This is a genomic window from Bartonella sp. 11B (assembly GCF_002022625.1).
In the GTDB taxonomy this organism is placed as follows: domain Bacteria; phylum Pseudomonadota; class Alphaproteobacteria; order Rhizobiales; family Rhizobiaceae; genus Bartonella; species Bartonella rochalimae.
On sequence record NZ_CP019783.1, the window covers coordinates 772,229 to 829,899 of the forward strand.

Annotated in this window: 58 protein-coding genes and 5 tRNA genes (1 of these 63 cut by a window edge); 55 read left to right on the plus strand and 8 right to left on the minus strand. The window is 37.8% G+C overall.

The window, feature by feature from the left end; translation table 11 throughout:
- The first annotated feature begins 249 nt into the window (after positions 1 to 249).
- A complete protein-coding gene (locus tag Bho11B_RS03210) occupies positions 250 to 1,497 on the plus strand; it encodes a DEAD/DEAH box helicase (RefSeq protein WP_078673655.1) in 1,248 nt (415 codons plus the stop codon).
- A 743-nt stretch (positions 1,498 to 2,240) separates the two neighbouring features.
- On the opposite strand, the gene Bho11B_RS03215 is transcribed toward Bho11B_RS03210, so the two are convergent.
- Positions 2,241 to 2,315, minus strand: a tRNA-Asn gene (locus tag Bho11B_RS03215).
- 189 nt (positions 2,316 to 2,504) lie between these two features.
- On the opposite strand from Bho11B_RS03215, the gene Bho11B_RS03220 reads away from it, so the two are divergent.
- The 5 genes from Bho11B_RS03220 (at position 2,505) to Bho11B_RS03240 (ending at position 8,489) form a co-directional block, all read left to right on the plus strand.
- Positions 2,505 to 2,578: transfer RNA gene (locus Bho11B_RS03220), tRNA-Cys, on the plus strand.
- Between the two features lie 191 nt (positions 2,579 to 2,769).
- Positions 2,770 to 3,453, plus strand: a complete 684-nt coding sequence (locus tag Bho11B_RS03225) for a protein-L-isoaspartate O-methyltransferase (protein WP_078673656.1) — start codon at positions 2,770 to 2,772, stop codon at positions 3,451 to 3,453.
- Positions 3,454 to 3,503: 50 nt separating this feature from the next.
- Positions 3,504 to 4,805 carry a TolC family outer membrane protein gene (locus Bho11B_RS03230; protein ID WP_153300822.1) on the plus strand — a complete coding sequence of 434 codons (1,302 nt, stop codon included), beginning with the start codon at positions 3,504 to 3,506 and terminating at the stop codon, positions 4,803 to 4,805.
- Positions 4,806 to 5,047: 242 nt separating this feature from the next.
- Positions 5,048 to 5,602 carry a DUF2497 domain-containing protein gene (locus Bho11B_RS03235; RefSeq protein ID WP_078673658.1) on the plus strand — a complete coding sequence of 185 codons (555 nt, stop codon included), beginning with the start codon at positions 5,048 to 5,050 and terminating at the stop codon, positions 5,600 to 5,602.
- 163 nt (positions 5,603 to 5,765) lie between these two features.
- Entirely contained in the window at positions 5,766 to 8,489 is a 2,724-nt protein-coding gene (locus tag Bho11B_RS03240) for a valine--tRNA ligase (protein WP_078673659.1), read from the plus strand.
- A 475-nt stretch (positions 8,490 to 8,964) separates the two neighbouring features.
- Here the strand turns inward: Bho11B_RS03240 and Bho11B_RS03245 are convergent, their stop codons facing one another.
- The 5 genes from Bho11B_RS03245 to xth all read right to left on the minus strand — a co-directional run bounded on the left by Bho11B_RS03245 (position 8,965) and on the right by xth (position 13,142).
- Positions 8,965 to 9,711: an amino acid ABC transporter ATP-binding protein gene (locus Bho11B_RS03245; RefSeq protein ID WP_035006097.1), complete on the minus strand. Its 747-nt coding sequence runs from the start codon at positions 9,709 to 9,711 to the stop codon at positions 8,965 to 8,967.
- Positions 9,712 to 9,725: 14 nt separating this feature from the next.
- Positions 9,726 to 10,433, minus strand: coding sequence for an amino acid ABC transporter permease (locus tag Bho11B_RS03250; RefSeq protein WP_078673660.1), 708 nt, complete (start codon positions 10,431 to 10,433; stop codon positions 9,726 to 9,728).
- Between the two features lie 2 nt (positions 10,434 to 10,435).
- Complete coding sequence (locus Bho11B_RS03255; RefSeq protein WP_078673661.1) at positions 10,436 to 11,188, minus strand: amino acid ABC transporter permease; 753 nt, start codon at positions 11,186 to 11,188, stop codon at positions 10,436 to 10,438.
- A gap of 140 nt (positions 11,189 to 11,328) precedes the next feature.
- Positions 11,329 to 12,234, minus strand: a complete 906-nt coding sequence (locus Bho11B_RS03260) for a transporter substrate-binding domain-containing protein (protein ID WP_078673662.1) — start codon at positions 12,232 to 12,234, stop codon at positions 11,329 to 11,331.
- A gap of 125 nt (positions 12,235 to 12,359) precedes the next feature.
- Complete coding sequence (xth, locus tag Bho11B_RS03265) at positions 12,360 to 13,142, minus strand: exodeoxyribonuclease III (protein WP_078673663.1); 783 nt, start codon at positions 13,140 to 13,142, stop codon at positions 12,360 to 12,362.
- 453 nt (positions 13,143 to 13,595) lie between these two features.
- Between xth and rpsL the strand changes: the two genes are divergently transcribed.
- From rpsL to alaS, 35 genes are all read left to right on the plus strand, one after another.
- Positions 13,596 to 13,967, plus strand: a complete 372-nt coding sequence (rpsL, locus tag Bho11B_RS03270; RefSeq protein WP_035006089.1) for a 30S ribosomal protein S12 — start codon at positions 13,596 to 13,598, stop codon at positions 13,965 to 13,967.
- Between the two features lie 21 nt (positions 13,968 to 13,988).
- On the plus strand, positions 13,989 to 14,459 hold the full coding sequence (gene rpsG, locus Bho11B_RS03275; protein WP_035006087.1) for a 30S ribosomal protein S7: 471 nt from the start codon (positions 13,989 to 13,991) through the stop codon (positions 14,457 to 14,459).
- Positions 14,460 to 14,490: 31 nt separating this feature from the next.
- A complete protein-coding gene (gene fusA / locus Bho11B_RS03280; RefSeq protein ID WP_078673664.1) occupies positions 14,491 to 16,575 on the plus strand; it encodes an elongation factor G in 2,085 nt (694 codons plus the stop codon).
- A 75-nt stretch (positions 16,576 to 16,650) separates the two neighbouring features.
- Positions 16,651 to 17,826: an elongation factor Tu gene (tuf, locus tag Bho11B_RS03285; protein ID WP_035006025.1), complete on the plus strand. Its 1,176-nt coding sequence runs from the start codon at positions 16,651 to 16,653 to the stop codon at positions 17,824 to 17,826.
- Between the two features lie 67 nt (positions 17,827 to 17,893).
- On the plus strand, positions 17,894 to 18,202 hold the full coding sequence (rpsJ, locus tag Bho11B_RS03290) for a 30S ribosomal protein S10 (RefSeq protein ID WP_007477064.1): 309 nt from the start codon (positions 17,894 to 17,896) through the stop codon (positions 18,200 to 18,202).
- Between the two features lie 27 nt (positions 18,203 to 18,229).
- The gene (rplC, locus tag Bho11B_RS03295) at positions 18,230 to 18,970 is read left to right on the plus strand and encodes a 50S ribosomal protein L3 (protein WP_035006084.1); all 741 of its coding nucleotides are present in this window, start codon (positions 18,230 to 18,232) and stop codon (positions 18,968 to 18,970) included.
- A complete protein-coding gene (gene rplD, locus Bho11B_RS03300) occupies positions 18,970 to 19,590 on the plus strand; it encodes a 50S ribosomal protein L4 (protein ID WP_078673665.1) in 621 nt (206 codons plus the stop codon). Before rplC ends, rplD begins: the two co-directional genes overlap by 1 nt.
- Entirely contained in the window at positions 19,587 to 19,880 is a 294-nt protein-coding gene (locus Bho11B_RS03305) for a 50S ribosomal protein L23 (RefSeq protein ID WP_078673666.1), read from the plus strand. Before rplD ends, Bho11B_RS03305 begins: the two co-directional genes overlap by 4 nt.
- A 20-nt stretch (positions 19,881 to 19,900) precedes the next feature.
- The gene (gene rplB / locus Bho11B_RS03310) at positions 19,901 to 20,734 is read left to right on the plus strand and encodes a 50S ribosomal protein L2 (RefSeq protein ID WP_078673667.1); all 834 of its coding nucleotides are present in this window, start codon (positions 19,901 to 19,903) and stop codon (positions 20,732 to 20,734) included.
- 15 nt (positions 20,735 to 20,749) lie between these two features.
- Positions 20,750 to 21,028, plus strand: coding sequence for a 30S ribosomal protein S19 (rpsS, locus tag Bho11B_RS03315; RefSeq protein ID WP_035006078.1), 279 nt, complete (start codon positions 20,750 to 20,752; stop codon positions 21,026 to 21,028).
- 2 nt (positions 21,029 to 21,030) lie between these two features.
- Positions 21,031 to 21,420, plus strand: coding sequence for a 50S ribosomal protein L22 (rplV, locus tag Bho11B_RS03320; protein ID WP_035006076.1), 390 nt, complete (start codon positions 21,031 to 21,033; stop codon positions 21,418 to 21,420).
- Positions 21,420 to 22,130 carry a 30S ribosomal protein S3 gene (gene rpsC, locus Bho11B_RS03325; protein ID WP_078673668.1) on the plus strand — a complete coding sequence of 237 codons (711 nt, stop codon included), beginning with the start codon at positions 21,420 to 21,422 and terminating at the stop codon, positions 22,128 to 22,130. Before rplV ends, rpsC begins: the two co-directional genes overlap by 1 nt.
- Positions 22,131 to 22,166: 36 nt before the next feature.
- Positions 22,167 to 22,580: a 50S ribosomal protein L16 gene (gene rplP, locus Bho11B_RS03330; protein ID WP_078673669.1), complete on the plus strand. Its 414-nt coding sequence runs from the start codon at positions 22,167 to 22,169 to the stop codon at positions 22,578 to 22,580.
- 12 nt (positions 22,581 to 22,592) lie between these two features.
- Positions 22,593 to 22,793, plus strand: a complete 201-nt coding sequence (rpmC, locus tag Bho11B_RS03335) for a 50S ribosomal protein L29 (protein WP_035006072.1) — start codon at positions 22,593 to 22,595, stop codon at positions 22,791 to 22,793.
- 11 nt (positions 22,794 to 22,804) lie between these two features.
- Entirely contained in the window at positions 22,805 to 23,044 is a 240-nt protein-coding gene (rpsQ, locus tag Bho11B_RS03340; RefSeq protein ID WP_035006070.1) for a 30S ribosomal protein S17, read from the plus strand.
- A 147-nt stretch (positions 23,045 to 23,191) separates the two neighbouring features.
- A complete protein-coding gene (rplN, locus tag Bho11B_RS03345; RefSeq protein WP_013545242.1) occupies positions 23,192 to 23,560 on the plus strand; it encodes a 50S ribosomal protein L14 in 369 nt (122 codons plus the stop codon).
- A 12-nt stretch (positions 23,561 to 23,572) separates the two neighbouring features.
- Positions 23,573 to 23,887, plus strand: a complete 315-nt coding sequence (gene rplX / locus Bho11B_RS03350) for a 50S ribosomal protein L24 (RefSeq protein WP_035006067.1) — start codon at positions 23,573 to 23,575, stop codon at positions 23,885 to 23,887.
- A complete protein-coding gene (rplE, locus tag Bho11B_RS03355; protein ID WP_078673670.1) occupies positions 23,880 to 24,437 on the plus strand; it encodes a 50S ribosomal protein L5 in 558 nt (185 codons plus the stop codon). Before rplX ends, rplE begins: the two co-directional genes overlap by 8 nt.
- A 24-nt stretch (positions 24,438 to 24,461) precedes the next feature.
- Positions 24,462 to 24,767, plus strand: coding sequence for a 30S ribosomal protein S14 (rpsN, locus tag Bho11B_RS03360; RefSeq protein ID WP_035006064.1), 306 nt, complete (start codon positions 24,462 to 24,464; stop codon positions 24,765 to 24,767).
- A gap of 14 nt (positions 24,768 to 24,781) precedes the next feature.
- Entirely contained in the window at positions 24,782 to 25,180 is a 399-nt protein-coding gene (gene rpsH / locus Bho11B_RS03365) for a 30S ribosomal protein S8 (RefSeq protein WP_035006063.1), read from the plus strand.
- Positions 25,181 to 25,219: 39 nt separating this feature from the next.
- Positions 25,220 to 25,753: a 50S ribosomal protein L6 gene (gene rplF, locus Bho11B_RS03370; RefSeq protein WP_035006061.1), complete on the plus strand. Its 534-nt coding sequence runs from the start codon at positions 25,220 to 25,222 to the stop codon at positions 25,751 to 25,753.
- Between the two features lie 12 nt (positions 25,754 to 25,765).
- Complete coding sequence (rplR, locus tag Bho11B_RS03375; protein WP_035006059.1) at positions 25,766 to 26,128, plus strand: 50S ribosomal protein L18; 363 nt, start codon at positions 25,766 to 25,768, stop codon at positions 26,126 to 26,128.
- A 116-nt stretch (positions 26,129 to 26,244) separates the two neighbouring features.
- The gene (gene rpsE / locus Bho11B_RS03380; protein WP_035006058.1) at positions 26,245 to 26,793 is read left to right on the plus strand and encodes a 30S ribosomal protein S5; all 549 of its coding nucleotides are present in this window, start codon (positions 26,245 to 26,247) and stop codon (positions 26,791 to 26,793) included.
- Between the two features lie 30 nt (positions 26,794 to 26,823).
- Positions 26,824 to 27,030 carry a 50S ribosomal protein L30 gene (rpmD, locus tag Bho11B_RS03385; protein WP_078673671.1) on the plus strand — a complete coding sequence of 69 codons (207 nt, stop codon included), beginning with the start codon at positions 26,824 to 26,826 and terminating at the stop codon, positions 27,028 to 27,030.
- 20 nt (positions 27,031 to 27,050) lie between these two features.
- Complete coding sequence (rplO, locus tag Bho11B_RS03390) at positions 27,051 to 27,518, plus strand: 50S ribosomal protein L15 (RefSeq protein WP_078673672.1); 468 nt, start codon at positions 27,051 to 27,053, stop codon at positions 27,516 to 27,518.
- Between the two features lie 152 nt (positions 27,519 to 27,670).
- Positions 27,671 to 29,017, plus strand: coding sequence for a preprotein translocase subunit SecY (gene secY, locus Bho11B_RS03395; protein ID WP_078673673.1), 1,347 nt, complete (start codon positions 27,671 to 27,673; stop codon positions 29,015 to 29,017).
- Positions 29,014 to 29,592, plus strand: a complete 579-nt coding sequence (locus Bho11B_RS03400; protein WP_078673674.1) for an adenylate kinase — start codon at positions 29,014 to 29,016, stop codon at positions 29,590 to 29,592. Before secY ends, Bho11B_RS03400 begins: the two co-directional genes overlap by 4 nt.
- A gap of 183 nt (positions 29,593 to 29,775) precedes the next feature.
- A complete protein-coding gene (gene rpsM / locus Bho11B_RS03405) occupies positions 29,776 to 30,144 on the plus strand; it encodes a 30S ribosomal protein S13 (RefSeq protein WP_035006050.1) in 369 nt (122 codons plus the stop codon).
- Positions 30,145 to 30,278: 134 nt separating this feature from the next.
- Complete coding sequence (gene rpsK, locus Bho11B_RS03410) at positions 30,279 to 30,668, plus strand: 30S ribosomal protein S11 (protein ID WP_035006048.1); 390 nt, start codon at positions 30,279 to 30,281, stop codon at positions 30,666 to 30,668.
- 95 nt (positions 30,669 to 30,763) lie between these two features.
- A complete protein-coding gene (locus tag Bho11B_RS03415) occupies positions 30,764 to 31,777 on the plus strand; it encodes a DNA-directed RNA polymerase subunit alpha (RefSeq protein ID WP_078673675.1) in 1,014 nt (337 codons plus the stop codon).
- Positions 31,778 to 31,800: 23 nt separating this feature from the next.
- On the plus strand, positions 31,801 to 32,229 hold the full coding sequence (rplQ, locus tag Bho11B_RS03420; RefSeq protein ID WP_035006041.1) for a 50S ribosomal protein L17: 429 nt from the start codon (positions 31,801 to 31,803) through the stop codon (positions 32,227 to 32,229).
- A gap of 295 nt (positions 32,230 to 32,524) precedes the next feature.
- Entirely contained in the window at positions 32,525 to 33,919 is a 1,395-nt protein-coding gene (locus Bho11B_RS03425; protein WP_078673676.1) for a DegQ family serine endoprotease, read from the plus strand.
- Between the two features lie 9 nt (positions 33,920 to 33,928).
- Entirely contained in the window at positions 33,929 to 35,248 is a 1,320-nt protein-coding gene (locus Bho11B_RS03430) for a replication-associated recombination protein A (RefSeq protein ID WP_078673677.1), read from the plus strand.
- Between the two features lie 372 nt (positions 35,249 to 35,620).
- Positions 35,621 to 36,664: a recombinase RecA gene (gene recA / locus Bho11B_RS03435; RefSeq protein WP_035006036.1), complete on the plus strand. Its 1,044-nt coding sequence runs from the start codon at positions 35,621 to 35,623 to the stop codon at positions 36,662 to 36,664.
- A gap of 204 nt (positions 36,665 to 36,868) precedes the next feature.
- The gene (alaS, locus tag Bho11B_RS03440) at positions 36,869 to 39,532 is read left to right on the plus strand and encodes an alanine--tRNA ligase (protein ID WP_078673678.1); all 2,664 of its coding nucleotides are present in this window, start codon (positions 36,869 to 36,871) and stop codon (positions 39,530 to 39,532) included.
- Between the two features lie 94 nt (positions 39,533 to 39,626).
- Here the strand turns inward: alaS and Bho11B_RS03445 are convergent, their stop codons facing one another.
- On the minus strand, positions 39,627 to 41,414 hold the full coding sequence (locus tag Bho11B_RS03445) for a glucan ABC transporter ATP-binding protein/ permease (RefSeq protein ID WP_078673679.1): 1,788 nt from the start codon (positions 41,412 to 41,414) through the stop codon (positions 39,627 to 39,629).
- A gap of 200 nt (positions 41,415 to 41,614) precedes the next feature.
- Between Bho11B_RS03445 and Bho11B_RS03450 the strand changes: the two genes are divergently transcribed.
- Both Bho11B_RS03450 and Bho11B_RS03455 read left to right on the plus strand, forming a co-directional pair.
- Positions 41,615 to 42,598 (plus strand): RluA family pseudouridine synthase, encoded by a 984-nt coding sequence (locus Bho11B_RS03450; RefSeq protein WP_035006030.1) that lies wholly within the window; start codon positions 41,615 to 41,617, stop codon positions 42,596 to 42,598.
- An 838-nt stretch (positions 42,599 to 43,436) separates the two neighbouring features.
- Positions 43,437 to 44,222, plus strand: a complete 786-nt coding sequence (locus Bho11B_RS03455) for an ATP12 family chaperone protein (protein ID WP_078673680.1) — start codon at positions 43,437 to 43,439, stop codon at positions 44,220 to 44,222.
- A 34-nt stretch (positions 44,223 to 44,256) separates the two neighbouring features.
- Here Bho11B_RS03455 and Bho11B_RS03460 read toward each other — a convergent pair whose 3' ends face one another.
- Complete coding sequence (locus tag Bho11B_RS03460; RefSeq protein ID WP_078673681.1) at positions 44,257 to 45,075, minus strand: RNA methyltransferase; 819 nt, start codon at positions 45,073 to 45,075, stop codon at positions 44,257 to 44,259.
- A 220-nt stretch (positions 45,076 to 45,295) separates the two neighbouring features.
- On the opposite strand from Bho11B_RS03460, the gene Bho11B_RS03465 reads away from it, so the two are divergent.
- From Bho11B_RS03465 to rpoC, 12 genes are all read left to right on the plus strand, one after another.
- Positions 45,296 to 45,379, plus strand: a tRNA-Tyr gene (locus tag Bho11B_RS03465).
- 23 nt (positions 45,380 to 45,402) lie between these two features.
- Positions 45,403 to 45,476, plus strand: a tRNA-Gly gene (locus Bho11B_RS03470).
- 168 nt (positions 45,477 to 45,644) lie between these two features.
- Positions 45,645 to 46,820 carry an elongation factor Tu gene (gene tuf / locus Bho11B_RS03475; RefSeq protein ID WP_035006025.1) on the plus strand — a complete coding sequence of 392 codons (1,176 nt, stop codon included), beginning with the start codon at positions 45,645 to 45,647 and terminating at the stop codon, positions 46,818 to 46,820.
- A 48-nt stretch (positions 46,821 to 46,868) separates the two neighbouring features.
- Positions 46,869 to 46,941, plus strand: a tRNA-Trp gene (locus Bho11B_RS03480).
- 215 nt (positions 46,942 to 47,156) lie between these two features.
- Positions 47,157 to 47,369 carry a preprotein translocase subunit SecE gene (secE, locus tag Bho11B_RS03485; RefSeq protein WP_035006022.1) on the plus strand — a complete coding sequence of 71 codons (213 nt, stop codon included), beginning with the start codon at positions 47,157 to 47,159 and terminating at the stop codon, positions 47,367 to 47,369.
- Between the two features lie 20 nt (positions 47,370 to 47,389).
- On the plus strand, positions 47,390 to 47,920 hold the full coding sequence (gene nusG / locus Bho11B_RS03490) for a transcription termination/antitermination protein NusG (RefSeq protein ID WP_035006021.1): 531 nt from the start codon (positions 47,390 to 47,392) through the stop codon (positions 47,918 to 47,920).
- A 171-nt stretch (positions 47,921 to 48,091) separates the two neighbouring features.
- Entirely contained in the window at positions 48,092 to 48,520 is a 429-nt protein-coding gene (gene rplK, locus Bho11B_RS03495; RefSeq protein ID WP_078673682.1) for a 50S ribosomal protein L11, read from the plus strand.
- Between the two features lie 4 nt (positions 48,521 to 48,524).
- A complete protein-coding gene (rplA, locus tag Bho11B_RS03500) occupies positions 48,525 to 49,229 on the plus strand; it encodes a 50S ribosomal protein L1 (protein WP_078673683.1) in 705 nt (234 codons plus the stop codon).
- Positions 49,230 to 49,586: 357 nt separating this feature from the next.
- A complete protein-coding gene (gene rplJ / locus Bho11B_RS03505; protein WP_078674090.1) occupies positions 49,587 to 50,096 on the plus strand; it encodes a 50S ribosomal protein L10 in 510 nt (169 codons plus the stop codon).
- A 113-nt stretch (positions 50,097 to 50,209) separates the two neighbouring features.
- Positions 50,210 to 50,578 (plus strand): 50S ribosomal protein L7/L12, encoded by a 369-nt coding sequence (rplL, locus tag Bho11B_RS03510; RefSeq protein WP_035006015.1) that lies wholly within the window; start codon positions 50,210 to 50,212, stop codon positions 50,576 to 50,578.
- A gap of 282 nt (positions 50,579 to 50,860) precedes the next feature.
- On the plus strand, positions 50,861 to 55,009 hold the full coding sequence (gene rpoB, locus Bho11B_RS03515) for a DNA-directed RNA polymerase subunit beta (protein WP_035006013.1): 4,149 nt from the start codon (positions 50,861 to 50,863) through the stop codon (positions 55,007 to 55,009).
- Positions 55,010 to 55,181: 172 nt separating this feature from the next.
- A protein-coding gene (gene rpoC, locus Bho11B_RS03520) for a DNA-directed RNA polymerase subunit beta' (protein WP_078673684.1) crosses the window boundary here: on the plus strand, positions 55,182 to 57,671 show its 5' portion. 1,722 nt of this gene lie beyond the right edge of the window; 2,490 of the gene's 4,212 nt are visible here — the first part of the coding sequence; its start codon is at positions 55,182 to 55,184; the stop codon falls past the right edge of the window.

A 57,671-nucleotide genomic window follows, 5' to 3' on the forward strand; every position in this document is an offset into this window, starting at 1 on the left:
ATTGCTTTTTATGTTAATTCAGTAATATTGCCTATTAAGGTGTTTGCGCTGATGAATTAGGTTTTTACACAAAAAGGTTTTATACATCTTATTTTGGGTTAATATGCCCATGTATGGTGTTTGATGGCTTATTTTTATTTCAAGCATTAGTCCACAAAATTAAAATTATGACTCTATTGTATGGTTTCAGAAATACTACAATTTAGCTTGTAATTTATTGATAATTATAGAGTTAGGGAAAATTTTATTTTGAGTGTAAGTGAAGAAAATGTTTTTACAGAACTAGGTTTGTCCTCTATTTTAGTTAAAAACCTATTTAGTGCTGGTATGAATAAACCTAAGTTTATTCAAGAGAAAGCTATCCCAGTAATGTTAAAAGGGCATGATATTTTAGGGATTGCACAAACTGGTTCTGGAAAAACATTGGCATTCAGTTTACCTATTTTGAACCGGATTTTAACTTTAGGTGATAAGCGTTATCCTAAAACTGCGCGAGCCTTAATTTTGGTTCCTACGCGTGAGCTTGCTATTCAGATTGAGGAAGCAATTAGTGCTGTTGCAAAAGGAACTCATCTTTCAACATGTTTGATTGTAGGGGGAATGTCACGCTTGATACAAATTAGACGGATGGCAAAGGGTGTTGATATTTTGATCGCAACACCTGGACGTTTAATGGATCTTATCCGTAGTAAATATGTTGATCTTTCTCAGTCTCGTTTTTTTATTCTAGATGAGGCTGATCGTATGTTAGATATGGGTTTCATTAGTGATGTGCGACAAATTGCAAACTTTTTGCATGAGAAATGTCAAACGGCACTTTTTTCTGCGACAATGTCAAAAGAAGTTAATGTGCTTGCAGATAATTTACTTAGGAAACCAGTAAAAATAGAAGTTGTTTCTCAAGGAACCACTGCTGCGGAGATTACTCAAGTACTGTATTGTGTTTCTACAAGTGAAAAAAAGAGTATTTTGAGTAAACTTTTGACAAATCCTGCTTTGACTTCAGTTATTGTATTTATACGTACTAAGCATGGAGCTGATTCTGTTGCGCGTAGTTTAGCAAAAACAGGATATTCTGTTGCTACAATTCATGGAAATAAATCACAAAATGCTCGGCAGTGTGCGTTAAAAAATTTTCGTGAAGGACTGGTAAGAGTTCTGGTTGCGACTGATATTGCTGCACGTGGTATTGATATACCTGGAATCAGCCATGTTATTAATTATGATTTGCCAGATAACGCTGAAAGCTATGTGCATCGCGTTGGTCGTACGGGACGTAATGGTGCATCTGGTGATGCTATTACACTTTTTGATGAGAAAATAGAACAGGTACGTTTGTGTGCTATAGAGCGTCTGATTCGTATGAAATTAAAACGAAAAGAGATTCCTCTGCAGTTCGCGCCATTGCCTGAAAAACTATCTGAACCGAAAATTTACAAGCGAGAAGGTAGTAAAAAACATCGCTTAAAAGGATTTAAAGGTCGGAAAAAATCTTGAATGGAATCGATAAAATTGCACAATCAAAAAGTAAAAAATCTGATTAAAATAAAAAAACACAAAATATATGGAATTATTGCGTTTTCAAAGTTAGATAAATAGTAGAACTTTACAAAGAATTACTAAAATTTATTTTTATACATTGTTTGATATAAAACTATTATTATTTAGATGTAGTAAGCAAGATGAATACGTTACTATAGGTATATTAATGTGAATCAGCTTATTTTATAATGTTGTAGGGATATTTAAGCTTTATTTGTGCTTATTGTTAATGATGACAGCCTTCGTTACTTTTTTATGATTTTAGTAAGAACTTTTTATCTTTAAGAAGAAAGTTAAATAAAGAAATCTATTAAAAAGAGCCGTAAAACGATTGAAAATAAAAAATAAAACTAACAAGAAAAATGATTTCTATGCGTATACTGATTCTGTTTAATGGCTGTAGGATATCATGAATATGATTTTTGCATAAGATAGTTTTTCATTTACCTAGAGCAAAGAAACATTGTTATCATCAGCTCAAATTTAGTAAGATAAATCTTCAAGTATAACAAACAGAATAGTCGGCGCAGTTGGCAATATATATGAAAGGCTAAATTACGCAGATTATAGAAGCTATAAAACAATTCAGAAAGAAGCACTGATTCGCAATAGATTTTGGAAGAAAACGTGAAATCCTATTCCCTCACCTTAAAAAAAGATATATAAAAACAATAAGTTATATGAAGTATAAAATAAAATGGCTCCCCGGGCCGGATTCGAACCAGCGACCAACCGGTTAACAGCCGGTTGCTCTACCACTGAGCTACCGAGGAACAGTATATAACCATCTAATTTACAAAGCCTATAGCAAAGCAATATTGATTTGCAAAGAGAAAAATTATTTTAATTTTTTAAATATTCGAATTAGAATTATAATGTAATAAATAAAAAGATTAGAAAAAGTTTCTTTGCCTTGACGGATGCTTTGCCTTCCCTTATTGACAGTCTTTACATTTTAATGGGGCTTCGTGGCGGAATGGTTACGCAGAGGACTGCAAATCCTTGTATCCCGGTTCGATTCCGGGCGAGGCCTCCAGCTAATTTGATTGATAATTCTCAAAATCTTAAATGAGTTGCTTGCGTATTTAGTAGAATACCGTGTACATTAAATTGGCGCAATTAGGATCTTACTTTTTTGTCGCACCAGTAAGTAGTAGAAGATGTTCATATCTTAAACTGTTTCTGCTTTGTTAGAGCTTTTATTGCGTATGGGAGAGAAGATTAGTGATGATTATAGATTTTGTAGAACTTCGCCATAAAATGGTTGATAATCAAATTCGTACAGTAGATGTAACAGATTTGTTAGTTCTCAAAGCATTTTTAACAGTGCCACGTGAAGATTTCGTTCCAGAAAATATTAGAAATTTAAGTTATTGTGATGCTGATATTGTTGTATTTCCAGCGCAGAGTAATTTATCTGTACGTCATTTAATGAGACCTGCATCTTTAGCGAAGTTATTACAATTGGCAGCTATAAAATCATCCGATGTTGTTTTGGATATTGGTGCAAATAGTGGTTATTGTTCTGCATTGCTTTCAAAACTTGCGAAATCCGTTATTGCCTTAGAAAGCAATAAGATCCTTGCAGAACAGGCTGCCAAGATTTTAGAGCATAAAGAGCATAATAAGTGTAATAATGTCATGGTTGTTCATGGAGCCTTAGAGAAGGGATATCCTATTAAAGGTCCTTATGATGTAATTTTTATTGAAGGTGCTGTTGATTTCATTCCTGATGGTATTTTTGATCAAATGAGAGAAGGTGGGCGTCTTATTGTGGTTGAAGGACATGGAAATGCTGGTATTGCACGAATCTATGTAAAAAAAGAGAGTACTATTTCGGTCTGTCGTAGTTTTAATCTTTCTGTAAAACCCTTACCTGAATTTTTAAAATTGCCTGATTTTGTATTTTAATGCTGATTTTTTATGAATGAATAGATAAAGAATAGTATAATTAATTTAGGATTTATATTGTGTTTAAAATAAACAAGAAACTTCAAGTATGTTTATTTCTGATTTTTTGCATTTTTGTCTCTGAATTGGCTTGTGCTGATACATTAATGGATGCTTTTGCTAAAGCTTATCTGCATAATGCTAAATTGAATAGTGAGCGTGCGGCTGTGCGCATATCAAATGATGATGTGGTTATTGCAGGGTCAGGCTTTTTTCCACAAATTGAAGGAATTGGGAGCTATAGTCGAAATAAAGCTGTTATAGCTCCTTATAGTACTTCTGGATTTATAGGAATAAGATTAAATCAAAGATTATTTGATGGTTTTATTACGCAAAATACATTTTTTTCAGCTAAATTAAAAATGCAAGCGCAGCATGAATATTTTCGTAATGCTGAGCAGAATATGTTTCTTGAAGTTGTGACAGCATACACTAATGTCTACAAAGCACGTCGTATTGCTGAACTGCGTCGAAAAAATTTGATTGCCCTTGAAGAGCAAGTTCGTTCAGATAAAGCAAAACTTGAGGTAGGGGAAGGAGGGCGTATTGATTTTGCTCAAGCACAAGCAGCTCGTTCTGTTGCTGTTTCTGAGCTTAGTATTGCTCATGCTAATGTAAAATCAGCGGAAGCAATTTATCGGCAAGTAATTGGTGCTGATCCTGAAAAATTAGAACGTCCACCGATGGCAAAAGAGTTACCAGTGAATCTTGATTCCGGTTATGAAATTAGTATCGCTACGCATCCAGCGATTCTTTATGCAAGATATTTAATTGATTCTAGTTCTTACAATGTTAAAGCGAAAGAAGGAGCATTGCTTCCTAAAATTGATTTGTCTGCGACAACATCTTATAATCGGATTTATAGAGGGCCTGGAGAGGATGGAGTTTCTCAATCCGTAGGGCTTTCGCTTAGTTTTCCAATTTTTGAAGGGGGACGTGCATCTGCGCAGATTCGTCAGGCTAAAGAACAATTTAGACAAGCCCATTTTCAGCTTGATTTGGCTCAAAATGAAGTAAAGCAAGCGCTTACTTCTGCTTGGTTTCAGTTAGAAGGAGCACGTGCATCTGTTGCAGCTTATCGTGAGAGTGTTCGTGCTGCTGACATTGCTTTTAAAGGTCGTATTCAAGAAAATCGTGTAGGGCAGGCAACCACATTAGATGTTTTAAACTCTCAGATGCAGTTAATTAATGCTCAAATTGCGCTAATAACAGCAGAATGTAATGTTATTGTTGCGAGTTATAGTGTTCAATATTCTGTTGGTAAATTGACTGCAAATTATTTGGGTTTGAAAACGGTTAAATATATTCGCTGAGAAACGAGGATATAATTAGTAGTTTTCACATATTAAAATAATTTTAGTTTGCATAAAGGGTAGATCATAAATTAATTGTTAATATTGAAAATATGTTTTGCCTAAATAACATTTTATATGACGTTAGAAAAAAGTTGTGTGTAGTATCATATTTAAGACAAAGAGATGTGTTGACTTTGTCGTTCTTTTACTACAGTAAAATGGTAGTTTCATTTGTTTTTGCGTTTCGAGAGGTTTAAAGTATGGTACAGAGTTCAAATGCGTTACATGAGCCAAGTATGGATGAGATTTTAACATCTATCCGTGAAATAATTGAAGAAAATACAGTTCAGTCTGATAATTTCTCAGGTGAATCTGGTGAGTCTATTGCAGCAAATGCTTCTGCAAAGAGTTCAGTAAAGCCATCAGAAGGTATTTATGATGCGACTTTATCCGTCGATGATGCGATGAAGGCTTTGGCTGATCGTATTGGTTTTTCTGCTGAAGATGGAATTTCTCCTTTTAAGGATGGTGCAAGATTGGAAGATAAGATAGATATGCAAGGGATGAATATTTCCTCTGAAGAGCAAAATTCTGTTCATAAAGTAAAACAATATGATGAGGCATTTGTATCACAGAAAAGAAATTCATCTTCTGATTGTGTAGAGTTATCTGCGTATGTTGTTTCCTCTGCTGAAAAGGTTGCAAGAGATGTGTTGCGTCCCGCTATAGCGGAATGGTTACAATGTCAATTGCCTATTTTACTTGAAAAAATCCTACGTGAAGAAATTGTCAAAACCGTTAAGAATTTATCTTAAGAGCTTTTAAATTCGTTATATAATCTGCTATTTATTAACTTGGTTATCAGAGTTCTGACGTGGTTTTATAAAGCTATTTAGGTAAATAGTATTTTGATGTGATGTAGCTAGTTTTTGATCATGAATTGTTTTTTCAGCGGTATTGTGAAATTAAGTGGATAAGATGCTAGAAAAAAACTACGATGCTAGCTCTGTAGAGCCGCGAATTGCAAAAGAATGGGAAAAGTGTGGGGCTTTTAAAACAAAGATAGATTTAGAGCTTGATGCAGAATCTTTTTGCGTTATGCTGCCGCCGCCGAATGTCACAGGCTCACTTCATATGGGCCATGCATTAAATACGACAATTCAGGATATTATGGTGCGTTTTCAACGGATGCAAGGCAAAAATGTGCTGTGGCAGCCGGGTATGGATCATGCAGGGATTGCAACGCAAATGGTTGTTGAGCGCCAACTTGCAGAACGTCGAGAGCTAACGCGTCAAGAAATGGGAAGAGAAAAGTTTATTGAATGCGTTTGGAAGTGGCGTCATGAAGCTGGAGGGATTATCACTAATCAACTCAAACGCCTTGGCGTTTCGTGTGATTGGTCACGCGAGCGATTCACAATGGATGAGGGCTTATCTCAGGCTGTCCGTGAAGTCTTTGTTAAGCTTTACAAGCAAGGGTTAATATATAAGGACAAGCGTTTAGTCAATTGGGATCCAAAGTTGTTGACGGCTATTTCGGATCTTGAAGTTGAACCGAAAGAGGTCAAAGGTTATTTGTGGCATTTTAGGTATCCGCTTGAAGGAAAAGTTTTTGATCCGAATGATTCTACAACTTTTATAACAGTTGCAACAACACGTCCTGAAACAATGTTGGGGGATACGGGTGTTGCGGTTAATCCTGAAGATGATCGTTATAAAGATCTCATAGGACAAAATGTTATTCTCCCCCTCGTTGGTCGCAAGTTGTTAATTGTTGGTGATTCTTATGCTAATCCTGATGAGGGGAGTGGAGCTGTAAAAATCACACCAGCACATGACTTTAACGATTTTGAAGTAGGAAAGCGGCACAATTTAGGCTTAATTAATATTTTGACGCAAAAAGCTGAGATTTTTTTGCGTGATAATGAGGCATTTTTTAATGGCTTAGTCTTGTCTGATGAATTGAATGCGTTGGTGGAATATTTAGATAAAGTTGATCGTTTTGTTGCACGAAATCGTATCGTTTCTTGGATGCAAGAAAGAGGTTATTGTGTAACTGTTAATGAGCATCTTCACGTCGTTCCTCATGGTGATCGAAGTGGAGTACCCATTGAGCCGCTTTTAACAAATCAGTGGTATGTTGATGCTGTTGAATTAGCAAAGCCAGCGATAGAAGCTGTTCGCCAAGGGAAAACGAAATTTATTCCGGCTAGTTGGGAAAAAACTTATTTCAATTGGATGGAAAATATTCAGCCTTGGTGTATTTCTCGCCAATTATGGTGGGGACATCAGATACCTGCTTGGTATGGTCCTGATGGTATGATTTTTGTTGAAAAAAGTGAAAAAGAGGCTTTAGATTCAGCTTTATCTCATTATGGTAAAACAGTTCAATTAACACGTGATCAGGATGTTTTAGATACTTGGTTTTCATCTGCTCTTTGGCCTTTTTCGACGCTAGGGTGGCCTGATAAAACAATTGAGTTAACAACTTTTTATCCAACATCTTTATCGGTTACTGGATTTGATATCATCTTTTTCTGGGTTGCTCGTATGATGATGATGGGTATGCACTTTATGGGAGAAGTTCCTTTCCCAACTGTTTATGTACATGCTCTAGTGCGGGATCAGTACGGTGCAAAGATGTCAAAATCAAAAGGAAATATTGTTGATCCATTGGAACTCATTGATCAATACGGTGCAGATGCACTACGCTTTACTTTAGCTATTATGGTCGCGCAAGGTCGTGATGTAAAACTTGATCCTTCACGTGTTGAAGGCTATCGTAATTTTGTTACGAAATTGTGGAATGCCACTCGATTTGCTGAAATGAATGGTGTTAGGCATGATTTGGCTTTCAAACCAGAAAAAACGAAACTTGCAATTAACCGTTGGATTTTAACAGAATTATCCAAAACTGTTTTGGCAGTTACTAAGGGCATTGAAAACTATAAATTTAATGATGCTGCTCACGCGTTGTATCGGTTTGTTTGGAATGCATTATGCGATTGGTATCTTGAACTTCTTAAACCTGTGTTTCAAGGTTCAAATGAAGATTCTAAAAAGGAAGCACAAGCGTGTACAGCTTGGGTTCTTGATGAAGTTTATAAACTTCTCCATCCTTTTATGCCTCATGTAACAGAGGAGTTGTGGTCTCTTACGGCAATGCAAGACATGAAGCGTGAGAATATGTTAGCATTAACGCAATGGCCACAAATGATGTTTAAAGATGAAGAAGCTGCAAATGATATTAGTTGGATTATTGATGTAGTTAGTGGTATTCGTTCTGTGCGTGCTGAGATGAACGTTCCAGTAAGTGCACTGGCACCTCTCGTAATTTTAGAAGGAGGGCAAGTAATACAAGAACGTGTACATCGTTATGAGGCTATTCTTAAAAGATTAGCGCGTATCGGAGAGATTCATTTTTCTGATCAGGTTCCTGCTATATCAGCTCAAATAATTTTGGGAGAGGCAACTTTTTGCTTACCATTGGGGCAGTTGATTGATTTAGATGCCGAACGTGCTCGTTTGAAAAGGGGTATGGATAAAATTGAACAGGATATTGAGAAAATATCAATTAAATTAGATAATCCAAAATTCATAGCAAATGCAAGGCAGGAAATTATTGAGCTTGAACGTAGAAGAATTACAGAGTTGTATGAAGCAAAAAAGAAAGTATCTATTGCTTTAGAACGGCTAGCTTAATTCAGATTTTTCTTATTTTTTGAAAGTTAAAAAAGATTTGAAATGGTATTGTGGGTGACTTATGCGCGTACATTGGTCACTCAATTTATGATTAAGTGGAGTTTTATAAATTAGTAAATATTCTAGATACTATTTAGGAAAAAATTAATAGAAGAAGAAAATCTTATACAGAAGTATGATAATTTTGGTTTGTAATTGAAAAAAGCGGTTTGTTTATTCGCATTATTTTTGGAAATATACTCTTTTTGAGGAAACAATCTGTGTAGAACAATATTAATTGAGATTTATTAAACAATTAATGTATAAGGTCGATATTGGGTTGTCCATTTAAGAACTCACTTTTTTATTTTTAGAGAAAATTTAAATATAATAAACAATAGCATTATGAATTGTTAATTTTGAATAAAATTAACAATTCATAAAAGCACATAATTAAAAATTTAGGTTATGTATAAGCTGAATTACACTGTAATGATTAATAATTAAGGATTTTTGATAAAAACTCTTGAGCCCTTGGTGTTCTAGCTTGTGGGTTGGAGAAAAAGTCTTCAGATGAACAATCTTCGAGGATCATTCCTTGATCCATAAAAATTATACGTTTTGATACTTTTTGTGCGAAGCTCATTTCGTGTGTAACACAAATCATTGTCATACCTTCTTCTGCTAGGCCTATCATGACGTCTAATACTTCACCTACCATTTCTGGATCTAAAGCAGAAGTTGGTTCATCAAAGAGCATAACAAATGGGTCCATAGTTAAAGAGCGCGCAATAGCAACACGTTGCTGTTGTCCTCCAGAAAGCTGACCAGGATATTTATCTTTATGTTCGATGAGTCCAACACGTTCAAGATATAATAAGCCACGCTCAAGCGCTTCTTTTTTACTGCGTTTTAAAACTTTAATTTGTGCAATAGTTAAATTTTCCATGACGGATAAATGTGGAAAAAGCTCAAAGTGTTGAAATACCATTCCTACATGGCTACGCAATTTGGATAAATTAGTTTTTTTTGAATGAACTGGTATGCCATCAATCCAAATTTCCCCTTTTTGAAAAGGCACTAAGGCGTTAATAGTTTTTATGAGGGTTGATTTACCAGATCCTGACGGTCCACAAACTACAACTACTTCTCCTTTATTGATATTGGTTGTACAGTTTTTAAGAATGTTAACTTCGCCATACCAGTTAGAAACATTTTTCATTTCGATCATATGAGTAGACATTATTTTCTCCCCTGTTAGCGAATAATGGATATTTTTTTTTGCAAGAGTAAAACTATTTGCGATAATGTAAAGCAGATCAGGAAATAGAAAATTGCTGCTAAAATATAAGCTTCTTGTTTTACACCGAAATTGTTAGAGACAATATCAAATCCATTCAAAAGGCTATTGCCACTGATTGCATAGACAAGTGTTGTATCCTGAAACAGTATAATAATTTGTGTTAGAAAGACTGGTAGCATATTTCTGAATGCTTGTGGAAGAATCACAATACGCATATTTTGCCAGTACGTCATTCCGAGAGCTTGACCTGCATGTTTTTGTCCTTGCGAAATTGAAAGTATGCCAGCACGCATAATTTCAGCAAAATAAGCGGCTTCAAATGCAGTAAAAGTAATTAATGCTGATTTATTCGCACCGATTGATGTACCTGTTATCAAAGGCAGAAGCACAAAAAACCATAAAATAACCATTACAAGTGGTATTGATCGCATGGCAGTAATGTAAATTATAGCAAGTGTAGAAAGCAATTTAATAGAAGAAAGACGCATCATTGCTAATAATACGCCAAAGATAAGACCAAATACCGTCGTAACAATCGTTAGAAAAATGCTAAAAAGCAAACCTGATAAAATATAAGAACAGAATATATCAAAAGTAAAAAACGAAAAATCAAATTCTGAAAAATTAAAAGGAGAATAGGTATTTATAAATTCTATTATCATATTTAGCGCCCCTCTGTTTGAAAACAAGGAATCCTAATTGCTCTCTCAATTATGGTCATAAGGATGAATATGAACAGAGATATGACAATATAAAGGAGTGTAACAAGTAGATAGTTTTCATAAACATGACTTACTTCTTCAATTGTTTGATATTGGAATTGCATTAGTTCATTAATAGAAACAGCGAATGCTATAGATGAATTTTTTACGATACCCATTGCTTCTGAAGTGAGTGGGGGCATGATTGTGCGAATAGCACGTGGCAATATGATGTAACGGTAGCTCTGGTAAGTGTTAAATCCCATTGCCATTGCAGCATAATGTTGTCCAGAAGGAATAGATTCAATACCGGAGCGAACTTGTTCTGCGATACGCGCGGATGTAAAAAAACCTAAAGCGCAGATTATTAATAAAATGGGTGGAAAATTCATTGCAGGTGGATAAATTTTAGGTACGACAAAATACCATAAAAATACTTGAACAAGTAAAGGAATATTACGCATAATTTCTACCCAAAAAGTACCAACAGCACGTAAAAAATTATTAATGATGGAAGTTTTAGGCAGAGTACGTATCATTCCTATAATAACACCCATAAATACAGCTAGTACCAATGAATAGATAGATAATATGGCTGTATTTTTAAAACCATCGAGGAGTGTATCCAAATAGGTATGACTTATGCCAGGAGTTCCGAGACATCCGGCTACCAGTGTATGATTAAGATCATCTGTGCAAAGGAACGAAAAGTCCATTAATTGATTTTCCTCAAGTTAATTAGCTGCTAAGTAGAGAAAATAGATCAGCTATATTGATACAGGCTAAGTGTATTGAAAAATTTAGAATATGACTATACCTAATTTATAAAGAGTATAGTCATTCTCTTATAATGATTTTATAGATTATTTTCTATATAGGCTTCCCGTGGCTTATTATTTGGGTGCTCCCAAGCATATTGGGTTTCTTTAGAGAGAGGAAGATTAATGATAGTATTTGTAGGAGGGATTGGTTCCATGAACCATTTATTATAAAGTTTTTCTAGTGATCCATCATTGATTTGGCGTACGATACTATCGTTAATGGTTTGTTCAAAGTTTTTGTCATTTAGTCGGAGCATACAAGCGATAGGTTCAACAGAAAGTGTAGTGTCAAGAATTATATAATCGGATGGATTTTTTGATTTAGCAATATGCGCAGAGAGAATTGATGTATCCATAACAAATGCGTCAGCTCGACCAGATTCTAGTGATAAGAAGCTATCTCCGTGATCTTTACCGTTCACAACTTCAAAATGAATATTTTTTTGACGTTTATTTTTACGGATAAGCTGCACAGCTGTTGTACCAGTAGTTGTTGCGACTTTTTTACCATTTAAATCATCAATAGATTGAATGCCAGAATTTTTCTTTACAACGATTTTAACTGATTCAACATAGGTTGTGTATGCAAAAGCAGCTTCTTTACTGCGAGCAGAATCATTTGTTGTTGATCCACATTCAAAATCATAAGTACCGTTTTTCAGCAAAGGAATTCGGTTTTGTGATGTAATGGGCTGATAATTAACTTTGATTGGTTGACCAATTTTTTTTGAGATATCATTAATAATACGTTCTGCCATTTCAGTATGGAAGCCTGTATACTTACCGTTACCAAGTGCGTAGGCCAAACCTGATGATTCGCGAACACCTAAAGTGATTTCTCCCGTTCTTTTAATCTTCTCCAGTGTATCGTTTGTAGCGTGAGCAATGTTTGTTAATCCCATAAAAATTGCTGCAATAAATATTACAAATGATTTTCTCATTATTTCCTCCGTTTTTATATAATTTTTTATTATTGTTTGCTGTATTCAGGATATATTTCAATGTATGATGTAGCATATTTATTGTTTTAGGTGGGATTTTTTTTATATATCTTATCATATCTTAATTAATTGCAGTTGAGCTCGATCCAAATGGGAACGTGATCTGATGGTTTTTGATATCCCCTTGCCTCTGTTTGGCTATAGGCACAAATCAGCTGATCTGCAGCTTCTGGTGATAATAATAAATGATCAATGCGTATACCATTATTTTTTTTCCATGCGTTAGCTTGAAAATCCCAAAAACTGAATGATGGAGCATCTGTTACATTTCGGATAGCGTCATAAAAACCCAAATGAGTAATACATTGAAATATTTGTCTTATTTGTGGAAGGAATAAAGCATCGTTACTCCATTCTTGGGGATTTTTTGCATCTAATGGGGTTGGAATAACATTATAATCACCGGCAAGGATTAGAGGTTCTTCATATGCAAGTAATAATTTTGCATGTGTGTACAATCTTTTCATCCATTCTATTTTATACAAGTATTTTTCACTATTGATGGGATTGCCATTTGGAAGATAGAGAGAAGCAACACGAATGCTTCCTGTATTTGTTGAATAAACAGTTTCAATATAACGTGCTTGCATATCATTATTATTACCTGGTAATCGAAGAATAACTTCATCAGGTACTGTTTTAGAAAGAATTGCAACACCATTGAAGCTTTTTTGTCCATGCGTTTCTATATGATAACCTAAATTTTCAATTGTATCGCGTGGGAAATTTTCATCAACACTTTTAATTTCTTGTAAGCAAACTACATCAGGTTGATTCTGTTTTAGCCATTTACATAATGTTTCATGTCTTGCTTTTATACCGGCTATATTCCACGTTGCTATTTTCATACTGTTAGTTTTAAGTATCAGAATTGTAATTAGCAAGTTGTTCTGTTAAATATTACGTAATTACCCCCAATATATTGGGCTATTTTTATTTTATGAGTTTGTTATTTTGTGTATTAGCTTTTTTTGTTTTTTGAATTTTTACTTTTAGAAACTTTTCTGATGTTTAGTACTTGACGAATGTGTATGTTCTCGCTATTAAAAACTATCATGTTCAGTACGAAAGCGCATTGAGATTTAAGATGATCTAGTTCATCTTAAGAGAAGTTTGTAAGATCTAAAAACAAATGCTAATGCAAGAGGTTGTAACCTCCTATGCTAGTAGTCGGGTAAGCTGTTTATGCAGTCATGCCCGATTTTGTATTATGAATATATATTTATTCTGAATATTATCGGAATAGATAATAGAAGCCCAAGTGGGAATGACGAACGCAGATTGTTAAAAAGGAAGGTTGCATGCCTACCGTAAATCAGTTGATTAGAAAGCCACGTGTAGTGCCAGTTAAACGCAATAAGGTTCCTGCTCTTCAGGCAAATCCGCAAAAGCGTGGTGTTTGTACTCGTGTATATACAACGACACCGAAGAAGCCAAATTCTGCTCTTCGTAAAGTTGCTAAAGTTCGTTTGACAAATGGATTTGAAGTGATTGGTTATATTCCTGGAGAAGGGCATAATCTTCAAGAGCACTCTGTTGTAATGATTCGTGGTGGTCGTGTAAAGGATTTACCGGGGGTTCGGTATCACATTGTTCGTGGATTGCTTGATACGCAGGGTGTTAAAAATCGTAAACAGCGTCGTTCTAAATATGGCGCAAAGCGTCCGAAATAAATATTTTGAGAGACAAAGCCAATGTCCCGTCGTCATAGAGCAGAGAAACGTGAAATTAATCCAGATCCTAAATTTGGTGATTTGGTTATTACAAAATTTATGAATGCCATTATGTTTGATGGTAAAAAGTCAGTGGCTGAGCGTATTGTTTATGGCGCTCTTGATTTGGTTGAGAATAAAGTTAAGACAGATCCTGTGGCTCTGTTTCATCAAGCGTTAGAAAATGTAGCTCCACATGTTGAGGTTCGGTCACGTCGTGTTGGGGGTGCAACTTATCAAGTTCCAATTGATGTTCGTCCTGATCGTCGGCAGGCTTTAGCTATTCGTTGGTTAATTGCAGCGGCGCGTGGGCGGAATGAAACAACAATGGTTGGTCGCCTTTCTGGTGAGTTGGTTGATGCTGCTAATAATCGTGGTTCTGCAGTGAAAAAGCGAGAAGATGTTCATCGTATGGCTGAGGCTAATCGTGCATTTTCTCATTATCGCTGGTAGGTGTGTTTAGAAAAGATCTAAGGCAAAAAGAATGGCTCGCGAATATAAAATTGAGGATTATCGTAATTTTGGTATTATGGCGCATATTGACGCCGGTAAAACCACGATGACTGAGCGTATTTTATTCTACACTGGTAAGAATCACAAGATTGGTGAAACGCATGATGGTGCTTCTACAATGGATTGGATGGAGCAAGAGCAAGAGCGTGGTATTACAATTACATCTGCTGCTACGACGACTTTTTGGGAAGGTCGTGATGGTCGAAAACGACGCTTTAATATCATTGATACGCCTGGTCACGTTGATTTTACAATTGAGGTTGAGCGTTCTTTGCGTGTTCTTGATGGTGCGATAGCGTTGTTGGATGCGAATGCAGGTGTGGAGCCTCAGACGGAGACTGTTTGGAGGCAGGCTGAGAAGTACCGTGTGCCCCGTATGGTATTTGTTAATAAAATGGATAAGATTGGGGCTGATTTCTATCGTAGTGTAGAAATGGTTGCTTCTCGATTGGGAGCTAAGGCTCTTGTCTTGCAGTTACCGATTGGTGCTGAAAATGATTTTGAAGGTGTTGTTGATCTTGTTGAGATGAAGGCATTGACATGGGATGGTTCCATTGGAGCTTCGGCCGTAGTAGGTGAGATACCTGCTGAGTTAAAGGAGAAGGCAGAGGAATATCGAGAAAAATTGGTCGAGATGGCTGTTGAAGTCGATGAGGCTGCGACAGAAGCTTATTTGGAAGGGGTTATGCCAACCAATGAACAGCTTGTGGCTCTTATTCGTAAAGGAACAGTGGAGGTTCAGTTTCATCCGGTTCTTTGTGGTACAGCTTTTAAAAATAAAGGTGTTCAACCGCTTTTAGATGCTGTTGTTTCTTATCTTCCTTCTCCTGTTGATGTTCCCGCTATTAGTGGTGTTGATGTTAAGACTGAATCTGAAACAACGCGTGAATCTTCAGATGAAGCTCCGCTTTCTATGCTTGCTTTCAAAATTATGAATGATCCATTTGTTGGGTCTTTGACTTTTTGTCGTATTTATTCTGGCAAAATCCAAAAAGGTATTTCTCTTGAGAATACTGTGAAGGGAAAGAGAGAGCGTTTGGGGCGTATGCTTCAGATGCATTCTAATTCTCGTGAGGATATTGAAGAAGCATTTGCTGGTGATATTGTTGCTCTTGCTGGTCTTAAGGAGACAACAACAGGTGATACTCTTTGTGATCCTTTGAAGCCTGTTATTTTGGAGCGGATGGAATTTCCTGAACCTGTTATTGAGATTGCTATTGAGCCGAAAACAAAGGCAGATCAAGAGAAAATGGGGCTTGCTCTTAGTCGTTTGGCTGCAGAAGATCCTTCATTTCGTGTTAAATCGGATGAAGAATCTGGTCAGACAATTATTGCTGGAATGGGTGAGCTTCATCTTGATATCATTGTTGACCGTATGCGGCGTGAATTTAAGGTTGAAGCTAATGTTGGGCAGCCTCAAGTAGCTTATCGTGAATCAATAACAAAAGTTGCTGAAATTGATTATACCCATAAGAAGCAATCTGGTGGTGCTGGACAATTTGCTCGTGTAAAAATTATTTTTGAGCCTCATGATGGTGATGACTTCGTTTTTGAGTCAAAGATTGTTGGTGGTGCCGTTCCTAAAGAATATATCCCAGGTGTTCAAAAAGGTATTGAAAGTGTTATGGGGTCAGGCCCTCTTGCAGGATTTCCTATGCTTGGTGTAAAAGCTACTTTGATTGATGGTGGCTATCATGATGTTGATTCTTCTGTTTTAGCTTTTGAGATTGCTGCGCGTGCAGCATTTCGGGAAGGGGCGCAAAAGGCTGGTGCTCAGCTTCTTGAGCCAATTATGAAGGTAGAGGTTGTGACGCCAGAAGATTATGTTGGTGATGTGATTGGTGATTTAAATTCTCGTCGAGGTCAAATTTCAGGTACGGAAGCTCGTGGTATTGCGACAGTTGTGAATGCAATGGTTCCTTTGGCGAATATGTTTGGTTATGTGAATACACTTCGGTCGATGAGTCAAGGGCGAGCTCAATATACAATGCAATTTGATCATTATGAGCCTGTTCCTTTAGCTGTAGCACAGGAGATTCAGAAAAAATATGCATAATCAATATACGTAATTTATAATCGTATATTAATTTTAAACTTAGTTCATAATTTGAACAGAAAATGGAGAGCTCAAATGGCAAAGAGCAAATTTGAACGTACGAAGCCGCATGTTAATATAGGTACGATTGGTCATGTTGATCATGGGAAGACTTCATTGACAGCAGCGATTACGAAGTATTTTGGTGAATTTAAAGCGTATGACCAAATTGATGCGGCGCCTGAGGAGCGGGCACGTGGTATAACGATATCTACTGCGCACGTTGAGTATGAAACGGAGAGCCGTCACTATGCTCACGTTGATTGTCCTGGTCATGCGGATTATGTTAAGAACATGATTACAGGAGCGGCCCAAATGGATGGTGCGATATTAGTTGTTTCTGCAGCAGATGGACCTATGCCTCAAACGCGTGAGCATATTTTGTTGGCCCGCCAGGTTGGAGTTCCAGCGATTGTTGTTTTTCTCAATAAAGTTGATCAGGTTGATGATAGCGAGCTTTTAGAGCTTGTAGAGCTTGAAGTTCGTGAGCTTTTATCGAAATATGATTTTCCGGGAGATGATATTCCTATAGTTAAGGGTTCGGCTTTGGCTGCGCTTGAGGATTCAAATAAGAGTATAGGTGAAGATTCTGTTCGTCTTTTGATGAGTGAAGTTGATAAATATATACCGACCCCTGAGCGTCCAGTTGATCAGCCGTTTTTGATGCCTATCGAGGATGTTTTTTCTATTTCTGGTCGTGGTACGGTTGTTACAGGTCGTGTTGAGCGTGGCATTATTAAAGTTGGTGAAGAGATAGAGATTATTGGAATTCGTCCTACATCTAAGACGACGGTTACCGGGGTTGAAATGTTTCGGAAACTTTTAGATCAAGGTCAGGCTGGTGATAATATAGGCGCTTTGCTTCGTGGAGTTGATCGTGAGGGGATTGAACGTGGTCAAGTATTGGCGAAACCTGGTTCTGTTACACCTCATACTAAATTTAAAGCTGAGGCTTATATTTTAACGAAAGATGAGGGGGGACGTCACACACCGTTTTTCACAAACTATCGTCCTCAATTTTATTTTCGTACGACCGATGTTACAGGTATAGTTACGCTTCCTGAAGGAACGGAAATGGTTATGCCGGGTGATAATGTTGCAATGGATGTTTCTTTGATTGTTCCAATCGCAATGGAAGAGAAGCTTCGTTTTGCGATCCGAGAAGGTGGTCGCACCGTTGGGGCCGGTATCGTATCTAAAATTATTGAATAGGTGAGATAATCATTGAGAAATGTCTTTGATTGTTGAGGACATTTCATATGTTAAGGAAATAAAGAGCATGAATGGCCAGAATATCCGTATTCGTTTAAAGGCATTTGATCATCGGATTCTTGATGCATCGACGCGTGAAATTGTGTCAACCGCTAAGCGTACTGGTGCTAATGTCCGTGGTCCTATTCCGCTTCCAACACGGATTGAGAAGTTTACGGTTAATCGTGGCCCACACATTGACAAGAAGAGTCGTGAACAATTTGAAATGCGTACGCATAAACGTCTTCTTGATATTGTTGATCCAACACCACAAACGGTAGATGCGCTGATGAAGCTTGATCTTTCTGCTGGTGTAGATGTTGAAATCAAGCTCTGAGGTTTGAAGACAGAAGGAACTGCCCCAATGCGTTCAGGTGTAATAGCACAGAAGTTAGGTATGACCCGTATTTATAATGATGCTGGTGAGCATGTGCCAGTAACTGTGCTTCGTCTAGATAAATGTCAGGTTATTGCTCAACGTACAGTTAAAAAAAATGGTTATACTGCTGTTCAATTAGGTGTAGGATTTGCTAAAATTAAAAATACATCTAAAGCTCTTCGTGGGCATTTTGCTAAAGCTGTAGTTGAGCCAAAGGCTAAAATAGCAGAATTTCGCGTTAGTCCTGATAATTTACTTGATGTTGGTACTGAAATTACAGTGGAACATTTCGTGCCAGGTCAAAGGGTTGATGTAACAGGTGTAAGTATTGGTAAAGGGTTTGCCGGTGTTATGAAGCGGCATAATTTTGGTGGGCATCGTGCCTCCCATGGTAATTCTATTACACATCGTGCTCATGGTTCAACAGGTCAATGTCAAGATCCTGGAAAAGTATTTAAAGGCAAAAAAATGGCTGGTCATATGGGGCAAGCACGTGTAACAACTCAAAATATTGAAGTTGTTTCTACGGATGTTGATCGTGGTTTGATTTTAGTGCGTGGTTCTGTTTCTGGTTCTAAAGGGTCTTGGATTTTAGTGCGAGATGCTATAAAAAAGCGTCTTCCTGATAATGCACCAAAACCTGCTGGTATTCGCCGACTTGTTAAAGAGGAAAAGGGATCAACTCCCTTAATGGCGGAAATTTCTGAATCTAAGGGAGCCGAATGATGGACCTTGTTATAAAAACTCTTGATGGTAAAGAAGCCGGTAAATTGAAAGTTTCTGAAAATATTTTTGGTCTTACTCCTCGTGAGGATATTTTGCAACGTGTTGTTCGTTGGCAGCTTGCACGTCGTCAAAAAGGTACGCATCAGTCACAAGGGCGGTCTGATGTATCGCGAACAGGGGCGAAAATGTTTAAACAAAAAGGAACTGGACGTGCCCGTCATTCTTCTGCTCGGGTACCGCAATTCCGAGGTGGTGGTAAAGCACATGGTCCGGTGATGCGGAGTCATGCGCATAACCTTCCTAAAAAGGTTCGTGCTCTTGGGTTGCGTTTAGCTTTATCGGTCAAATTAAAAACAGATAATTTGATTATCGTTGACGAGCTTAGTATTCGAGACGCAAAGACAAAAATGCTGAATATGAATTTTTCTAAACTTGGTTTCAATAATGCTTTGTTAATTGGTGGAAAAGAAGTTGATATGAATTTTTTTCGTGCAGCATCTAATATTCCTAATATTGATGTTTTACCAGTTCAGGGGATTAACGTTTATGATATTTTGCGTCGCAGCAAGCTTGTTTTGTCAAAAGAGGCTGTTGAGACACTTGAGGAGCGTTTCAAATGACGGATCTTCGTTATTATGATGTAATTTTAAGTCCAGTTGTTACTGAGAAGTCGACTATGCTTTCTGAGTATAATCAAGTTGTTTTTAAGGTTGCTCAGAAAGCAACAAAATCTGAAATTAAAGCTGCTATTGAAGCACTTTTTAGTGTAAAGGTTAAGGCAGTGAATACAATAGTTCGTAAGGGCAAAATGAGGCGTTTCAAAGGTATTGTTGGTCGGCAAAGTGATGTTAAAAAAGCAATTGTAACGCTTGTCAAAGATCAATCAATTGACTTTTTAGCAGGCTTATAGAAGGTTCAGAGGTTAGAAGAATGGCACTTAAGCATTTTAATTCGACTACGCCCGGACAGCGTCAGCTCGTTATTGTGGATCGTTCTGATCTTTATAAAGGTAAACCTGTAAAGAGATTAACAGAGGGCTTGCCGTCAAAAGGTGGTCGCAATAATCGTGGCAGAATTACTGCTCGTTTTCAAGGTGGTGGTCATAAGCGTAGTTATAGGCTTATTGATTTTAAGCGTATCAAGCGTGATATGTTTGCAAAAGTTGAGCGTTTGGAATACGATCCAAATCGTACGGCTTTTATTGCGTTGATTCGTTATGAAGATGGGCACTTGAGTTATATTCTTGCACCGCAGCGTCTTGATGTTGGTGACTCTGTTATTGCTGGTTCAAATGTTGATGTTAAGTTAGGCAATGCGATGCCTCTTAGTAATATGCCTATTGGTACTATTGTTCATAACGTTGAAATGAAGCCTGGAAAAGGTGGTCAGATTGCGCGTTCAGCAGGGGCTTATGTGCAATTGGTTGGGCGAGATGAAGGGATGGCTATTCTTCGTCTTAATTCTGGTGAACAACGTTTGGTTTCAGGTAATTGTTTTGCAACGGTTGGTGCTGTTTCAAATCCTGATCATGGGAATATTAGTGATGGTAAAGCTGGTCGGTCACGCTGGCGTGGTAAGCGTCCACATGTTCGTGGAGTTGCTATGAATCCAGTTGATCATCCGCATGGTGGTGGTGAAGGTCGCACATCAGGTGGTCGTCATCCAGTGTCTCCTTGGGGAAAGCCTACGAAAGGTAGGCGTACACGTTCCAATAGAGCCACTGACAAGTTTATTATGCGTTCTCGTCACCAGCGTAAGAAATAGGAAAGGTAGTCTAAAGTGGTTCGTTCAGTTTGGAAAGGTCCGTTTGTTGACGGCTATCTTCTTAAGAAAGCAGAAAAAGTTCGCGCTAGTGGACGTAATGAGGTAATTAAAATGTGGAGTCGCCGTTCTACTATTTTACCACAATTTGTTGGTTTGACTTTTGGTGTTTACAACGGCAATAAACATATTCCTGTTTCTGTTTCTGAAGAAATGGTCGGGCACAAATTTGGTGAATTTGCTCCCACCCGGACCTATTATGGGCATGGTGCAGATAAAAAAGCGAAGAGGAAGTAGGAATGGGCAAAGCTAAGGTTCCACGCCAACTTAAAGATATTGAAGCAAAAGCTGTCGCCCGAACAGTTCGTGTAAGTCCGCAGAAGCTTAATTTGGTTGCTGAAATGATACGTGGTAAAAAAGTTAATATGGCATTGGCTGATTTGGCATTTTCGCGTAAGCGTATTGCTGGTACTGTTCGAAGTGCTCTTGAATCGGCAATTGCTAATGCGGAAAATAATCATAATCTTGATATTGATTCCTTGATTGTTGCAGAAGCATATGTTGGTAAATCTATTGTAATGAAGCGTTTTCATGTTCGAGGGCGTGGTCGAGCTAGTCGAGTGAAGCGTCCATTTTCTCATCTCACTATTATTGTTCGTGAAGTTGTAGAAAAAGGGGAGGTTGCATAATGGGACAGAAGATCAATCCAATAGGACTTCGTCTTGGAGTTAATCGGACCTGGGATTCACGGTGGTATGCTGATAGTGGTGAATATGGGCGTCTTCTTCATGAAGATGTAAAAATTCGCTTGTATGTAATTGAGGAATTAAAGCAAGCTGCCATTTCTAAGGTTGTTATTGAGCGTCCTCATAAAAAGTGTCGTATAACTATTCATTCAGCACGCCCTGGTTTAATCATTGGTAAAAGAGGTGCTGATATTGAGAAGTTGCGTCGCAAGCTTTCAGAAATGACTGATGCTGAAACTTCACTGAATATTGTTGAAATTCGTAAACCAGAAATTGATTCCACAATTATTGCTCAGTCTATTGCTCAGCAACTTGAGCGTCGTGTTGCTTTTCGACGTGCAATGAAGCGTGCTGTTCAGTCTGCTATGCGTTTTGGAGCTGAAGGGATTCGTATTAATTGCTCTGGTCGTCTTGGAGGGGCTGAGATTGCTCGTATGGAATGGTATCGCGAAGGTCGTGTTCCACTTCATACATTGCGAGCTGATGTTGATTATGGTACAGCAGAAGCTAAAACTGCCTATGGTATTTGTGGTGTTAAAGTTTGGGTTTTTAAGGGTGAAATTCTTGAACATGATCCAATGGCTTCGGAGCGTCGTGCTGTAGAGGGTGATCATTCGAGTTCTTTATTGAATCGTCGCCGCGAAAATGTTTAATTTTGTGGTTGAGTTAGAAATTTGGAGTAGAGAGCAATGTTGCAGCCAAAGCGCACAAAGTTCCGTAAACAATTTAAGGGGCGTATTCATGGTTCTTCAAAGGGAGGAACAAGCTTGAATTTCGGTGCTTATGGTTTGAAAGCTATTGAGCCAGAGCGTGTTACTGCCCGTCAAATTGAGGCAGCGCGTCGTGCAATTACACGTTATATGAAGCGTTCTGGTCGTGTATGGATTCGTATTTTTCCGGATGTTCCTGTTACGTCTAAGCCAACTGAAGTTCGTATGGGTAAAGGTAAGGGGAGTGTGGATTATTGGGCGGTGCGTGTTGCACCTGGGCGTGTTATGTTTGAGCTTGATGGGGTTTCTGAGGATGTGGCGCGTGAAGCACTTAGGTTAGGTGCAGCAAAGCTTCCTGTTAAGACTCGTTTCGTACAGCGTATTTCTGAATAAAGAGGTTAGGCAATGAAAGCTGCAGAATTACGAGCGCAAACGCTCGAGCAAATGAAAAATGAATTGGCTAAATTAAAAAAAGAACAGTTTAATTTGCGTTTTCAGAAAGCAACAGGTCAGTTAGAGAAGACTACACGGGTTAAACAAGTTCGTCGTAATATTGCACGTATTAAAACATTTCTTCGTCAGAAAATGAACGAAAACAAGGCTTAAGGAAGTAAGATATGCCTAAACGCATTTTGCAAGGTGTTGTCGTTAGTGACAAGAGTGATAAAACTGTTGTTGTTAAGGTGGAGCGTCGCTATTCTCATCCGTTGCTTCAAAAGACGGTTCGGCAATCTAAAAAATATAAAGCACATGATGAGAATAATCAGTTCAAAATTGGAGATCGGATTTTTATTCAGGAATCTAAGCCAATCTCGAAAGATAAGCGTTGGATTGTCGTTAAAGATAGTGTAGCGTAGTTAACTAGGTGGGTTGTTTTAAAATTTAATTTTGGTTTATATTCATTGGTGGGTTTTGAAATAAAAACTTTATCGTTATTTGGCGGGTGAGTTCAGGTATATCAAATATTTATCCGGATATGGGTGTTTAAGAAAAGGTGGCCATTCATGATTCAGATGCAAACAAACCTCGATGTTGCAGATAATTCTGGTGCACGTCGTGTCATGTGCATCAAAGTGTTAGGCGGTTCAAAGCGGAAGTATGCTTTGGTCGGCGACATTATTGTTGTTTCGGTTAAGGACGCTATTCCTCGTGGACGTGTAAAAAAAGGAGATGTGATGAAAGCTGTAGTGGTTCGTACTGCCAAAGATATTCGTCGCGTGGATGGTAGTGTAATTCGTTTTGATAGGAATGCTGCTGTTTTAGTTGATAATAAGAAAGAACCAATTGGTACACGTATTTTTGGGCCGGTTCCCCGTGAGCTTCGTGGTAAAAACCATATGAAGATCATTTCTCTTGCTCCTGAAGTATTATAAGGGGTGGATATTATGCAAAAGATTCGAAAAGGTGATAAAGTGGTTGTCTTGTCCGGTAAGGATAAGGGATGTAAAGGTGAAGTCATCAAGGTGAATCCAAAGGAGAATAATGCTCTTGTGCTTGGGCTTAATATGGTTAAACGTCATCAACGTCAAACGCAAAAGCAAGAAGCTGGAATTATTTCTAAGGAGGCTCCTATTCATTTATCTAATTTAGCACTCTCTGATCCTAGAGATGGTAAGCCTACTCGTGTAGGTTTTCGTTTGAATGCGGATGGTGATAAGGTTCGCTTTGCCAAGCGTTCAGGAGAATTAATTAATGGCTGAGGAAAAACAAAAGCCGCGTATGAAGGCGCATTATTTTGAAGTGGTTCGTAAAATACTTCAAGAAAAGTTTAATTATAAAAATGAAATGCAAATACCCCGTCTTGATAAGATTGTGATTAATATGGGGATCGGTGAGGCGACGGCTGATTCAAAAAAGCCCTCTATTGCAGCTGGAGATTTGGCATTGATAACGGGTCAAAAAGCTATTGTTACCCGTGCACGTAATTCTATTGCGACCTTTAAAGTACGTGAAGGGATGCCTCTTGGAGCTAAGGTAACACTACGTAAAGATCGTATGTTTGAGTTTTTGGATCGTCTTATTACAATTGCGCTTCCACGGGTTCGTGATTTTCGTGGTTTGAATCCAAAAAGTTTTGACAGTCGTGGCAATTTTGCTATGGGTATTAAAGAGCATATTGTGTTTCCAGAAATTAACTACGATAAAGTTGATCAGATTTGGGGTATGGATATTATTGTTTGTACGACAGCGAAAACGGATGATGAAGCGCGTGAGTTATTACGTGCTTTTAATTTTCCGTTTCGTTCGTAACGGCAAATATAGCGAGGTGAAGTTATGGCTAAAGTGAGTGCCGTTGAAAAAAATAAACGTCGTGAAAGGATGGTGAAGCGTTATGCTGCACGTCGTGCGCGTTTAAAAGCAATAGTGATGAATCAGGAAGTTTTGCTTGAAGAGCGCTTTAAAGCTTCTATTCAGTTGGCACAGTTGCCTCGTAATTCTGCAAAAGTTCGTATTCGTAACCGTTGTGAAATTTCGGGTCGTCCGCGTGCTTATTATCGTAAATTAAAGATGTCACGAATTGCATTGCGTGATCTTGGGTCTTTGGGGTATATTCCTGGAATTGTTAAGTCTAGCTGGTAGGGAGAGGTTATTAGATGTCTATGTCAGATCCTCTTGGTGATATGTTAACCCGTATTCGGAATGCGCTTGGTCGTAAAAAAGGAAAGGTCATTACTCCTGCATCTAAACTTCGTGCAGGGGTTCTTGATGCTCTGAAATTGGAAGGTTATATTCGTGGATATAATCAGGTTGATTTAGGTAATGGAAAATCTTCAATTGAAATTGAGCTAAAATATTTTGAAGGTTCAGCCGTTATTCGTGAAATTTCGCGTGTTTCAAAGCCAGGTCGTCGTGTTTATGTTTCTGCTAAAGCTATTCCTCCAGTGGCGAATGGTCTTGGTATTTCAATTTTATCAACTCCTAACGGAGTGATGGCGGATCATGAGGCGCGTAAACAAAATGTTGGTGGAGAGCTTCTCTGTCGTGTTTTCTGATTAATTTAAAGAAAATGGAAGAAAAACAGGTTAAGAATAATGTCTCGTATTGGAAAAAAACCCATTCCAGTTCCTTCTGGAGTTACCGCTATCATTGACGGCCAGTTGGTTAAGGTAAAAGGTCCGAAAGGTGAGCTGAGTTATGTCGTTAATGATGAGGTTTTAGTTAAGCTTGAGGAAAATGTTGTATTAGTAGAGCCACGTGATCAATCAAAGGGTGCTCGTTCTAAGTGGGGTATGTCACGCTCAATGATTGGGAATATTTTTTGTGGTGTAAAAGATGGTTTTGAAAAGAAACTGGAAATTAATGGTGTTGGTTATCGTGCTGCGTTGCAGGGTAAAGATATTCAGTTATCATTAGGTTTTTCTCATGATGTCATTTATAAAGTACCAGCTGACGTTACTATAACAGTTCCTAAGCCGACAGAAATTGTTGTTTTCGGAATTGATAAACAGAAGGTTGGACAAGTAGCGGCAGAAATTCGCAAATATCGTGCGCCTGAACCTTATAAGGGTAAAGGTGTGAAGTATGCAGATGAGCATATTGTTCGTAAAGAAGGTAAAAAGAAATAAGGATTTCATGACATGGTTTCTTCTAAGCGGATTGTTCAACGTAGAGCCCAACGTGTTCGTCGTCAAATTAAAGCGGTTGATAATGGTCGTCTACGGCTTAGTGTTTATCGCTCAAATCAGAATATTTATGCTCAAATTATTGATGATACACGTGGACATACTCTTGTTTCTGCGTGTACTCTTGAAAAGAATTTAAAGAACTCTTTAAAAAGTGGTTCTGATAAAGAAGCTGCTTTTGTTGTTGGTAAGTTAATTGCTGAGCGTGCGAAAAAAGCTGGTGTTAATGAAGTTGTTTTTGATCGTGGGCCATATGTTTATCATGGTAGAATAAAAGCTTTGGCTGAAGCTGCTCGTGAGGGTGGTTTAAATTTTTAAAGTGTATAGCTTAGAAAGTTTAGTAAGGAGATCTTTAGGATATTTCATGCAAGTTCCTTTGATTTCGTGCTGGGACTTTGTTAGCGTGCTTCCGGAAAAGAAAAAAGGAATGAGGAATGGCACAAAAAGAGCGTAGTGATCGGGATGAACGTGATAGTGAGTTTGTTGATAAGCTTGTTCATATTAATCGTGTTTCTAAAGTTGTGAAGGGTGGTCGGCGTTTTGGTTTTGCTGCTCTTGTTGTTGTTGGAGATCAAAAGGGGCGTGTTGGTTTTGGTCATGGTAAAGCGCGTGAAGTGCCTGAGGCAGTTCGTAAGGCTACAGAGTCTGCAAAACGTGAAATGATTCATGTACCGCTGCGGTCTGGACGTACATTACATCATGATGTTGAAGGTCGTCATGGTGCTGGTTATGTTTTGTTACGCGCAGCTTCTGCTGGTACTGGTATTATCGCTGGCGGGCCAATGCGTGCTATTTTTGAGACACTTGGTATGCAGGATGTTATTGCGAAATCATTAGGGTCATCAAATCCCTATAATATGGTACGTGCTACCTTTGATGCGTTAAAGCGCCAAGTGCATCCTAAAAGTATTGCGGCCCAGCGAGGTATTAAGTATTCAGTATTGCAGTCGCGTCGTCAAAATATGATTGATTCGGAAGAATAATGTCTAGGCTTGTCGAAAAGGGAATTAAAAATGATTCAAAAAAAATCTCAGATTAGCAAGACTGTGACGGTAGAACAAATTAGAAGTGCGATTCGAAAACCGCGAGTTCAATGTGCAACATTAAAGGGACTTGGATTAAATAAAATGCATCGTCGTCGTGTTTTGGAAGATACACCTTGTGTGCGGGGTATGATTGCTAAGGTTAAGCATCTTGTTCGCGTTATAGAAAAAAATTAAAGGTTGCAGGAGTATATAAAATGAAGCTCAATGAATTACGTGATCGTGAGGGCGCAACAAAGAGCTATAAGCGTATTGGGCGTGGTATTGGTTCTGGAACCGGTAAAACTGGTGGTTGTGGTGTTAAAGGTCAGAAGTCACGTTCTGGTGTGTCGCTTAATGGTTTTGAAGGAGGGCAAATGCCTATTTATCGCCGTTTACCAAAGCGCGGATTTAAGAATTTATTTTCTAAAGCTTACAATGAAGTTTCATTAGGCCGTATTCAGTTAGCAGTTGATGCGGGTAAATTGGATATTGAGAAATCAGTTGATGTTGTTACATTAAAAGAAGCTGGTATTATTAGTCGGGTAAAAGATGGTGTGCGTCTTCTTTCTGATGGAGAGCTAAAAGTTAAGATGACATTTAATGTTTCTGGGGCTTCTGAAATGGCTCGTAAAAAGATTGAAAAGGCTGGTGGTCAGGTTAATTTTTGCAAAGTTACTCAATAATTACGGACTAAATAATGCAGGGAAATATGAACTCTCTTTTACTTCATTATTTATAAAGAATATTGAGCCTTTCGTTTTTTATATGGTGGTATGAATTCTAAAGGTTATGTTTATTTAAGTTAAAGATTTAGCCTATAAACTGGAGAAAATTTATGGCATCGGCTGCAGAGCAATTGGTTTCCAATATGAATTTTGGCGCTTTTTCGCGTGCAACTGAATTAAAAAAACGTATTTGGTTTACTTTGGCTGCGCTTCTTGTGTATCGTTTTGGTACTTATATTTCTCTACCGGGTATTAATATTGATGTTTTACGACAAACATTTGAACATCATGCATCTGGTGTATTAGGGCTGTTTAATATGTTTGCTGGGGGTGCTGTTGGGCGTATGGCAATTTTTGCTTTAGGTATAATGCCTTATATATCAGCATCAATTATTGTACAGTTATTAACATCGATTGTTCCTTCATTAGAAGCTCTCAAAAAAGAGGGGGAATTGGGTCGTAAGATCATCAATCAATATACTCGTTATATGACTGTTATATTGGCAATTTTACAAGCTTTTGGTATTGCAGTTGCGCTTGAAACTGGTATAGGAACAGGTCTCCAAATAGTTATAGAACCAGGTATAATATTTCGTATTTCAGCAGTTATTTCATTAGTTGGTGGCACAATATTTTTGATGTGGCTTGGTGAGCAGATTACATCACGTGGCATTGGTAATGGAATTTCTCTCATTATTTTTACAGGTATTGTAGCAAATTTTCCTTCTACGTTTGCTCAACTTTTAACTGCTCATAGTCAAGCTGATTTATCAACTTTTTTATTAATAGGAATTGTTGTTGTTGCTGTTCTTATTATTGGAGTTATTGTTTTTGTAGAGCGGGCACAAAGGAGGATTATTATTCAGTATCCAAAGCGTCAAGTTGGAAATCAGATGTTTCAAGGTGATATGTCTCATTTTCCTTTGAAGTTAAATACTGCTGGTGTTATTCCGCCAATTTTTGCTTCATCTTTATTATTATTACCTGCAACTATTAATAATTTTTCTGATAAAATGCCGCAATGGGTTCAAAATATTTCTTTTTTCCTTAGTCATGGACAACCACTTTATATGATTGTTTACGCTGCTTTGATGGCATTTTTTTGCTTTTTCTATACAGCTATTGTATTCAGTCCAAGTGATACAGCTGAACAATTAAAAAGGCATTCTGGTTTTATCCCAGGGATTCGCCCTGGTGAGCGTACGGCTGAGTATATTGATTACGTTTTAACGCGTATTACTGTTATTGGAGCTATTTATATTATTCTGATTTGTTTACTTCCTGAGTTTATGATATCAACATTGCATATTCCTTTTTATCTTGGTGGTACATCTTTACTCATTGTTGTTACTGTTACACTTGATACAGTTGCTCAAATTCAGGGGAGTCTTGTTGCGCACCAATATAAGGGATTGATTGAAAAATCAAAACTTCGTGGAGGTAGAAGAAGACGATGAAGGTGATTCTTTTAGGTCCTCCTGGTGCTGGCAAAGGTACGCAAGCTAAAATGCTTACAGAGGAATATACTATTCCTCAGTTGTCCACCGGTGACATGCTGCGTGCAGTTATTATGAAAGAAACAGAAGTTGGTAAAAAAGCTAAAGCAATAATGGAATCTGGTTCTTTGGTTTCTGATGATATTGTTAATCGAATTGTATCAGATCGTATTAGTGAAAGTGATTGCGTGGGTGGTTTTATATTGGATGGGTATCCGCGGACCTTGGCACAAGCAGAGGCATTGCAGCAAATTTTAAAATCAAAAAATGTACAACTTGATGCGGTTATTGAGCTTGTTGTTGATGAAGATGCGTTGATTGAGCGTATAAAAAAGCGTGTACAGGAAACCGTTGTTTCTGGTGGGCAGGTTCGTTCAGATGATAATCCTGGTGCTTTTGCAAAACGACTAGTTGAGTATCGTGAGAAAACAGCTCCTGTATCAAAGTTTTATTCAGATATTGGATTACTAAAAACGGTTGATGGAATGGCTGATATTTCTGATGTATCGCGCGCAATTAAAGAGCTTTTTAAATGAAGGACTTTATCAGAAATAAATTGAAAAGAGTTGACTTTTATAATGAAATCTATCAGAAATCGCTTTGATTCATTTCAGTAGGAATAACAGGATTCGGAATATGTTTGAACCGAAGCCATTTTTTTCTATAAAATGCTTCAAGTATTTTATGGTAAACTGTTAACATACTCAAGGAGAATAGGCGTGGCCCGTATTGCTGGCGTCAATATCCCGACAAATAAGCGTGTAGTTATTGCGCTTCAATATATTTATGGGATTGGACAAAAATTTGCTCAGGAAATTATCGAGAAAGTTGGTATTTCTCCAGAGCGTCGTGTACATGAGCTTTCGGATGCAGAAGTTTTACAGATTCGTGAGACAATAGACCAAAGCTATCAGGTTGAAGGGGACCTCCGTCGGGAGGTTGCGATGAGTGTAAAGCGTTTGATGGATCTTGGCTGTTATCGTGGTTTACGCCATCGTCGCTCTTTGCCCGTTCGTGGGCAGCGTACGCATACAAATGCGCGTACACGTAAAGGTCCTGCTAAAGCAATTGCTGGTAAGAAGAAGTAAAAATCTTTAATTGCTTTAATTGATTGTGAAGGTTTTATTTTAGATATTTTGTTTTTGTTGAATATTTAAAACAAGAGCGAATAAGGTGGAGCTGCTGGTATTACGGCAGTAAAGAGATCGTTGAAAGGAAGGCTATGGCCAAGGAAGCCACGCGTATTCGTCGTCGCGAGCGTAAGAATATTTCATCAGGTGTTGTACATATCAATTCAACATTTAATAATACAATGATTACTATTACTGATTCTCAGGGACATACAATTGCATGGTCATCTGCTGGAGCTCAAGGATTTAAGGGATCACGTAAGTCTACGCCTTTTGCTGCACAGGTTGCTGCAGAGGATTGTGCCAAAAAAGCACAAGAACATGGTATGCGTTCGTTGGAAGTTGAAGTTTGTGGGCCCGGAGCAGGTCGTGAATCCGCTTTACGTGCATTGCAATCTGTTGGTTTTTTAATTACTTCCATTCGTGATGTGACACCAATTCCTCATAATGGATGTCGTCCGCGAAAAAGGCGGCGTGTTTAATTTGGGTATTGTTTTTCATTGTCGGAGGTTTCTCCGATGTTCACGCTGGCCGTTGCGATTGAATGGTAACGGAACTAAAGAACAGGAATAAAAATATGATCCAGAAAAACTGGCAGGAATTAATTAAACCCAGTAAAGTTGAGTTTCACGCGCATAATGATCCGAATATTGTAAGTGTGGTTGCAGAACCTCTTGAGCGTGGTTTCGGTTTGACATTAGGAAATGCATTGCGTCGTGTGTTGTTATCATCACTTCGTGGTGCTGCAGTTACTGCTGTACAAATTGATAGTATTTTACATGAATTCTCGTCAATTCCGGGTGTTCGTGAAGATGTTACAGATATTATTTTAAATATCAAAGAGATTGCTATACGTATGGAAGAGGAGGGGCCTAAGCGGGTTATTCTCTGTAAAGAGGGACCCGGAGTGGTTAAAGCTGGAGATATACAAACAGTTGGAGATATGGCAATTCTTAATCCGGAGCATGTGATTTGCACATTGGATGAGGACGCAGAAGTTCGCATGGAACTTATTGTCAATACAGGAAAGGGTTATATTCCATCGGAGAGAAATTGTATTGATGATGCACCAATAGGACTTATTCCTGTTGATAGCCTTTATTCGCCAGTTCGTAAAGTATCCTATAAAGTAGAGAATACACGTGAAGGACAGATTCTAGATTATGATAAATTGACATTAACAATCGAAACGAATGGCGCTGTTAATGGTGAAGATGCGATTGCTTTTGCAGCTCGTATTCTTCAAGATCAATTGTTGGTATTTGTTAACTTTGAAGAACCACAAAAAGAATTGGTGGAAGAGCCGGATTCTGAACTTTCCTTTAATCCAGCCTTGCTCAAAAAGGTGGATGAATTAGAACTTTCAGTGCGTTCAGCAAATTGTCTTAAAAATGATAATATTGTTTATATTGGTGATCTTATACAAAAAACAGAAGCTGAAATGCTTCGGACACCAAATTTTGGACGGAAATCATTGAATGAAATTAAGGAAGTTCTCGCATGTATGGGACTCCATCTTGGGATGGAAATTCCTGCGTGGCCTCCTGATAACATTGATGATCTTGCGAAACGTTATGAAGATCAGTATTAAATTAACATTGAAGGAGAAGGCTTATGCGCCACAGTAAATCAGGTCGTAGGCTGAACCGGACTGCTAGTCATCGTAAAGCAATGTTTGCAAATATGGCGGCTTCGCTTATTGAGCATGAGCAGATTATGACGACGCTTCCAAAGGCTAAAGAAATTCGTCCTGTCGTTGAAAAATTAGTTACGCTTGGTAAGCGTGGAGATTTGCATGCACGTCGGCAAGCGATTTCAGCTCTTCGTGATGCGAAGCATGTTGCGAAATTGTTTGATACGTTAGCGGTACGTTATGCATCACGTAAAGGTGGTTATTTGCGTATTATGAAAGCAGGTTTTCGTACCGGTGATAATGCTCCTATGGCTGTTATTGAGTTTGTTGATCGCGATGTTGACGCAAAAGGTGCTGTTGATCGTGCACGTATGGAAACAACAGCTGTTAAAGAAGAAGCTGCTTCATAAAAGGAGCAATTTTTCTTATTAGCTTTTTAAAAACCGTCTTTTAAAGGCGGTTTTTTTATTAAATTTTAAGGGCGTTTTTTCATTAAAATTGTAGAGCTAATTTTTTCTATTATGTAAAAAGGAGAGAGGTGACTTTATTCGTTGAGTTGTTTAATTTCTATATTGTTTGTTGTTTGGATAAATTTTTTGTGCCTAAATCATTGATTATTTAGTGATGATCACCGATTTTCAAGGTAAGTAAGGAGGTCTTCTTATCTTATTAAGAAGTAAGCTTTTGTTTTTGAAGGAGCTAATAATGAAATATTCTATTTTAATAGGGCTTTTTTTTGTGATTATGGCACAAATAACGTTTTGTTATGCGAATGCTCAAATTCCACAAAAACAGTCAGATATTACTTTTTCATTTGCTCCTTTAGTGAAAAAGACTGTTCTATCCGTTGTGAATATTTATGCTGCACGAAAAGTTAGAGTACGTTCGCCTTTTGAGGGAGATCCATTTTTTGAACAATTTTTTGGTCGTTATCAAGGTAAGCGATCTTTGCGTACTCAGTCATCATTAGGATCTGGGGTGATTGTTGATGCACGTGGTTTGATTGTTACTAGTTACCATGTTATTAAGGATGCTAGCGAAATTAAAGTTGCTTTTTCTGATGGCCGGGAATTTGAAAGTAAAGTTATATTAAAGGATGAAACAACAGATATTGCAGTACTTGAAATTAATTCAAAAGATGCTCAATTTCCTGTTCTCCCTTTGGGAGATTCTGATGCAGTGGAAGTTGGAGACCTTGTTCTAGCAATTGGTAATCCTTTTGGTGTTGGTCAGACGGTTACAAGTGGCATTGTTTCAGCACAAGCACGTACGCGTATAGGTATTTCTGATTTTGATTTTTTCATTCAAACAGATGCTGCTATTAATCCAGGTAATTCTGGTGGGGCTTTAATTGATATGAAAGGTCAATTAATTGGGATTAATACGGCTATTTATTCACGTTCAGGTGGTTCTGTAGGGATTGGATTTGCTATCCCAGTTAATCTTATTAAAGTTGTGCTTGATACAGTGAAGCGTGGTGAAAAGTTTCTTGTGCCCCCTTATATTGGGGCATCTTTTCAAAGTATTACACCTGATATTGCAAGTGGTTTGGGTTTAGAACATTCGTATGGTGCACTCATTATTGAGATTATCAAAGGTAGTCCGGCTGAGAAAGCTGGTTTGAAAGTGGGTGACGTTATTTTGAGTGTGCAAGGGATGCAAATTGAGAGTCCAGATAGTCTTGGATATCGTTTGATGACAACTAGGATTGGGCAGAGCCTTGTTTTAGAATATTTACGGGATGGAAAAATTTTTAAAACAGAAATAACTGTATTATCAACACCAGAATCTGCATTTGCACAATCTGAAAAAATTGTGGGAGAAAATCCCCTTTCTGGTGCTGAAGTATTAGATTTAACGCGGTACAATAGTCGACGATTTCATCTTCCTGTTACTGTGAAAGGTGTGATAATTACTGAGGTTGACCAAAGAAGTAATGCTGCGGGTATTTTTCGTCCTGGAGATATTTTGCATACTGTTAATGGTCATAAAATTCAAACTGTAAGTCAGTTAAAAAAAGTGCTTATGCAAAAACACTCACATATTTGGGAAATAGAATATGAGCGCAATGGTTTACATATTCGTCAATTGATTCGTTGAGAGTTTTATTTGAATAAAGATTTTTATACTTTACCCTTTGATTCTTGTGTTAATCAAAATCGTCCCCTTGCAGAAAAGATGCGTCCTCGCTCTCTTCATGAAGTGGTAGGGCAAAACCATTTAATTGGAGCGGAGGGCTTTCTTTCGCGCATGGTTGCGTCTGGCTCTTTTAGTTCTATGATTTTCTGGGGACCACCAGGCACAGGTAAAACGACGGTAGCACGTTTGTTGGCACTTGAAACAAATTTTGCCTTTGAACAAGTTTCTGCTATTTTTACTGGAATATCGGAACTAAAGAAAATTTTTGAAGTAGCCCGAGCCCGTTTGATGTCTGGATGTCAGACATTATTATTTATCGATGAAATTCACCGCTTTAATCGCTCTCAACAGGATAGTTTTTTACCTTTTATGGAAGATGGAACTATAATTCTTGTAGGAGCAACAACTGAGAATCCTTCATTTGAACTTAATGCTGCTCTTCTTTCACGTGCACGTGTTTTAACTTTTCGCGCGCATGATAATGCAAGTTTGGACATACTTTTGAAACGCGCTGAAAAAGTAGAGGGAAGATCACTGCCTTTAGATGATCATGCGAGAGAAGTTTTAATAAGGATATCTGACGGTGATGCACGAGCAGCTTTAACATTAGCAGAAGATATTTGGCGTGCTGCACAGTCAGAAGAAGTTTTTAATGCCGAAACTCTGCAAGCCATAATTCAGCGTCGAACTCCGATTTATGATAAAGGACGAGATAGTCATTATAACCTTATTTCAGCACTGCATAAGTCAGTTCGTGGTTCTGACCCTGATGCTGCACTGTATTATCTTGCACGTATGTTTGATGCGGGTGAAGATCCTTTATATATTGGGCGTAGGTTGGTTCGCATAGCTATTGAAGATATTGGTTTAGCAGATCCACAAGCTCTTGTAATTTGTAATGCAGCAAAAGATGCCTATAGTTATTTAGGATCACCTGAAGGAGAGTTAGCTCTTGTGCAAGCATGTCTTTATGTTGCAACTGCACCAAAATCAAATGCAACTTATCTTGCTTATAAAGCGGCAATGCATAGTGCTCGCAAAAACGGTTCTTTATCTCCTCCTAAGCACATTCTTAATGCTCCTACAAAATTTATGAAAGAAGAGGGATATGGGCATGGTTATCGTTATGACCATGACGAACAAGATGCGTTTTCAGGGCAAGAATATTTTCCTGAAGAACTTGGGCATCAGATCTATTATCAGCCACAAGAACGTGGTTTTGAGCGGGAAATTATAAAGCGTCTTGATTGGTGGAAGAAGTTACGACAAAAACGAGTTAATCAAAAATAAAATTTTAGAGAGAGTAAGAGAGAATGTATTTTTGATTGTTTTTTTGTATTTAGTCATAATTATTATAATTTTAATTAAGATTCAGATTAAACTAAAAGAACTTACTGCTGTTCTATAGAGTAGGGGGTATTTGATTTATTTAAAGAAAAAGGTATTAACGGTATATAAATTTAGTGTGTAAGCGACTCTCTCTAATATGTTATCTCTTGAAGAAAACGTAGTTTCTTTTAAGTGGAGGGAATTGGATTTTGTTGAATCTAACTAAGAATAAAAGAAATAGTCTGTGAACATCCAAATTCGAGGCTTTAATTAGGCGAAGAGAACAGTATATACTGTATATTAAATTTGTTATAACTCACTAAGGATATAGTTGTGGATAAAACAAAAGCTCTAGAGGCTGCTCTTTCACAGATTGAACGTTCATTTGGTAAAGGCTCGATTATGCGTCTTGGGCAGAAAGAGCAAGTTGTTGAAATTGAGACCGTTTCGACTGGTTCGTTATCTTTGGATATTGCTTTGGGGGTAGGTGGACTACCAAAAGGGCGCATTATTGAGATTTATGGGCCAGAAAGTTCTGGGAAAACAACATTAGCTCTTCATTCTATTGCTGAAGCGCAGAAAAATGGTGGAGTTTGTGCTTTTGTTGATGCAGAACACGCTCTTGATCCTATTTATGCACGTAAACTTGGTGTTGATTTAGCAAATCTCTTTATTTCTCAGCCAGATACTGGTGAACAGGCATTGGAAATTACAGAAACACTTGTTCGTTCTGGTGCCGTTGATGTACTGGTTGTTGATTCAGTTGCAGCTTTGACACCACGTGCAGAAATTGATGGTGAAATGGGCGATTCTTTACCTGGATTACAAGCTAGGTTGATGAGTCAAGCATTACGAAAATTAACAGCATCGATTTTTCGCTCTAACTGTATGGTTATTTTTATCAATCAAATTCGTATGAAAATAGGTGTGATGTTTGGTTCTCCTGAAACAACAACAGGTGGAAATGCTTTAAAGTTTTATGCTTCTGTTCGTTTGGATATTCGTCGCATTGGAGCTATTAAAGATCGTGATACAATTATTGGGAGTCAGACTCGCGTTAAAATTGTAAAGAATAAGTTAGCACCTCCATTCAAGCAAGTTGAGTTTGATATTATTTATGGTGAGGGCATTTCTAAATTAGGAGAATTAATAGATTTAGGTGTTAAAGTTGGTCTTGTAGAAAAATCTGGTTCATGGTTCTCTTATAATTCTCAGCGTTTAGGGCAGGGGCGTGAAAATGCAAAGCAGTTTTTATGTGAACATACAGAGATAGCGGCTGAGATTGAAACAGCTTTACGACAGAATGCTGGTCTAATCGCAATTGAATTGCTAGAAAATTCTGGAGTAGAAAGTACAGAGGGTGAGGAAACAATCTGATATAATATTAGTTTGAATAGGATTCCTTTATTTAAAGTTTATTCTGTTTTTATTTGTTAGAATTTTGAAGTACAAGATCGTTTACTTTTTATTTTTTTGCAGAGAATATTTTTGTCTTGATTAAAGCACTAAAGCGAGCAAAGAGTGCTGTATTAGGTAGTTATTTGGTTTTGCGATTTTTTACTGTATTCTACAGGTGTAAATATGAATAGTGTTAATAGTATCAGGTCAGCTTTTCTGGATTATTTTCGTCGTAATGGACATGAAATTCTTTCTTCGAGTCCACTGGTTCCACGCAATGACCCTACATTGATGTTTACAAATGCAGGAATGGTTCAGTTTAAAAACGTTTTTACTGGACTTGAACAATACCCTTATAAACGAGCAACAACAGCGCAAAAATGTGTTCGTGCGGGTGGAAAGCATAATGATCTTGATAATGTTGGTTATACAGCGCGTCATCATACTTTTTTTGAAATGCTTGGGAATTTTTCTTTTGGTGATTATTTTAAAGAAGAAGCCATTTTTTTTGCATGGAATCTTTTAACCAAAGAGTTTTGTCTTTCGCAAGATAAATTGTTGGTCACAGTTTATCATACTGATAATATTGCAGCTGAATTATGGCGTAAAATTTCGGGGCTTCCGAACGAAAAAATTATCCGTATTGCAACCAATGATAATTTTTGGTCGATGGGAGATACAGGTCCATGTGGTCCTTGTTCAGAGATTTTTTATGATCATGGCGATGAAATTTTTGGTGGGCCTCCTGGAAGTGCTAATGAGGATGGTGATCGTTTTATTGAAATTTGGAATCTTGTTTTTATGCAATATGAGCAAGTTAATAAAGAAGAGCGAACTGAATTACCTTGTCCTTCTATTGACACTGGTATGGGATTAGAACGCATCGCAGCTGTTTTGCAAGGTGTTCATGATAATTATGATATTGATCTTTTTTGTAAATTAATTCACGCTTCACAGGAGATAACAGGTATAAAGGCAACGGGTGAGTTTGTTGCCAGCCATCGTGTTATTGCTGATCATCTCCGTTCTTCTGCGTTTTTGATTTCTGATGGTGTTCTTCCTTCCAATGAGGGACGAGGATATGTTTTACGTCGTATTATGCGTCGTGCTATGCGTCATGCTCATTTTCTTGGTGCTAAAGAGTCATTAATGAAGAAACTTTTGCCTGTTTTAATACGCGAAATGGGGCAAGCTTATCCCGAGTTAGTGCGTGCTGAGTCCTTAATTTCAGAAATCTTAAAGCTAGAAGAAACGCGTTTTCATAAAACTCTTGAACGAGGGCTTAGTTTATTAAATGAAGCAAGCATTGATCTTAAAGAAGGTGATCATTTGGACGGTGAAGTTGCCTTTAAACTTTATGATACATATGGTTTTCCACTTGATTTGACGCAAGATGCCCTTCGCTGTCGCGGAATATCTGTTGATATTGATGCTTTTGAAAAAGCAATGGAGCTTCAGAAAGCCGAAAATCGCGCCAATTGGTCTGGTTCTGGCGCATCAATAACAGAAACAATTTGGTTTTCTATTCGTGATAAGGTAGGCGCTACAGAATTTTTAGGTTATGAAACAGAAAAAGCTGAGGGCGTTATTACAGCTCTTGTTTGTGATGGTGAAATTGTTGATTATATTTCTTCAGGACAAGATGCTATGCTTGTTGTGAATCAAACACCTTTTTATGCTGAGTCTGGTGGGCAGGTAGGTGATAGTGGCGTTATTTCTGGTGAGTCTTTTGTTTTTGAAGTGCATGATACCCAGAGAAGGGGTGATGGGGTTTTTATTCACATTGGAGAAGTAAAATCTGGCCAAGCACAGATATCTGATTGTGTGGAACTGGCCGTTGATTCTGAACGTCGTAGAAAAATTCGTGCTAATCATTCTGCTACCCATTTATTGCATGAAGCTTTGCGTTGTATATTAGGGCCGCATATTGCACAGAAGGGATCTTTAGTATCTCCTAGTCGGTTGCGTTTTGATTTTTCTCACCCAAAGCCAATTTCATCAGAAGAATTAAAAAGAGTAGAAGATTTGGCAAATGATATTGTGCTGCAAAATAGTAAGGTCACAACCCGTTTGATGGCGCTGGATGATGCAATTTTGGGAGGAGCAATGGCATTGTTTGGGGAAAAATATGGTGATGAAGTTCGTGTTGTTTCTATGGGAGAGAGATGTGAACCAACAGAATTAACAAGGCATTGGTCAATTGAGCTTTGTGGGGGCACGCACGTGCAGAGAACAGGTGATATTGGTTTGATTCATATTGTTGGTGAAAGTTCTGTAGCTTCTGGAGTTCGTCGTATTGAAGCTTTAACGGGTACAACTGCACGCCTTTATTTACGTCAACAAGATAAGCGAATTTATGAAATGGCGAGTTTTTTAAAAACTTCTCCTGCTAATTTGGAAGAACGTATAAGGAATTTGCTTGATGATCGTCGTAAGTTTGAAAAAGAGTTGAATAATACACGTAAAAATGTTGCGCTGAATGGTGGAGCTCTACAGGGTAGAAAAGAGGACATTACAATTATTAATGGTATTTCTTTTATGGGGGGCGTTCTTAGAAACATTGCGGTGCGGGATCTTAAAGCGTTGGTAGATTCTGGAAAGAAGCAAATTAAATCTGGGGTGGTTGCTTTTATTAGTGTTTCGGAAGATGGCAAAGGAAGCGCTGTTGTTGGGGTTACTGATGATTTAATAAATATGTTGAATGCTGTTGATTTAGTGCGTGTTGTTTCCACTGTTCTTGGTGGCCAAGGTGGTGGTGGCCGTCCTGATATGGCACAGGCTGGTGGTTCCAAAGGAGATAAAGCTGATGAAGCGATTACGGCATTAAAAGCTTTTCTTAAAGGGTAATTTTTATTCTTGTTGTATGTTACAGTTTTTAAGAAAGCTTAAACTGTATATCGTTACATTAAATTTTTGTGTAAAAGCGTAGAAAACAAAAATTTTATGATGCAATAGCTTTGTGTAATGGCACTATGTTTTCATTTTCTGTTTTCGTTGTTTCTTGATCACTCATTAAGCCGCCAGTTTGTAATAATTTATAGAAGCGACCGCCTTTGCTAATCAGTTCTTGAAAGCTACCTTTTTCAATTAAACGGCCATGATCTAAAAATAATATAAGATCAGCATTGCGAACTGTTGAAAGACGGTGTGCTATAATAAAAGTGGTGCGGTTTTGACTTACACAATCGATAGCATCTTTAACACGAGCTTCTGTTTCAACATCAAGAGCACTTGTTGCTTCATCTAAAATAAGGATGGGTGCATTTTTTAAGATAGCACGTGCGATTGCTAATCGTTGTCTTTCTCCACCTGATAATTGTGAACCGCGCTCACCAACTAATGTATCATAACAATCATTTTTTTCTAGAATAAAGTCATGAGCAGCAGCTATCTTTGCAGCTTCATAAAGTTCTTCATCTGTTGCGGTTGTTTTGCCTATTGAAATGTTATCGCGAATACTACGGTTGAAAAGACCAGAATCTTGAAAGACTGTTGCTAAAGCTTTGCGCAAGGATTCACGATTAACTGTGCGTATATCTATTTCATCAATACTGATGTGCCCAATTGTAGGATCATATACGCGTTGTAACAAATTGATTAATGTTGTCTTTCCAGCACCTGTTGGCCCTACAATCGCAACGGTTTGTCCTGCTTTAACTTTAAATGAAATATCAAAAACACCTTGAGAGGAATTAAGAAATTTATAGGACACATGATGAAACTGAATTTCACCTTTAACATTTTGAAGAGAAGGAAGATTTTCTGGTGTATTGATATGAACAGTAGAGTCTTCCATTTCAAAAAAATCTTTTAGTTTTGCTTGTGAAGATATAGCTAAATTGATGAAATTGCTAATTTGATCAAGACGATTAATCATTAATTGAGCAAATCCAACAAAAGCAACAACTTCTCCTACTCGCACTTGGCCTTTTGTTACAAAAAAGGCGCCTAGAATCAGGACACACACTATTGAAATTGTTGAGGCCATTCGATTTAAGCCACTAGCGAGAGCCCACCAATTTAAAACAGGATTTTGGGCTTTAAGAAGATCAGCTGCGTGTTGATGAAGTATGGAGGTTTCCTCTAATATTCTATTATAACTTTGTACAATCGAAACGTTAGAAATTGAGTCACTGACATGCTTAAAAAGATTATGGTGGTAGCGTTCTACGGCTGCTTGTCCATCTTTTGTTTTTTGCATTACTAAACGTGCAATTAATACATAGATAATAGCGAGGACAAGCAAGACTATTGAAAGACGCCAATTCATTTTGAAAGCTATTGGCACGAGAACAAGTAATGCAACAAGAGTTGAGAGATGTTGACGCATAAAGTCAAGCCATATGGTTGACATAGAATCTATTGCACGTAGTAGTGTATGAAGAGCATTAGAAGTTCCACGTTGTTGATGCCAGATTAATGGCATAGCAATGATACGTTCAAAAGATTCTATTAAAACAGTCAAGCGACGTCTATGTGCTAAGCGGTCAGCACTACGTGCTACGAGTACGTAAGCAATAATATTAAAAACACCAAAGCCTACCCACATTATGAGGGTCGAAATAATGCCAGATTTATCTGCAATTGCATCAATAACGTGTCCAAATAAAATAGGTTCTATAATCGTAATTATAGCTAAAGTAACATTAGCTGAGCAGATTAAAATGGATGTATTTTTTTCTTTGTTGAGATAAGAAAGAACACGAGCATAAATTTTAAATAAAGACACAGATGATTATCTCCAATTCTCACTCAAGATTCTCTTAGCGATTGGTCTTTGAAACTAATAAAATTTATGCAGTAGGAGAATGCAATTTTGAATACGGATTGTAACGCAGCGTGATAACGTCAATTTATAAAATCATTTTTTGTGTTTATATACAGTAGGATGAGAATGTTAATAACAAATTTTATGATAAGAGAATTATTATGGTGGGCGTAAAAATAAAAAAGGTTGAAGCAGATGAAAATGGAATGCGTTTAGATCGTTGGTTTAAGGTGTACTATCCAGATGTTGGGTTTGGATATTTACAAAAACTTCTACGTTCTGGACAGATACGGGTTGATGGTGGACGTGTTAAAAATGATGTGCGCCTTGTTATGGGGCAATCTATTCGTGTGCCCCCTTTACTTATAGATAAAGAGGATAGCTTTCCTGTAATCAATAAAATCGTTTGTGGACAGGACAATGACATAATCTTAAAAGATATGCTTCTTTATGAAGATTCAAAAATTTTTGTTTTTAATAAACCAGCAGGTTTAGCGGTACAAGGCGGTTCTGGCTTGACGCGTCATGTTGATAGTATGCTTGAAGTATGGCGCAATAAAAAAGGCGAAAAACCGCGATTGGTTCATCGCATTGATCGTGAGACATCTGGTGTTCTTGTTGTGGCACGGTCAAGAGGAGCTGCGCAGGCTTTGACTGCTGCTTTTAGAACACGAGAAACAAAGAAAACTTATTGGGCATTGGTCCGGGGGGTGCCTAGAAAAAAGCAGGATAAAATTTCGACATGGATGGTCAGAGAAATAACTGCACAAGGTGATAAAATGCGTGTTTGTGAACGTAGACAACCAGATTCCAATCATGCAGTGTCTTATTATCGTGTTTTGGATACGCGAGGAAAAGCTCTTTCTTGGCTTGAAATGGAACCCTATACAGGAAGAACACATCAATTACGTGTTCATGCTGCTTATATAAATCATCCGATTATTGGCGATTCAAAATATTTTTTTTCTGATAGTAATTGGGACTTGCCAGGAGGAATGCAAAATCGGCTTCATCTTCATGCACGTCGTATCCGTATACCTCATCCTTCAGGAGGCATATTAGATGTTACTGCACCTTTACCACCTCATATGGTGCAAAGTTTTAATCTTTTCGCTTTTAACGAAATCGATGGTGATACAGAATAATAGAAACAATACTGTACTTTTTTTCCTTAATATTTATAACTAATTGATTTATAAAGGTAATATATTACTTTATTTTGAATTAAAGTTTAAAATAGAGTAACATTCTCTTATTTCAACCTATCTCATTTTAAAACAAATACAAAATCATTTATGTGTTACAAAAATAGTTAACATATAAATGAAAATCCTTTAAGAACTCTAGAAGCAGTAATGATATCAAGATATTAGATAAAAGTCTTTTAATATATTGATTCTTAAATAAAAATTAATAAAAAATCCAGAAGAAAGATCGTGTGGAAGGATTTTTAAAAATTATCTTTTGAATGAATGATCTATCTTATTAAAACTAGCGGGTACTTACTGAAAAGCATCAAAAGCAATATGCAGTTTAAATACTCAATATGTTTATAAAACATCTCCTATAACTGATATATTATGGTGTTGTGAGTATTATATTGTCGATTGAAATTACATTGCTTTTTAAATTAAACTCTTCCTTATTTTCCTATGAGATGGTGATATTATTACTATAAGTAATATTGGATGAACCTTTTCTACTTTATAAGACATTGCTTTAGCATTTATTGTTCCATGAAAATTAAGGATATTGATTTATAAATCAATGATTATAAGAGCTTATGAGCTGATGTTGAGATTATCATACAGAGATATAGTATAAGATTGTTGATAGTTAAATGGCATAATACTTTAGTATTTGTTGGAATGACTGTAGTTGATATGTTTTAAAATTGCTGTACAGTATTTTTGTAGCTAATAATTGCAAATTTTATTCTAGAAACCTTATTAGGCTTGTTGAAAATATTAAAGGTAGAAAAAAATGCGTGAAATTTTAGGTGATGTTGATACGTTATTGAATGAAGGTAATTCTTTTCATCATCCTCAAAAATTATCATGTCGGCCATTGCCTAAGCGGTTTTACGAAAAAGTAGACGTCACCTGTAAAGAAGGAAAATTTTTTATTTTACTAGATGGGAAACTATTAAAGACACCTGCAAAACGTGATTTTTTTCTACCGGTAGAAATGCTTGCTGGATTGGTAGCACAAGAATTTACTGCCCAAAAAGCGGTGATTGATCCAGCAAAAATGCCAATTACGCGTTTGGTTAATACTGTTATTGACGGTATAATTGATAATATGCAAATTATTTTTGAAGATCTGTTGCGTTTTGTTGCATGTGATATGATTTTTTATCGAGCACAAACACCAAAAGAATTAGTGAAACGACAATCTGAAAAATGGGACTTTTTACTTGATTGGGCAGAAGAAAGATTAGGTACACATTTTAATTTAGTAGAAGGTCTTATGCATGTTGAACAACCACCTGAGTCTATTCAAGCGGTGAGCAATTATTTACGCAAGATAGAATCTCCTTATACGTTAGCTGCACTTCATGCAATGACTACATTGACAGGATCAGCTCTTATTGCTTTTGCTGTAGCTGAGGGGAAGATTTGTACAGATGATGCTTGGGCTATAGCACATTTAGATGAAGATTGGACAATGGAACAATGGGGAAAAGATGAGGAAACAATAACACGTCGTGCTTATAAAAAGTCTGAGTTTAATGCAGCAGCTACAATTATTACTGTTTGCTCAAAATGAAATTCTCATTTCAATTTACTATAGGAGAATAAAGTTACTGTCTAAGGTATTTGTATACTGCGTAGAGCGCGATTGCTGCAGCATTTGAAACGTTTAATGACTTAATATCTCCAGGCAGATCAAGGCGTGCTAGTGAGTACACATTTTCCCGTGTTTTTTGACGTAAGCCTTTACCTTCTGCTCCTAAAATAAGGGAGATTTTAGTCCCTGTTAACGCTGTTTCTAAAGGAAATTTACCTTCTGAATCAAGTCCAAAACTAATAAAGTTCATTTGGTGAAGTTCTTGAAGTGCTTTAAAAAGATTGCGTACAGTAATGTATTCAATGAGTTCTAAAGCTCCAGACGCTGCTTTGGCAAGTACACCACTTTCTTGTGGTGAATGGCGATTAGTAGTAATGATTGCTCCAGCTTTAAAGGCTACGGCAGAGCGCATAATAGCACCAACGTTATGTGGATCAGTAATTTGATCCATGATAATGATAAGATCGGTATTTGTCAGTTCCGATAAAGAACGTGATTTTAGAGGTTCAGTTTCTAATACAATTCCTTGATGAACTGCTTCCCTTCCTACAAACATTTCCAGTTTTTTCGGTGAGCATGGTGTTATAGGACACGCTATATTTGATTCGTTTATATCAAGACGCTTTAAAGCATTTGGTGTAGCATACAGATGTCTTAAAATTCTTCTAGGATTCTTCAATGCTGCATGAACTGGATGAATACCATAAAGGTAAATTTGTTCTTTTTGTAATGGGATAGGTGGTTGTTTTACATATGTTGTAGATTGAAAAAAAGAGCCTTTTGTATCACGATATCGGCGACGAAGACGAGCATAATGAGAGTCTTTAGGCATATTTTTTTCATATTATGTTTATAATGGATTTGTATATAGAAATTTGTATATAGAAAAAATATAAAATTTTAAATTATTTAATAGAAAATTTGTAAAGAACCATATTTATTTTGTTGACAGATGCAATACTAAACGCCATAACCAACCCTCAGCCAGTCTAAACTTAGTAGAAAGAGATTGGTTGTAGTGATGCTTTATCGCCCAGCTCTACCGATGTAATGGAGGGGTGCCCGAGTGGTTAAAGGGGACGGACTGTAAATCCGTTGCGTATGCTACGTTGGTTCGAATCCAACCCCCTTCACCATTCATCAAATAGAGCTGATATGTGCGGGTATAGCTCAATGGTAGAGCAGCAGCCTTCCAAGCTGAATACGCGGGTTCGATTCCCGCTACCCGCTCCAGACATAAGCTGGCGATTGAGTAAAATGGTGGGTGTTTTCCATCATCATAATAAAGAGACGAATATTTTCGTTTTATAGTTGTTATGCCGGACTGAGGTATTAGTCCGGTTTGATTTGGTTCTGAGAACCTTTTTATACTAACTAATTTAAGACAAGAGATTGACGGCGATGGCAAAGAGCAAATTTGAACGTACGAAGCCGCATGTTAATATAGGTACGATTGGTCATGTTGATCATGGGAAGACTTCATTGACAGCAGCGATTACGAAGTATTTTGGTGAATTTAAAGCGTATGACCAAATTGATGCGGCGCCTGAGGAGCGGGCACGTGGTATAACGATATCTACTGCGCACGTTGAGTATGAAACGGAGAGCCGTCACTATGCTCACGTTGATTGTCCTGGTCATGCGGATTATGTTAAGAACATGATTACAGGAGCGGCCCAAATGGATGGTGCGATATTAGTTGTTTCTGCAGCAGATGGACCTATGCCTCAAACGCGTGAGCATATTTTGTTGGCCCGCCAGGTTGGAGTTCCAGCGATTGTTGTTTTTCTCAATAAAGTTGATCAGGTTGATGATAGCGAGCTTTTAGAGCTTGTAGAGCTTGAAGTTCGTGAGCTTTTATCGAAATATGATTTTCCGGGAGATGATATTCCTATAGTTAAGGGTTCGGCTTTGGCTGCGCTTGAGGATTCAAATAAGAGTATAGGTGAAGATTCTGTTCGTCTTTTGATGAGTGAAGTTGATAAATATATACCGACCCCTGAGCGTCCAGTTGATCAGCCGTTTTTGATGCCTATCGAGGATGTTTTTTCTATTTCTGGTCGTGGTACGGTTGTTACAGGTCGTGTTGAGCGTGGCATTATTAAAGTTGGTGAAGAGATAGAGATTATTGGAATTCGTCCTACATCTAAGACGACGGTTACCGGGGTTGAAATGTTTCGGAAACTTTTAGATCAAGGTCAGGCTGGTGATAATATAGGCGCTTTGCTTCGTGGAGTTGATCGTGAGGGGATTGAACGTGGTCAAGTATTGGCGAAACCTGGTTCTGTTACACCTCATACTAAATTTAAAGCTGAGGCTTATATTTTAACGAAAGATGAGGGGGGACGTCACACACCGTTTTTCACAAACTATCGTCCTCAATTTTATTTTCGTACGACCGATGTTACAGGTATAGTTACGCTTCCTGAAGGAACGGAAATGGTTATGCCGGGTGATAATGTTGCAATGGATGTTTCTTTGATTGTTCCAATCGCAATGGAAGAGAAGCTTCGTTTTGCGATCCGAGAAGGTGGTCGCACCGTTGGGGCCGGTATCGTATCTAAAATTATTGAATAGGTGAGATAAATTACTTAGGATATATTTAAAATATTTTTCTAAAAGATTAGGGGTATAGCTCAGTTGGTAGAGCGGCGGTCTCCAAAACCGCAGGTCGCGGGTTCAAGTCCTGCTGCCCCTGCCGTGGATTGTGATTTGAATCACAGTTAGAGAGAGGATAGACAGATTAGTTATGTTTATTTTCTTTTTTTTATATAGGGCTTGTTTTTTTGTACATGAATCTGTATTGAGTAAAAGATGATGGGATTGCGTAAGGATTGTTGTAACTTTTCGCATTTTTGTCATGTTTTTTATTGTATAGTTTGCAATAAGATTAGAAAGAATGTAGTGTGATTAATGGTATCTAAAATCAATCCTATTACCTTTTTAAAACAAGTTCGCGCAGAAACAGCTAAAGTAAAATGGCCTTCGCGTCGTGAAACAGTGATTTCTACTGTTATGGTGTTAGTGGTAACTGCATTGGCTTCAGTTTTCTTTTTTGTTGTGGATCAGACGGTAAATTTTGGTGTATGGCAGGGTATTGATCTTCTAAAGTATCTTTTTAGTTGATAGTGCAAGGAAATGTGACTGTGGCTGCTCGTTGGTATATTGTTCAAGCATATTCAAACTTTGAAAAAAAGGTAGCGGAAGCTATTGATAAAGAAGCAAAGCAAAAAGGGCTTGATCATTTATTTAAAAAAATTTTTGTTCCGACTGAGCGTGTTGTTGAAATTCGTCGTGGTCGTAAGGTCGATTCTGAGCGTAAATTCTTTCCTGGTTATATTCTTGTTTGTGCTGAGTTGACAGATGAGGTTTATCATCTCATTAAGAATACTCCTAAAGTGACAGGATTTTTAGGCTCAGATGCGCGTCCTGTTCCTATTTCTGATCGCGAAGCTGAGCAAATTCTTAAACAGGTTAAGGAAGGGGTTGAGTCTCCAAAATCTTCTATGTCATTTGAAGTAGGTGAGCAGGTTCGAGTAGCAGATGGGCCTTTTGTTTCTTTTAATGGTATCGTTCAAGAGGTTGAAGAAGAGCGCTCTCGCCTTAAGGTTGAAGTGTTAATTTTTGGGCGTCCTACGCCTGTTGATTTAGAGTTTGATCAGGTTGAAAAGCTTTGATTGGGCTTAAAGTGATTTTTTTGATCACTTTAAAAATATAGAGAAATGTATCAAGATAGAAGGTGATTTATGGCTTTTGCCAGCTTAATGATCCAGACTATCAAACTGCAGTGGTTTTTTGGCATAATTTAAGTAGCCAATTTACCAGTATAAATTTAGAGGCAGGGTATTATGGCAAAAAAAAGTGTAGGTCAGTTGAAATTACAGATTCCTGCAGGGGTGGCTACTCCATCACCTCCGATTGGTCCTGCTCTTGGGCAGCGTGGTATTAACATCATGGAGTTTTGTAAGGCTTTTAATGCAGCTACGCAGGAAATGGAAAAAGGTGCGCCGATTCCAGTAGTTGTTACTTACTATCAAGATAAGTCTTTTACGTTTTCATTGAAGACGCCTCCGGTATCTTTTTTTTTGAAAAAGGCAGCAAATTTAAAAAGTGGTTCTAAAGAGCCAGGTAAAGTGTTTGTGGGGACGATTTCTCGTGATAAGATTCATTCGATTGCGGAGGCAAAGATGAAAGATCTTAACGCAAATGATATTGAAGCAGCAATGCGCATGGTTGAAGGTTCTGCTCGCTCTATGGGCTTAGAGGTGTTAGGCTAATATTATGGTAAAGATAGCAAAGAGAATACATAAAATTCGTGAAGGTGTTGATTTTAATAAGCTTTACGCTTTAACAGATGCTATTTCAATGGTCAAAGAACGCGCTGTTGCTAAATTTGATGAAACAATCGAGATTTCGATGAATTTGGGTGTTGATCCTCGTCATGCAGATCAGATGGTTCGGGGTGTTGCTCATTTGCCTAATGAAACAGGTCGAAATGTTCGTGTTGCTGTTTTTGCGCGTGGCGTTAAAGCCGAAGAGGCTAAAGCTGCTGGTGCAGATATTGTGGGGGCTGAAGATTTATTTGAAACTGTTAATAGTGGAACAATTAATTTTGATAGGTGTATTGCAACACCAGATATGATGCCTCTTGTTGGTCGTCTTGGTAAAATTCTTGGTCCACGGAGTTTGATGCCGAATCCAAAAGTTGGTACTGTAACAATTGATGTTGCTAGTGCTGTTAAGGCTTCTAAAGGTGGTGCTGTTGAATTTCGTGTTGAAAAATCTGGTATTGTGCATGCTGGCATCGGTAAGGCTTCTCTGGGAATTGAGAAAATAGTGGAAAATATTAGAGCTTTTGTTAGTGCCGTTAATAAAGCTAAGCCGCAAGGTGCAAAGGGAGAATATATTAAGCGAGTTGCAGTTTCTTCAACTATGGGTGTTGGAATAAAGGTTGATCCTGCAACAGTTCGTTCAGAGACAATATGAAAAACTTGTGGTTTTATTGTGTATCTGATGGCTGAGATTATTTTAGTTATCAGTTTTAGTTGGCATTCAGTTATCTGAGCTTTATTAAGCTCAGGTCATACCGGGAGAAATTCCGGAATGTCCTGTCCGAGATTGTAGGTGATACCTTGTTTAGGTGTCTTAATTAGAAAAGGCCTGCATGAGATTGGGGTAAGAACTTTGAAGTTAATAAACTTAAAAGGTTTGAGCCAAGATTGCCTTTGATCGTTTATGCGTGAAGAAGGGGGCAGGATCCTCATCGTTAGCATAGAAGAATTTCATGCTATCAAAGGTAACCAACAGATTTGTTTTAATAGATCTGTTAAATGGAGAAAGACAGTGAATAAAGCGGAAAAAGGAAAATTTGTTGCATGGCTTAACAAGACTTTTCAAGAGTCAGGTTCTGTTGTTGTTGCACATTATTCTGGTTTGACTGTTTCGCAAATGAACGATCTTCGTTCAAAAATGAGTGAAGCAGGTGGTGCTATTAAAGTCGCCAAAAACCGTCTTGCTAAAATCGCTCTTCAGGGTACAAAATCTGAAGAAATGATGGATCTGTTCACTGGGCAAACACTTATTGCTTATTCAGAAGATCCAATTACAGCATCGAAAGTTGCTGTTGATTTCGCAAAGGCTAATGATAAATTTGTTATCCTTGGTGGCTCAATGGGTGAAACAAGTTTAAGTGTTGATGCTATAAAATCTTTGGCTTCATTGCCTTCATTGAACGAATTGCGGGCAAAAATTTTGGGTATGGTTTCTACTCCTGCAACCCGTATTGTTCAGGTTATTAATGCGCCTGCTGGTCAGGTTGCGCGTGTTATTGGTGCATATGCTCGAGGAGGATGAAGCAGCTATGCTGTTTTTTGTAATCTAAGCTTACAGAAATTCTTGATAGTTTTCTGTTTTTTTGGATAATTTCTAAACAATAATTCAAATCTTTTAAGTGAAGGAATTTTAAAATGGCTGATCTAGCAAAGATCGTAGAAGATCTTTCTAACCTTACTGTTTTGGAGGCTGCAGAGCTTTCAAAATTACTTGAAGAAAAATGGGGTGTTTCTGCTGCTGCTCCTGTGGCGGTTGCTGCTGTTGGTGCTGCTGCTCCAGCTGCCGAAGAGAAAACAGAATTTGATGTTATTCTTACAGATGGTGGTGCTCAAAAGATTAATGTTATTAAAGAAGTTCGGGCTCTTACGGGGCTTGGACTTAAAGAAGCAAAAGACTTAGTTGAGGGAGCGCCTAAGCCTATTAAAGAAGGTGCTTCTAAGGAAGAAGCAGAAAAAATTAAGGCCCAACTTGAAGCTGCTGGTGCTAAGGTTGAGCTTAAGTAAGTTTATTTTATTGGTAAATATTGATGTGTGCCAATTTCCCTGAGAAAAGGGGCTTGATTGAGATAATCCTTTTCCTTACAGTTTAGTAGCTGTAAGGGAATGGGCTGTTGTAAACGGCCTAATGGTAAAGTCAAATTAAGTAGATATATTGGTTGTTTAGATATATAAAAATTAGAGATACTTAAAAGGGTATCAAATGAGCTGGTCTGTATGTATGCAGACTGATGACATAAAGCTATCAAGGTTTAGTCTACCTTGAGCAGTAAAGATCGAGGAGCAACAATGGCTCAGACTTTAGCGATGATGTCCCAATTTAATGGCCGTAGACGTGTGCGTAAATTTTTTGGTAAGATTCCTGAAGTAGCAGAAATGCCGAATCTTATTGAAGTTCAGAAAGCTTCATATGATCAATTTCTTATGATTGAGGAACCGGAAGGCGGGCGTTTAGATGAAGGTTTGCAGGCTGTTTTTAAATCGGTGTTTCCTATTTCGGATTTTTCCGGAACAGCTATGCTTGAATTTGTTCGTTACGAATTTGATCCACCTAAATTTGATGTAGAAGAATGTCATCAACGTGATTTGACATATGCAGCGCCATTAAAGGTGATATTGCGTTTAATTGTCTTTGATGTTGATGAAGATACTGGTTCAAAAGATATTAAAGACATTAAAGAGCAAGGTGTCTATATGGGGGACATGCCTTTAATGACTGATAATGGTACGTTTGTAATTAATGGTACAGAGCGTGTTATTGTTTCGCAGATGCACCGCTCTCCAGGTGTCTTTTTTGATCATGATAAAGGAAAAACTCATTCATCAGGTAAATTTCTTTTTGCAGCTCGTGTGATTCCTTATCGTGGTTCGTGGCTTGATATTGAGTTTGATGCTAAAGATATTGTCTATGTTCGTATTGATCGGCGGCGAAAGATTCCAGTGACAAGTCTTTTAATGGCACTGGGTATGGATGCATCAGATATTTTGTCGACATTTTATAATAAAGTTTCTTATGAACGTACTAAGAATGGGTGGCGTACTCCTTATTCAGTTGATCGTTTTAGGGGCATGAAACTGGTTTCTGATCTTGTTGATGCAGATAGTGGTGAGGTTGTAGCAGAAGCTGGTAAAAAACTAACAGTTCGCGCTGCAAAGCTTTTAGAAGAAAAAGGTTTAAAAGCGATTGAAGTTAGTGAAGATGATTTGTTGGGATCCTATCTTGCAGAAGATATCGTAAATTATCAAACAGGTGAGATTTATCTTGAAGCTGGAGATGAAATTGATGAAAAAACATTAAAGATTTTGTCTGATGTTGGTGCTGATCAGATTAATATTCTTGATATTGATCATATGAATGTTGGTGCATACATTCGTAATACCTTAAAAGTGGATAAAAATGAAAGCCGGCAGGATGCTTTATTTGATATTTATCGAGTAATGCGTCCAGGTGAACCGCCAACAATTAATACAGCAGAGGCTATGTTTCATTCATTGTTTTTTGATCCAGAGCGTTATGATCTTTCAGCTGTTGGGCGAGTTAAGATGAATTTGCGTATGGGGCTTGATTGTCCAGATACAGTTCGCATTTTGCGCCAAGAAGATATTCTTGCTGTTGTTAAAATGTTAGTTGAATTGCGTGATGGTCGTGGTGAGATTGATGATATTGATAATCTTGGCAATCGTCGTGTTCGGTCGGTTGGAGAATTGATGGAAAATCAATATCGGATTGGTTTACTTCGTATGGAACGTGCAATCAAAGAACGTATGTCGTTGGTTGAAATTGATACTATTATGCCACAGGATTTGATTAACGCAAAGCCAGCAGCAGCTGCAGTTCGCGAGTTTTTTGGGTCCTCACAATTATCGCAATTTATGGATCAAACCAATCCATTGTCAGAAATTACCCATAAGCGTCGTCTTTCTGCTCTTGGTCCAGGTGGTTTAACCCGTGAGCGGGCAGGTTTTGAAGTGCGCGATGTGCATCCTACGCATTATGGTCGTATTTGTCCGATTGAAACACCGGAAGGACCGAATATTGGTCTGATTAATTCTTTAGCAACATTTGCTCGGGTTAATAAGTATGGCTTCATTGAAAGTCCATACCGAAAGATTATTGATGGTAAGGTAACGAAAGAAGTTATTTATCTTTCTGCTATGGAAGAATCAAAACATTATGTGGCTCAGGCAAACTCTTCATTGGATGCAGAAGGACGTTTTACGGAAGAATTTGTTGTCTGTCGTCATGCTGGTGAAGTTTTAATGGCGCCGCGTGATCATATAGATTTGATGGATGTTTCGCCAAAACAGTTAGTTTCTGTAGCTGCTGCCCTTATTCCATTTTTAGAAAATGATGATGCAAATCGTGCGCTGATGGGATCTAATATGCAACGTCAAGCAGTTCCACTTTTGCGTGCAGAGGCACCTCTTGTTGGTACAGGTATGGAAGCAATAGTTGCTTGTGATTCGGGTGCTGCTATTGGTGCAAAACGTGGTGGTATTGTTGATCAAGTTGATGCAATGCGTATTGTTATTCGTGCAACAGAGGATTTAGATCCTTCAAAGTCTGGTGTTGATATCTATCGTTTGCAGAAATTTCAGCGTTCCAATCAGTCTACCTGTATTAATCAGCGTCCTCTCGTACACGTAGGAGATCGGATAGAAAAGGGTGATATTATTGCTGATGGTTCATCTACAGATCTTGGTGATTTAGCTCTTGGGAGAAATGTTCTTGTGGCATTTATGCCTTGGAATGGTTATAATTATGAGGATTCTATTTTACTTTCTGAGCGCATTGTTGCTGATGATGTATTTACTTCGATTCATATTGAAGAGTTTGAGGTTGCTGCACGTGATACAAAGCTTGGGCCAGAAGAAATTACCCGCGATATTCCTAATGTTGCAGAAGAGGCATTAAGAAATCTTGATGAAGCAGGTATTGTTTATATTGGTGCTGAAGTTCATCCAGGTGATATTTTAGTTGGTAAAATTACACCAAAAGGTGAAAGTCCAATGACGCCGGAAGAAAAGCTTTTACGTGCGATTTTTGGTGAAAAAGCTTCGGATGTTCGTGATACTTCTATGCGAATGCCTCCTGGAACTTTTGGTACTGTTGTAGAAGTTCGTGTTTTTAACCGCCATGGCGTAGAAAAAGATGAGCGCGCAATGGCAATTGAACGTGAAGAAATTGAGCGTTTGGCTAAAGATCGTGATGATGAGCAATCAATTTTGGATCGGAGTGTTTATGCACGTCTTGCGGATATATTAACAGGTAAAGTTGCGATAGAAGGTCCAAAAGGTTTTTCCAAAGGAAAGACTCTTGATAGTACAGTGATGGAACAGTATCCACGATATCAGTGGTGGCAGTTTGCTGTTGAGGATGAGAAACTTCAGAATGAAATTGAAGCTTTGCATAAGCAGTATGATGAATCAAAAAAAGCACTGCAACGTCGTTTTATGGATAAGGTTGAAAAAGTTCAAAGAGGCGATGAAATGCCTCCTGGTGTTATGAAGATTGTGAAGGTTTTTGTTGCAGTGAAGCGCAAAATTCAACCAGGAGATAAAATGGCAGGACGTCACGGTAATAAAGGTGTTGTGTCACGTATTCTTCCAGTAGAAGATATGCCATTTCTTGAGGATGGAACGCATGCCGATATTGTTTTGAATCCTTTGGGTGTGCCAAGTCGTATGAATGTTGGCCAAATTCTTGAAACACACCTTGGTTGGGCGTGTGCGGGTATGGGTAAAAAAATTGGTGATTTAATAAAGCTTTATCAGGAAACCGGAGATATATTGCCTTTGCGTCAACGTATTGAAAATCTCATTCCTGATGATGATCGTAATGAGCCGGTTCGCCACTATGATAATGAAAGTCTTATTAAGTTAGCACTTCAGATGAAGCAAGGCGTTTCGATTGCAACACCTGTTTTTGATGGAGCCCATGAAGCTGATATTAATATGATGTTGGAAGATGCAGGCTTAGATAGTTCAGGACAAGTTACGCTTTATGATGGTCGTACTGGAGAGCCTTTTGATCGTCCAGTGACTGTAGGATATATCTATATGCTTAAATTGCATCACCTTGTTGATGATAAGATACATGCGCGTTCAATTGGACCTTATTCACTTGTTACACAGCAGCCGTTAGGAGGTAAGGCTCAATTTGGTGGTCAACGTTTTGGTGAGATGGAGGTTTGGGCACTTGAAGCTTATGGTGCTGCGTATACTTTGCAGGAGATGTTGACGGTTAAATCAGATGATGTGGCCGGTCGAACGAAAGTTTATGAAGCTGTTGTTCGTGGTGATGATACATTTGAAGCAGGTATTCCTGAAAGCTTTAATGTATTAGTTAAGGAAATGCGTTCTCTTGGTCTTAATGTAGAGCTTGATGATGCACGTGAACTTATTGCACAACGAGTAATATCTGATTCAGAAGGTTAATTTTGAGGAAGCATATTTTAAAATAGTATGCTCTGATTTTTTTATAAAGTTATAATAGAGAAATTTCTATTAGATGGCGGAACATTTTAAAAGTGAAAACAAGTCTCAAATAAAGCTTTAACAAAGAGAAAAGCTATTGTGGCTAGTTTTAGAATCTTTGAAGGAGAACAGCATGAACCACGAGGTCATGAATCTTTTCAATCCTCAGGCACCAGTGCAGACATTTGACTCTATTCGTATTTCTATTGCGAGTCCTGAGAAGATTCTGTCTTGGTCATATGGTGAAATTAAAAAACCAGAGACTATCAACTACCGGACATTTAAGCCAGAGCGTGATGGTCTTTTTTGTGCTCGTATATTTGGCCCTATTAAAGATTATGAATGTTTATGTGGTAAATATAAACGTATGAAATATAAGGGTATTATCTGTGAGAAATGTGGTGTAGAAGTCACTCTTTCACGGGTGCGTCGTGAGCGTATGGGTCATATTGAGCTTGCAGCTCCCGTAGTTCATATTTGGTTTCTTAAGTCATTACCTGGTCGTATTTCTACTCTTTTAGATTTGACTTTAAAAGATATCGAAAGAGTTCTTTATTTTGAGAATTATATTGTTACAGAACCAGGATTGACATCTCTTAAGTTACATCAGCTTTTATCAGAAGAAGAATATATGCTTGCTGTTGATGAATTTGGAGAGGATCAATTTTCAGCTATGATTGGTGCAGAGGCTATTTATGAGCTTCTTGCGGGAATGGAATTGGATAAAATTGCTAATGATTTGCGTATGGAGTTAGCGGAAACAACTTCAGAATTAAAACAGGCAAAACTGATTAAACGGCTTAAGATCGTTGAGAATTTTCTTGAATCTGGTAATAAACCAGAGTGGATGATTATGAAAACTATTCCAGTCATTCCACCAGATTTGCGTCCATTGGTTCCATTAGATGGTGGTCGTTTTGCTACCTCAGATTTGAATGATCTTTATCGACGTGTTATTAACCGGAACAACCGCTTAAAGCGATTAATTGAGTTGCGTGCTCCTGGAATTATTATCCGCAATGAAAAGCGTATGGTGCAAGAAGCCGTTGACGCGTTATTTGATAATGGTCGTCGCGGGCGTGTGATTACTGGCGCAAATAAGCGTCCATTAAAATCCCTTTCAGATATGCTAAAAGGTAAGCAAGGACGTTTCCGTCAGAATCTACTTGGGAAGCGTGTTGATTATTCAGGTCGCTCTGTTATCGTAACAGGTCCTGAATTGAAATTACATCAATGTGGTCTTCCGAAAAAAATGGCTCTTGAGTTATTTAAGCCTTTTATTTATGCGCGACTTGATGCAAAGGGATATTCATCTACTGTAAAGCAGGCCAAGAAGCTTGTTGAAAAGGAACATCCAGAAGTTTGGGATATCTTAGATGAGGTTATTCGTGAACATCCTGTGTTGCTGAATCGTGCGCCGACACTTCACCGCTTAGGAATTCAGGCTTTTGAACCTATCTTGATTGAAGGGAAAGCTATACAACTTCATCCGTTAGTGTGTACAGCATTTAACGCAGATTTTGACGGTGATCAGATGGCTGTTCACGTCCCTCTCTCTCTTGAAGCGCAGCTTGAAGCTCGTGTTTTGATGATGTCAACCAATAATATTCTTCATCCAGCTAATGGTGCACCGATTATTGTTCCATCACAGGATATGGTTCTTGGTCTTTACTACCTTTCAATTGTTTCTGAAAAAGAACCAGGTGAAGGGATGGCTTTTGCAGATATGGGTGAATTGCATCATGCTCTAGAAAATAAAATTGTAACTTTGCATACAAAAATTAAAGGCCGTTTTAAGGATCTTAATAAGGATGGTGAAGTTGTTTCGAAACTCTATGATACAACACCTGGTCGTTTAATTATTGGTGAACTTTTACCAAAAAATCCGAATATTTCGTTTGATATTGTTAATCAAGAAATGACTAAAAAGAATATTTCTAAAATGATTGACCAAGTTTATAGACATTGTGGGCAAAAAGAAACTGTGATTTTCTGTGATCGTATCATGCAGCTTGGCTTTTCTCATGCTTGTCGTGCTGGAATTTCATTTGGTAAAGGTGATATGGTTATTCCTGATAGTAAGTCTCATTTAGTAGCAGAAACGGAAGCTCTTGCTAAGGAATATGAGCAGCAATATAGTGATGGTTTAATTACCCAAAGTGAGAAATATAACAAAATCGTTGATGCTTGGGGTAAATGTACCGATCGTGTTGCCGATGAGATGATGAAGCGTATTCAAGCAATTGAATTTGATCCTAAGACAGGTCGTAAACGGCAAATGAATTCAATTTATATGATGTCACATTCCGGTGCGCGTGGTTCTGCTAATCAGATGAGGCAGTTGGCTGGGATGCGCGGGTTAATGGCAAAACCGTCGGGTGAAATTATTGAAACACCAATTATTTCTAATTTTAAAGAAGGTTTGACTGTTAATGAATACTTTAATTCAACGCACGGTGCACGTAAAGGGCTTGCTGATACTGCTTTAAAAACTGCTAACTCTGGTTATTTAACGCGGCGTCTTGTTGATGTTGCGCAAGATGCTATTATTTCAACGGTTGATTGTGGTACTATGAAAGGCCTTACTATGCAGCCAATCGTTGATTCAGGACAAATTGTTGCT

Bases quoted from the DNA above. Each gene is read 5' to 3' on its own strand.
- rpoB (WP_035006013.1), top strand. From the start codon at position 50,861: ATGGCTCAGACTTTAGCGATGATGTCCCAATTTAATGGCCGTAGACGT.
- rpsN (WP_035006064.1), top strand. From the start codon at position 24,462: ATGGCTAAAGTGAGTGCCGTTGAAAAAAATAAACGTCGTGAAAGGATG.
- rplL (WP_035006015.1), top strand. From the start codon at position 50,210: ATGGCTGATCTAGCAAAGATCGTAGAAGATCTTTCTAACCTTACTGTT.
- secY (WP_078673673.1), top strand. From the start codon at position 27,671: ATGGCATCGGCTGCAGAGCAATTGGTTTCCAATATGAATTTTGGCGCT.
- rplR (WP_035006059.1), top strand. From the start codon at position 25,766: ATGGTTTCTTCTAAGCGGATTGTTCAACGTAGAGCCCAACGTGTTCGT.
- rpsJ (WP_007477064.1), top strand. From the start codon at position 17,894: ATGAATGGCCAGAATATCCGTATTCGTTTAAAGGCATTTGATCATCGG.
- rplN (WP_013545242.1), top strand. From the start codon at position 23,192: ATGATTCAGATGCAAACAAACCTCGATGTTGCAGATAATTCTGGTGCA.
- tuf (WP_035006025.1), top strand. From the start codon at position 16,651: ATGGCAAAGAGCAAATTTGAACGTACGAAGCCGCATGTTAATATAGGT.
- fusA (WP_078673664.1), top strand. From the start codon at position 14,491: ATGGCTCGCGAATATAAAATTGAGGATTATCGTAATTTTGGTATTATG.
- rplC (WP_035006084.1), top strand. From the start codon at position 18,230: ATGCGTTCAGGTGTAATAGCACAGAAGTTAGGTATGACCCGTATTTAT.
- Bho11B_RS03460 (WP_078673681.1), bottom strand. From the start codon at position 45,075: ATGCCTAAAGACTCTCATTATGCTCGTCTTCGTCGCCGATATCGTGAT.
- rpsL (WP_035006089.1), top strand. From the start codon at position 13,596: ATGCCTACCGTAAATCAGTTGATTAGAAAGCCACGTGTAGTGCCAGTT.
- Bho11B_RS03450 (WP_035006030.1), top strand. From the start codon at position 41,615: ATGGTGGGCGTAAAAATAAAAAAGGTTGAAGCAGATGAAAATGGAATG.
- Bho11B_RS03235 (WP_078673658.1), top strand. From the start codon at position 5,048: ATGGTACAGAGTTCAAATGCGTTACATGAGCCAAGTATGGATGAGATT.
- Bho11B_RS03305 (WP_078673666.1), top strand. From the start codon at position 19,587: ATGACGGATCTTCGTTATTATGATGTAATTTTAAGTCCAGTTGTTACT.
- rpmD (WP_078673671.1), top strand. From the start codon at position 26,824: ATGATTCAAAAAAAATCTCAGATTAGCAAGACTGTGACGGTAGAACAA.
- Bho11B_RS03250 (WP_078673660.1), bottom strand. From the start codon at position 10,433: ATGATAATAGAATTTATAAATACCTATTCTCCTTTTAATTTTTCAGAA.
- secE (WP_035006022.1), top strand. From the start codon at position 47,157: ATGGTATCTAAAATCAATCCTATTACCTTTTTAAAACAAGTTCGCGCA.
- Bho11B_RS03455 (WP_078673680.1), top strand. From the start codon at position 43,437: ATGCGTGAAATTTTAGGTGATGTTGATACGTTATTGAATGAAGGTAAT.
- tuf (WP_035006025.1), top strand. From the start codon at position 45,645: ATGGCAAAGAGCAAATTTGAACGTACGAAGCCGCATGTTAATATAGGT.
- rplE (WP_078673670.1), top strand. From the start codon at position 23,880: ATGGCTGAGGAAAAACAAAAGCCGCGTATGAAGGCGCATTATTTTGAA.
- rplV (WP_035006076.1), top strand. From the start codon at position 21,031: ATGGGCAAAGCTAAGGTTCCACGCCAACTTAAAGATATTGAAGCAAAA.
- Bho11B_RS03425 (WP_078673676.1), top strand. From the start codon at position 32,525: ATGAAATATTCTATTTTAATAGGGCTTTTTTTTGTGATTATGGCACAA.
- rplQ (WP_035006041.1), top strand. From the start codon at position 31,801: ATGCGCCACAGTAAATCAGGTCGTAGGCTGAACCGGACTGCTAGTCAT.
- Bho11B_RS03400 (WP_078673674.1), top strand. From the start codon at position 29,014: ATGAAGGTGATTCTTTTAGGTCCTCCTGGTGCTGGCAAAGGTACGCAA.
- rpsQ (WP_035006070.1), top strand. From the start codon at position 22,805: ATGCCTAAACGCATTTTGCAAGGTGTTGTCGTTAGTGACAAGAGTGAT.
- rplP (WP_078673669.1), top strand. From the start codon at position 22,167: ATGTTGCAGCCAAAGCGCACAAAGTTCCGTAAACAATTTAAGGGGCGT.
- Bho11B_RS03240 (WP_078673659.1), top strand. From the start codon at position 5,766: ATGCTAGAAAAAAACTACGATGCTAGCTCTGTAGAGCCGCGAATTGCA.
- rpsE (WP_035006058.1), top strand. From the start codon at position 26,245: ATGGCACAAAAAGAGCGTAGTGATCGGGATGAACGTGATAGTGAGTTT.
- rplA (WP_078673683.1), top strand. From the start codon at position 48,525: ATGGTAAAGATAGCAAAGAGAATACATAAAATTCGTGAAGGTGTTGAT.
- rplX (WP_035006067.1), top strand. From the start codon at position 23,573: ATGCAAAAGATTCGAAAAGGTGATAAAGTGGTTGTCTTGTCCGGTAAG.
- rpsC (WP_078673668.1), top strand. From the start codon at position 21,420: ATGGGACAGAAGATCAATCCAATAGGACTTCGTCTTGGAGTTAATCGG.
- Bho11B_RS03245 (WP_035006097.1), bottom strand. From the start codon at position 9,711: ATGTCTACTCATATGATCGAAATGAAAAATGTTTCTAACTGGTATGGC.
- rplF (WP_035006061.1), top strand. From the start codon at position 25,220: ATGTCTCGTATTGGAAAAAAACCCATTCCAGTTCCTTCTGGAGTTACC.
- xth (WP_078673663.1), bottom strand. From the start codon at position 13,142: ATGAAAATAGCAACGTGGAATATAGCCGGTATAAAAGCAAGACATGAA.
- rpmC (WP_035006072.1), top strand. From the start codon at position 22,593: ATGAAAGCTGCAGAATTACGAGCGCAAACGCTCGAGCAAATGAAAAAT.
- Bho11B_RS03260 (WP_078673662.1), bottom strand. From the start codon at position 12,234: ATGAGAAAATCATTTGTAATATTTATTGCAGCAATTTTTATGGGATTA.
- Bho11B_RS03255 (WP_078673661.1), bottom strand. From the start codon at position 11,188: ATGGACTTTTCGTTCCTTTGCACAGATGATCTTAATCATACACTGGTA.
- rpsH (WP_035006063.1), top strand. From the start codon at position 24,782: ATGTCTATGTCAGATCCTCTTGGTGATATGTTAACCCGTATTCGGAAT.
- rplO (WP_078673672.1), top strand. From the start codon at position 27,051: ATGAAGCTCAATGAATTACGTGATCGTGAGGGCGCAACAAAGAGCTAT.
- rplB (WP_078673667.1), top strand. From the start codon at position 19,901: ATGGCACTTAAGCATTTTAATTCGACTACGCCCGGACAGCGTCAGCTC.
- rplD (WP_078673665.1), top strand. From the start codon at position 18,970: ATGGACCTTGTTATAAAAACTCTTGATGGTAAAGAAGCCGGTAAATTG.
- rplK (WP_078673682.1), top strand. From the start codon at position 48,092: ATGGCAAAAAAAAGTGTAGGTCAGTTGAAATTACAGATTCCTGCAGGG.
- rpsG (WP_035006087.1), top strand. From the start codon at position 13,989: ATGTCCCGTCGTCATAGAGCAGAGAAACGTGAAATTAATCCAGATCCT.
- rpsK (WP_035006048.1), top strand. From the start codon at position 30,279: ATGGCCAAGGAAGCCACGCGTATTCGTCGTCGCGAGCGTAAGAATATT.
- Bho11B_RS03415 (WP_078673675.1), top strand. From the start codon at position 30,764: ATGATCCAGAAAAACTGGCAGGAATTAATTAAACCCAGTAAAGTTGAG.
- Bho11B_RS03225 (WP_078673656.1), top strand. From the start codon at position 2,770: ATGATTATAGATTTTGTAGAACTTCGCCATAAAATGGTTGATAATCAA.
- alaS (WP_078673678.1), top strand. From the start codon at position 36,869: ATGAATAGTGTTAATAGTATCAGGTCAGCTTTTCTGGATTATTTTCGT.